The following is a 52,331-nucleotide window of genomic DNA, read 5'->3' as shown; positions in this document are numbered from 1 at the left end:
TGATCCGCAGTTCGGTCCAGCACTGAGTCAGGCGGACATGAAAAAGGGGAGCCGGTTGGCTCCCCTTTTTTTGTCGGCAAGGCCTGTGGTCAAGCCTGGGTTTCGAGCCGCTGAACCTCGGCATTGACCCAATCTTCAGCGCGCTGGTTGAGTTCGGCAACCGCGCGCGGCCCCTCGCTTTCGGCGTGCATCGCTGGCCCAATGACCACCTGGATGGTACCGGGTCGCTTGCCCCAGCCAGCTTTTGGCCAAAAACTTCCGGCGTTATGCGCGATTGGCAGTACCGGCAGTTTGGCGTTGGCGGCCAAGGCGGCGCCGCTGCGGGAGAACTTGCCGTTCTGCCCAACCGGCACTCGAGTGCCTTCCGGGAAGATGAGCACCCAGGCGCCCTGCTCTAGACGCTCCTGGCCTTGCTTGGCAACCTGCCTAAGCGCCGCTTTCGGATTGTTGCGATCAATGGCGATGGGTTTGAGCAGCATGATCGCCCAGCCAAAGAACGGCACATACAGCAGCTCGCGTTTTAGCACCTGGCTCAACGGCTCGAAATAAGCCGAGAGGAAGAATGTCTCCCAGGTGCTCTGATGCTTCGACAGGATGACGCAGGGTGTGGACGGGATGTTCTCCTGTCCTCTGACTTCATAGCGCAGACCGATGATGGTCTTGGCCAGCCATACCGCATTGCGGCACCAGGCCTGAACCACGAAACGGTAACGGGCGCGGAACGACATGAAGGGCGCAACGACCAGGCATATGAGGCACCAGACCAGCGCGCTCAGGGCCAGCAGGGCATAGAACAACGCGATCCGTACGGTATAAGCGAGACTCATCGCGACTCCTTTAACAGGTGGTCCACCACCGAGGCCAGATCATCGAACACCTGCGTACCCGGCGGTAGCGTACCTTCCAGGGTGCGTTGCCCTTTGCCCGTCCTGACCAGGTAAGGCTCGCCGCCAAGTTGCATTCCGGCTTGTAGGTCACGAAGGCTGTCGCCAATGACCGGCACGCCTTTGAGGTCTGCGAGGTGGAAGTGCTCGGCGATCGTCGCGAACAGACCGGGCAACGGCTTGCGACACGTGCAGCCGGCTTCCGGGCCATGCGGGCAATGCACGACAAGGTCGATGCGACCGCCCTGCTCCATCACCAGCTGCTGCATCTTGAAATGCATGTCGTCCAGCGTGCGGGCATCGAATAGGCCCCGCGCCAGGCCGGATTGGTTGGTCGCAACCGCAACCGTCCAGCCAGCCTGGCACAGCCGTGCGATGGCCTCGATCGATCCGGGGATCGGGATCCACTCGGCCACGCTCTTGACGTAGGCGTCGGAGTCCTCGTTGATCACCCCGTCACGGTCCAGGACGAGCAGTCTGACCGGTCTAGCCAAGTGCGGAAATGTCGGCGACGCCAAGGAACAATCCTCTCAACCGGGCCAGCAATGCATAGCGGTTGGCGCGTACCGAAGCATCTTCGGCATTGACCAGCACCGCCTCGAAAAAGGCGTCCACAGGGCCGCGCAGGTGCGCAAGCCGCTCCAGTGCCTCACGGTACTGCCGCGCCGCGGCGAGCGGCTGAACGGCCTGCTCGGCCTGCTGAAGCGCGGAGTACAGGGAAAACTCGGTCGCGTTGTCGAACCAGCGCGGTTCGACGGTCGCCGGCAGCTTCGCCTCGAACTTGCTCAACAGGTTGGAGACACGCTTGTTCGCAGCCGCCAGCGCCTCGGCTTCGGGCAGTTGGCGGAACGCCTGGACCGCCTGCACTCGTTGGTCGAAATCCAGCGCCGAGGCTGGCTTTACGGCACGGACCGACAAGTAGGACGCGACATCGATGCCTTCGTCCTCATAGCGGGCACGCAGGCGGTCGAAGATGAACTCGAGCACCTGCTCGTCCAGGCCGGCTGCCTTGACTTGGCTGCCGAACTGCCCGATAGCGAAATTGACGGCCTGGACCAGGTCCAGATCCAGCTGTTTTTCGACGAGGATACGCAGCACACCGAGCGCGGCGCGACGCAACGCGTAGGGGTCCTTGCTGCCGGTGGGCAGCATGCCGATGCCGAAAATGCCGACCAGCGTATCGAGCTTGTCCGCTACCGCGAGAATCGCGCCAGTCTCGGTGCTCGGCAGTTCGGCACCAGCGCCGCGCGGCATGTACTGCTCGTTCAGCGCAAGGGCGACATCGTTGGGCTCGCCGTCGTTCAGCGCATAGTAGTAGCCCGCCACGCCTTGCATTTCGGGGAATTCACCCACCATCTCGGTCGCCAGGTCGCACTTGCTGAGCAGGCCGGCGCGTGCCGCCCATTGCGCATTGGCCTGCACGTCGCCGGCGATGAAGGCGGCGAGCTTGGAGACACGCACGGCCTTGTCGTAGACCGTACCGAGCTGCGCCTGGAAGACTACGTTCTTCAGACGGTCGTTGAAGCTCTCGAGCCGCTGCTTCTTGTCCTGCTTGAAGAAGAACTCGGCGTCGGTCAGGCGTGGACGCACGACTTTCTCATTGCCTGCGACGACCTGCGCCGGATCACGGCTGGCGATGTTGGCCACGGTGATGAAGCGAGGCAGCAGCTTGCCCTGGGCATCGAGCAGGCAGAAATACTTCTGGTTGTCTTGCATGGTGCTGATCAGCGCTTCCTGGGGCACTTCGAGGAAGCGCTCCTCGAACGAGCAGACCAGCGGAACCGGCCACTCGACCAGCGCGGTGACTTCATCCAGCAAGGCTGGGGGCACGATGGCTGTGCCGTTCTGCTCGGCTGCCAGCTCGTCGACCCGCTTGGCGATCAAGGCGCGACGCTCGGCGAAATCGGCGATCACGTGCGCAGCGCGCAGGTCTTCCAGGTAGCTGGACGGCTTGGAGATCCGCACCGGGCCCGGGCTATGGAAGCGATGGCCACGAGATTCCTGACCGGCCCGCTGAGCCAGCAGCGTGCAGTCGACGACCTGATCCCCAAACAGCATCACCAGCCACTGGGTCGGACGCACGAATTCTTCCTTGCGCGCGGCCCAGCGCATGCGCTTGGGAATCGGCAGTTCATTCAGCGCGTTTTCGACGATGCCTGGAAGCAGCTTGGTCGTTGTTTCACCGGGGATGGTGCGGTTGTACTTGAGCTTCGGACCGCTGCGATCGATTTCCGACAGCTCTACGCCGCACTTGCGCGCAAAGCCGAGGGCGGCCTGGGTCGGCTCGCCGTCGGCATCGAAAGCGGCCTGCAGCGGCGGGCCGTCTAGGTTGACGCTGCGGTCGGGCTGTTCGGTTTCCAGGCTTTGCACGAGAACGGCCAGGCGTCGCGGGGCCGCAAAAGACTGGACCCGGGCATGCAGCAGTCCCGCCTCTTTCAGGCCTTTTTCGATGCCGGTACGGAAGGCCTCCGACAGCTTGCTCAGCGCCTTGGGTGGCAGCTCTTCGGTGCCGAGTTCGACAAGGAAATCCAGTGCACTCATTCTGCTGCCTCCAGCTTGGCCAGTACTTCGTCACGCAGGTCGGGGGCGGCCATCGGGAAGCCCAGCTTGGCGCGCGCCTGCAGGTAGCTCTGGGCCACGGCGCGAGCCAGGGCGCGAACGCGAAGGATGTACTGCTGGCGAGCGGTCACCGAAATGGCACGGCGGGCGTCCAGCAGGTTGAAGGTGTGAGAGGCCTTGACCACCATTTCGTAAGTCGGCAGAGGCAGCTGGAGGTCGATGAGGCGATTCGCCTCGGCCTCGTAGAAGTCGAACAGCTCGAACAGCTTGTCCACGTTGGCGTGTTCGAAGTTGTAGGTCGACTGCTCGACTTCGTTCTGATGGAAGACATCGCCATAGGTGACCTTGCCGAAGGGGCCATCGGTCCAGACGAGGTCGTAGACCGAGTCCACGCCCTGGAGGTACATCGCCAGGCGCTCCAGGCCATAGGTGATTTCGCCCGTGACCGGGTAGCACTCGACGCCGCCCACCTGCTGGAAATAGGTGAATTGAGTGACTTCCATGCCGTTCAACCAGACTTCCCAACCCAGGCCCCAGGCACCCAGGGTCGGCGATTCCCAGTTGTCTTCGACGAAACGCACGTCGTGGACCGAGGTGTCGACGCCGATCCGGCGCAGCGACTCAAGGTACAGGTCCTGGATATTGTCCGGGTTGGGCTTGAGCACGACCTGGAACTGGTAGTAGTGCTGCAGGCGGTTGGGATTCTCACCGTAGCGGCCATCGGCCGGGCGGCGCGAAGGCTGAACATAGGCGGCATTCCAGGTTTCCGGGCCGATGGCCCGCAGGAAGGTGGCGGTATGGAAGGTACCGGCGCCCATCTCCATGTCATAGGGTTGCAGAACGACGCAACCCTGCTCGGCCCAGTAGCTTTGCAGGGCGAGGATCAGGTCTTGGAAGGTGCGCACGGCAGGCGTAGGCTGGGTCAAAATTTCACCTGTGCTGGGCTTCGACATAAAGCCCCGGAGTATACCCGATTACAGCCCGAACCCGGCGCCAGCCCGGCGTCTGGGATGCGTTTTCACCGGTGGGCGCCCTGCCCGCTCTGCCAAGGAAGCCGAAGCATGCCGCGTTGCACGTGGTGCACGAACGACCCGCTGTATACCCAGTATCACGATCAGGAATGGGGCGTGCCGAATCGCGACCCACAGGCCTTGTTCGAATTCCTGTTGCTGGAAGGCTTCCAGGCGGGGCTGTCGTGGATCACCGTGCTCAGGAAGCGCGAACGCTACCGACAGGTGCTGTTCGGCTTCGATGCGCAGCGGCTGGCGCAGATGACCGATGCCGAAATCGACGAACGAATGCAAGACCCGGGCATCATCCGTAATCGGCGCAAGCTCGAGGCCGCTCGGCGCAATGCGCAGGCCTGGCTTGAGCTGGACGAGCCGGCCGTGTGGCTGTGGTCCTTCGTCGGCGGCCAGCCGAAGATCAACCACTTCAGGTCGATCACGCAAATCCCGGCGATCACCCCCGAAGCCCAGGCCATGAGCCGAGCCTTGAAGAAGGCCGGCTTCAGTTTTGTCGGGCCGACCATCTGCTACGCGTTCATGCAGGCCAGCGGCATGGTCATGGACCATACCCTCGATTGCGACCGCTATCGCGCACTCTCCGCCGACGCAAGCGCTTAGCGGCGCCGGGCGAGAGTCGAGCGCGCGAAGCGGTTACACTTGCCGTTTTGGATGGTGGGGAGATGTCCTTGGACAGGTTCAAAGGAGCGCTGATTGTCGGTTTTCTGCGCCTGTTTGCACTGTTGCCCTGGTCAGCGGTGCAGCGGCTCGGGGGACTGATCGGGTGGCTGATGTGGAAACTGCCCAACCGCTCGCGCGAGGTCGCCCGGACCAACTTGAGTCGTTGCTTCCCCGAACTGGACGACGCGGCACGCGAGCAGCTGCTGGGCCAGAGCCTCAAGCAGATCGGCAAGACGTTTACCGAAAGTGCCTGTGCCTGGATCTGGCCGGCCGAAAAGACGCTGCGCCTGGTGCGTGAGGTCGAAGGGCTCGAGGTGCTGGAACAGGCGCTGGCGTCCGGCAAGGGCGTGGTCGGGATCACCAGCCATCTGGGCAACTGGGAAGTGCTCAATCACTTTTATTGCTCGCAATGCAAGCCGATCATCTTCTATCGCCCGCCCAAGCTGAAGGCGGTGGACGATCTGCTCCAGCGCCAACGTGTGCAACTCGGCAACAAGGTCGCGCCCTCCACGCGCGAAGGGATCATCAGCGTGATCAAGGAAGTGCGCCGCGGCGGCGCCGTCGGCATTCCCGCGGATCCGGAGCCGAGCGAAGGCGCAGGCGTGTTCGTGCCCTTCCTCGCGACCCAGGCGCTGACCAGCAAGTTCGTGCCTGGCATGCTCACTGGAGGCAAGGCGGTCGGGGTGTTTCTCCACGCATTGCGTCTGGAGGACGGTTCAGGCTACAAGGTGATCCTCGAAGCGGCGCCGCCCGCAATGTACGACGAGGATGTCGACGTTGCGGTTGCCGCCATGAGTGGTGTCGTCGAACGCTATGTCCGCACCTGGCCGAGCCAGTACATGTGGACCATGAAACGGTTCAAGAAACGTCCGGCGGGCGAGCCGCGCTGGTACTGATCCAGTCAACGAAGCACAGGGAAAGTCATGGGAAATCCGAATCAGCGACAGCACCCGCGCGCGCCGATGAAGTGCCGCATCCGCATCACGCATGAATCCTTTGGCGAAATCTTCGCCCACACCCGCGATCTCTCGGATGGCGGAGTCTATGTCAAACATCCGCAACTGGCTGATTTGCAGCCGGGCATGATCGTCAGCGGCCAGGTTCAGGATCTGCCGATCCCGGCACCCGTGCTGGAGATGGAAGTGATGCGCGTCGATGCCGAAGGCGTGGGCCTGCGTTTCCGCGTGACGGATTAGCGGGGCGTGAGGTCGCTGGCTTCAGCCCCGCGCAAACGGGCGAGGAGCCGTCGTCGGTGAAACACCCAGCGCCGGCTGGACGATCCCGCTGCCCTGCCCCTCAGCCTCTGTCCAGCTTGCGCAGGAAGACCTGCATTTCCTTTTCCGCCTGCTTGTCACCTCGTTGCCGTGCAGCCACCAGCCCCCGCTCCCAGGCCAGCCGTGCGCTAGCGGTATCGCCTGAGGCCTGGTGCGCCTTGCCGAGCAGTTTCCAGGCTGCGGAATAACCGGGGTCCTGCTCGACGCAGCGCCGCAGGTGGAACGCTGCGCTGGGCGCGTCTCCGGCATCGAGGTAGCCCTTGCCAAGACCGAAACGCAGCATGGCGCTGTCCTTGCCAGCGGCCAGCATCTTTTCCAGCGATTCGAGCATGTACGCCTCCGGTTACGGTCAACTGGCCTGGGTGACGGCGCTGAGAAATTCCTGGGTGCGAGCTTCCCGGGGATTGTCGAAGAGCTCTTCGGGTGTGCCCTGCTCGTGGATCCGACCTTCGTTGAAAAAGCATACGCGATCGGCAAATTCCCGGGCGAAGCCCATCTGATGGGTCACCATCAGCATGGTCAGGCTGTGCGCATCGCCGAGACGGCGGATGACGTTGAGCACCTCGCCGCAGAGTTCCGGATCCAGCGCTGAGGTCACTTCGTCGAACAGCATCACCTTCGGCCGCATGGCCAAGGCGCGGGCGATGGCGACGCGCTGCTGCTGGCCGCCGGACAGTTGCGAGGGATAGTGATCGAGTTTGTCCTCCAACCCGACCATGGCCAGGAGCTCCTCGGCCCGCTCGCGCGCCTCGGCCTTGGACAGCCCGAGCACCTGCACGGGCGCCTCCATCACGTTCTGCCGCGTGCTCATGTGCGGGAAAAGGTTGAAGCTCTGGAACACCATGCCCACTTTGCCGCGCACGCGACGTAGATGCCGGGCGTTGGCTCGGACCAGCTTGCCCTGGCTGTTCGGCATGTGGGTCAAGGGCTCGCCATCGACCAGGATGACGCCGTCGTCGATCTGCTCCAATGTCATGAGCGCCCTCAGCAGGGTCGACTTGCCGGAGCCACTGGGACCGATGATCGCGACCTTCTCGCCGTTGCGGACCTCCAGATCGAGGTGATTGAGCACCGTGAGCTCGCCGTAATGCTTGCTCACGTCTCGGAACTGCACCATCACCTCCGTTTCATGGGGGGTATCGGTGGCCGGCGCACCGGCTGGCATGGACAGGGTCATCGGGCTAGCTCCATACGGTTTTCCAGGCGCCGCACCAACCAGGCGAGGCCAAGACTGAGGATTAGAAAGAATAGGCCGACCATGGTGATCGGCTCGAGGTAGCGGAAATGCTCGGAGCCGATATTCTTGGCTCGCTGCATGATTTCGACGACGGTGATGGCCGACAGCACGGGCGTGTCCTTGAGCATCGAGATCAGGTAGTTGCCCAGTGCCGGCATGATCGGGCGCAGGGCCTGCGGCAGGATCACCTTGCGGTAGGCGGTCAGCGGCTTCATGTTCAGCGCCGTGACCGCCTCCCACTGGGCGCGCGGTACTGCATCCAGCCCGGCGCGATAGACCTCGGCGGTGTAGCAGGCGTAATGCAGCGCGATGCCGGCGATACCAGCCTGCAGCGCCGACAGGTTGATGCCGAAATTGGGCAGCACGAAGAACAGGAAGTACACCTGGATCAGCAACGGCGTGCTGCGGATGAACTCGATGACGCCGGTTACCGGCCACGACAACCAGGGCTGCCGGCTGCGCCGCCCGACCGCCAGGAAGAGCCCCAGGACGATGGCGATGGAAAAGCCGGCCAGGGTAATCCCGATGGTCTTCAGCGAGGCGTCCAGCAGCCTGGGTAGGATCTGCAGGGCGAAATCCCAATCGAAGAAATTCATGACAAGCCTCCCCGCATGCGGCCACGGGCGAGGCGGCGTTCCAGGGTGCGCATCCCGAAGTTGATGAACTGGGCGAGCACGAAGTAGATAACCAGCGCGAGGCCGAAGATCTCAAGCGTCTGCAGGGTCGCCTGGTCAAGCTGGCGGGCGCGGAAGGCCAGGTCCGACAGCGTGATCAGCGACACCAGCGACGTGTTCTTCAGCAGCTCGATGAGCAGGTTCGTACCCGGTGGGATCGCCGCCAGCAGCGCCTGTGGCAGGATCACCCGGCGCAGGCGCTGCCAGGGCGTCATGTTCAGGGCCAGGCAGGCCTCGTACTGGCCCTCATGAACGGACCGGATCGCGCCCCGCAGCACCTCGGCCCCGTAGGCGCCGATGTTCAGGCCGAGCCCGATCACGGCGACCTGGAAGGCGCTCATTTCCACGTTGAAGGGCGGCATGGGCAAGACGAAGTACAGCCAGAACAGCTGTACCAGCAGCGAGCTGCCGCGAAACAGCTCGATGTAGGTGATGGCCAGCCAGCGCAGCGGCGCAATCGGAGACAATCGGGCGAAGGCGCCGACCAGCGCGGCCAGGATTGCCAATAGTGAGCCGAAAAAGGTGACCTGCATGGTCACCCAGGCACCTTGCAGCAATAGGGGTAAGAGTTCGTTCATCATGGTTTTCCGGTTGGCTCCGTGCCGGACGGAGCTGGAAACGCCCACGGGTGACAGCGCAACGCGGGCGGGAGGGCTGCGCGCTGCTCATCACGCGGGCCGAGCAGCTTGCAGCCAGCCGCTGGCTCGCCTACCTCGCGCATGCAACGGCGGGTGGATGGCGAGCGTCGGCGGTCGTCATTCATGCGGTACTCATCCGAGGCGACCGAGCCGGCCGCCTCGGTGCCATCAGGCGCTGCAGAGCTCGTCGGCGGTCTTGTCAGTCACGTTGGAACGATCGAAGCCGAAGGGCTCGACGGTCTTCAGGTGCTCGTCGCTGCCAAGCCACTTCTTCAGCTCGGCATTGACCGCATCGCGCAGAGCCTTGTCCTCTGGGCGGAACGCCAGGGCGCCGTAGCCGGTATTGGCCGGATCGTCCTTGAAGTCGGTGGTGGCTTCGACCCCGTCACCCGCCTTCTCGGCCAGACCCTTCATGGTCAGCTGAGTGCCGACGGCGGCGTCGGCGCGGCCGGTGCGCACGGCCTGCAGTTGGGAGGTGGTATCCGGAACCTGGACGATCTGGGAGTCCTTGATGCCGGCCTTGCGGGCATAGTTCAGGTTGACGGTGCCGGACATGATGGCGAGCTTGGCCGTCTCGTCCTTGGCGATGTCTTCATAGCTGCGCAGCTTCTTCGGGTTGCCGGCCTTGACCAGGAGGGTGTCCTGCAACTGGTAGTGCGGGTCGGTGAACAGGACCTGCTTGCAGCGCTCCGGTGTGATGTACATGCCCGCGGCAATGAGGTCGAAGCGGCTCGCACGCAGGCCGGGAATCAGCGAGCCCCATTCGGTGAGCACGGGGTTGATCTTCTCGACGCCCATGCGCTGGAAGATCTTTTCGACGATTTCGGGGGACTCGCCGGTGACGCTGCCGTCGGTGGCGGTGTAGGCGAAGGGGGTTTCGTTGGCGTAGCCGATGCGGACGCTGCTGCTGTCCTTGATCTTGTCCAGGGTATCGGCCTGGGTCAGGCTGCTGATCGTGGCGCCGACGAGCGCGGTGCACCCGATCAGTAGCCGGGCGATGGGTGAGATGCTGATGTTCCTCATGGTGTCTCTCCTGGTTTCCTTGGATATCCGCACGCGGATTCGTTTGTTCTAGGAGGCGGTTGCCGGGGTGAGTGCATCGGCTGAACGCTGGCAGAGACGGTGTCGCCAGTCGCCTCTGAGCGCATTGTGACAACGCCCCGGTTCGAGGAGCGCCGCACGGCCGATCTGCCCGAGCATACAAAAGCTGAGCGCCTAACGGAAATGTAGACGGCATCTGAGCCGATTTGTCTCGATCGAGCGGCAAAAAAAGCGGAGCGAAAATCCCGCGGGATGGTAGGGGTAGGGGCCGATCGCCTTGAACGGCGACCGGCCTGGTGCTTCAGAAAAAGGTCAGGCCAGCCTGGAAGAGGCGCTCGACGTCGCGAATCTGGCGCTTGTCGACGAGAAAGAGAATCACATGGTCGCCGGACTCGATCACGGTGTTGTCGTGGGCGATCAGCACTTCTTCGTCGCGAATGACCGCGCCAATGGTGGTGCCGGGCGGCAGCGCAATCTTGCCAATGGCGCGGCCGACCACCTTGCTCGAACGCGCGTCACCGTGAGCGATCACCTCGATCGCTTCGGCGGCGCCCCGGCGCAGCGAGTGCGCGCTGACGATATCGCCGCGACGCACGTGGGTCAGCAAGGTGCCAATGGTCGCCAACTGCGGGCTGATGGCGATGTCGATCTCGCCGCCCTGCACCAGGTCGACATAGGCCGGGTTGTTGATGATGCACATCACCTTGCGCGCCCCGAGGCGCTTGGCCAGCAACGAGGACATGATGTTGGCTTCATCGTCGTTGGTCAGCGCGAGAAAAACATCCGCGTCGTTGATGTTTTCCTCGACGAGCAGGTCGCGATCCGACGCACTGCCCTGCAGGATGATGGTGCTGTCCAGGGTGTCGGACAGGTAACGACAGCGCGCCGGGTTCATCTCGATGATCTTGACCTGGTAGCGGCTCTCGATCGCCTCGGCCAAACGCTCGCCGATGTGCCCGCCCCCGGCGATGACGATCCGCCGGTAGCTGTCATCGAGCCGGCGCATTTCGCTCATGACCGCGCGAATGTGGCCACGGGCGGCGATGAAGAACACTTCGTCATCGGCCTCGATGACCGTGTCGCCCTGCGGCAGGATCGCCTGGTTGCGCCGGAAGATCGCCGCGACGCGGGTGTCCACGTTGGGCATGTGCTTGCGGATCTGGCGCAGCTCCTGGCCCACCAGGGGGCCGCCGTAGTAGGCGCGCACCGCGACCAGCTGGGCCTTGCCGTCGGCGAAGTCGATCACCTGCAGCGAGCCGGGGTGTTCGATCAGGCGCTTGATGTAGTTGGTCACCACCTGCTCGGGGCTGATCAGTACGTCGACCGGAATCGCCTCGTTGCTGAACAGCCCGGAACGGGTGAGGTACACCGATTCGCGCACCCGGGCGATCTTCGTCGGCGTGTGGAACAGGGTGAAGGCGACCTGACAGGCGACCATGTTGGTCTCGTCGCTGTTGGTCACCGCGACCAGCATGTCCGCGTCGTCGGCGCCGGCCTGACGCAGCACGGTCGGGAACGAACCACGGCCGACCACGGTACGGATGTCGAGGCGGTCACCCAGATCGCGCAGACGATCGGCGTCGGTGTCCACCACCGTGATGTCGTTGGCTTCGCTGGCGAGGTTTTCGGCGAGCGTTCCGCCGACCTGGCCTGCGCCGAGAATGATGATCTTCACGCGATCACTCCTGAGAGGCGGATCTCGCCCCGTCTTGTTTTGCCGAGGCGCCGTGCGCCACCTGAATCAACGTCCTGTCCGGCCGCCGGGTTGTGCCGCGATCTTGATCAGCTTGGCGTAGTAGAACCCGTCATGCCCGTTCTGCTGTGGCAGCAGCTGGCGACCGTGCGGTTGCTCGACACCGAATCCCGTTGGCAGGTCCAGCTCGCGTGCCCCGGGGGTGCGGTTCAGAAACGCTTCGATGACCTCGCGGTTTTCCGTCGGCAATACCGAGCAGGTCGCGTAGAGCAACACGCCTCCGACCGCAAGCGTTGGCCAGAGTGCGTCGAGCATCTCGCCTTGCAGCGCCGCCAGCGGCGGGATGTCGTCGGCCTGGCGGGTCAGCTTGATGTCCGGGTGCCGGCGAATCACGCCGGTGGCCGAGCAGGGCGCGTCGAGCAGGATGCGATCGAAGTGGCGGCCGTCCCACCATGTCCCCGTCGCGCGCGCATCGGCCGCGATCAGGCTGGCGTCGAGCTGGAGCCGGTCGAGGTTTTCCTGGACGCGCTGCAACCGCTTGGGCTCGAGGTCCAGCGCGACGACGTCAGCGAGGGCCGGCTCGCGCTCGAGGATATGGCAGGTCTTGCCGCCCGGGGCGCAGCAGGCATCCAGCACCCGCTGGCCCGGCGCCAGGTCGAGCAGGCCGGCGGCGAGCTGTGCGGCTTCGTCCTGCACACTGACCCGCCCTTCGGCGAAACCTGGCAGCTGGTGGACATCGCAGGCTGCCTCCAGGCGGATACCGTCCTCGCTGAACGCGCATGGATGGGCCGTGATGCCAGCGGCCTGCAGCTCGGCGAGATAGGCGTTGCGGTTGGCCTGACGACGATTGACCCGGAGCATCATCGGCGGGTGCGCGTTATTGGCCTGACAAATCGCTTCCCAATGCGCCGGCCAGTGAGCCTTGAGCGCCTTTTGCAGCCAGCGCGGATGGGCGAAGCGAATCACCGGGTCGCGCTCGAGTTCGGCGAACAGAGCCTCGCCCTCGCGCTGTGCCTTGCGCAGCACCGCATTGAGCAGACCCTTGGCCCAGGGCTTCTTGAGCTTGTCCACACAGCCGACCGTTTCACCCAGGGCGGCGTGGGGCGGGATACGGGTATGGAACAACTGATACAGACCGATCAGCAGCAGCGCCTCGACGTCGCGGTCGGCTGCCTTGAAGGGCTTCTGCAGCAGGCGCTCGGCGAGGCCGGCCAGGCGTGGCTGCCAGCGTGCCGTGCCAAAGGCCAGGTCCTGGGTCAGGGCCCGATCACGCGCCTCGACCTTGCCCAGTACCTCGGGCAGGCTGCTGCCCAGCGAGGCCCTGCCTGCCAGCACCACGCCCAGGGCGCGGGCGGCGGCCAGGCGCGGATTCATCGCCATCAGACCAGCACCTTGCCCGGCGCGAACTGTTCGCGCCGGCTGTTGAACAGGTCACCGAAGTCCAGCGGCTTGCCGCCGGGCATCTGCAGCCGTGTCAGCAGCAGCGAGCCTTCGCCGCAGGCGACCTCCAGGCCCTCCCTGCTCGCCTCGAGGATCTGCCCGGGCGTGCCCTGGCCGGCTGCCGCACGCGCAGCGTGAACCTTGAGCGTGGCGTCATCGAGCCCAGCATGGCAGATCGGCCAGGGATGGAAGGCGCGCACCCGCCGTTCGAGTTCGACGGCCGGGCGGGTCCAGTCCAGGCGCGCTTCCTCCTTGTTCAACTTGTGCGCATAGGTGGCAAGGGCGTCGTCCTGCACCTCGCCAACGAGGGTGCCGGCCTCCAGCGCCGCGACGGCCTCCACCAGCGCCTGTGCGCCCAGCGTGGCGAGGCGGTCATGCAGGCTGCCGCCGGTGTCGATGGCGGAGATGGGCGTGGTCACCTTGAGCAGCATGGGGCCGGTGTCGAGGCCGGCTTCCATCTGCATCACGGTCACTCCGGATTCTGAATCGCCCGCCTCGATGGCGCGCTGGATCGGTGCAGCGCCGCGCCAGCGCGGTAGCAGCGAGGCATGGCTGTTGATGCAGCCGAGCCGCGGCAGGTCGAGGACCGCTTGCGGCAGGATTAAGCCGTAGGCCACCACGACCATCAGATCCGCCTGTAACGCCGCCAGCTCTGCCTGGGCTTCCGGAGCGCGCAGGGTCGATGGCTGAAAGACCGGGATACCGCGGCTTTGCGCCAGCTGCTTGACCGGGCTCGGCATCAGCTTCTGGCCGCGCCCTGCCGGTCGGTCCGGCTGGGTGTAGACGGCGACGACCTGGCGGTTCGCGTCGAGCAGGGCTTGCAGGTGCTGGGCTGCGAATTCCGGCGTACCGGCAAAAACGATGCGCATAGGGGACTCGTCAATAAAAAAGGCTTGCTGCCGCAAGCCTTTGGATGGAGAGGATCAAGCCTGCTGACGGTGAAGCTTTTCCAGCTTCTTCTTGATCCGGTCGCGCTTGAGGTTGGACAGGTAATCGACGAACAGCTTGCCGTTGAGGTGATCGCACTCGTGCTGGATGCATACGGCAAGCAGGCCTTCGGCGATCAATTCGAAGGGCTGGCCGTCGCGATCCAGCGCCTTGATCTTCACCTTCTGCGGGCGGTCAACATTCTCGTAGAAGCCTGGCACCGAGAGGCAACCTTCCTGGTACTGATCCATTTGGTCGGTCAGGTACTCGAACTCGGGGTTGATGAAGACGCGCGGTTCGGACTTGTCTTCGGAGAGATCCATCACCACGACCCGCTTGTGGACATTGACCTGCGTCGCCGCGAGCCCAATGCCGGGGGCGTCGTACATGGTTTCGAACATGTCGTCGATCAGCTGGCGAATGCCATCGTCGACTACGTCCACCGGCTTGGCGATGGTCCGCAGCCGCGGATCGGGAAACTCAAGGATGTTCAGGATTGCCATATGCGTTTGTGATGCACTTATGGAATAAAGTCAAAAGCCGCTGCTAAGATGCCGAGCAGCTTGTAAACGGCTTAACGCCGCTTTCCACAAGGGTTTCTGCGGCGCTAGGGCGCTTTACGTGAAGGCACATCATAAAGGGATTCACCACATGAGGAAATCACTACTCGCCCTGCTGCTGGTGGCGGTTGGCGGCATGGCTCAGGCCGCTGTGGAGCTCAAGGAAGGCCATCCTGAGCAATACACCGTGGTGAAGGGCGACACGCTTTGGGACATTTCCGGTCGTTTCCTGCGTGAGCCGTGGAAGTGGCCGGAACTGTGGCATGCCAACCCTCAGGTCGAGAACCCACATCTGATCTATCCAGGCGACAAGCTGAGCCTCGTCTACATCGACGGGCAGCCGCGGCTGACGCTCAACCGTGGCGCGTCGCGTGGCACCATCAAGCTCTCCCCGACCGTACGCACCACGCCGATGGCCGAGGCTATCAGCACCATTCCGCTGGAAGCCATCAATTCCTTCCTGCTCAGCAACCGCATCGTCGACACGGCTGAGCAATTCGAATCGGCGCCCTATATCGTCGCAGGCAATGCCGAGCGGGTCATCAGCGGCGCCGGTGATCGCATCTATGGTCGCGGCGCCTTCGATCAGCAGGTCGGTGCCTACGGCGTGTTCCGCCAGGGCAAAACCTATGTCGATCCGGAGAGCGGCGAATTTCTCGGCATCAATGCCGACGACATCGGTTCCGTCGAGTTGCTGGAAGTCGAAGACGACATCGCTACTCTGCGCTTGACCCGCGTAACCCAGGAGGCCCGTCTCGGCGACCGGCTGTTCCCCAATGAAGAGCGTGCGGTGAACTCCACCTTCATGCCAAGCGAGCCCAAGGAAAAGGTCGAAGGCCTGATCCTCGACGTCCCGCGTGGCGTGACCCAGATCGGCCAGTTCGACGTGGTTACCCTGAACAAGGGCGCGCGTGACGGCCTGGAGATCGGCAACGTGCTCGCGGTCTACAAGACCGGAGAAACGGTGCGCGACCGGGTCACCGGTGAGAACGTGAAGATTCCGGACGAGCGCTCCGGTCTGCTGATGGTCTTCCGCGCTTACGAAAAGCTCAGCTACGGCCTCGTCCTGCAGGCGACCCGCTCGCTGGCTGTAATGGACAAGGTACGTAATCCCTGACCCACCGAGCCCCGCTGATGCGGGGCTCGTTCTTTCTACAGGCACTGCACGGATGCGGTGCTCCGAGACAAAGGATTGTTCCCGATGGTTGCGGTATCCCCTGCCGAACTCGAGGCGCGCCTGCGCCTGCATCTGTTGCCCGAACTGGGCCCACGCCGACTTCGCAAGCTCCTCAGTGCCTTTCCCGATGCGTCATCCGCGCTCAGCGCACCGGCAAACGCCTGGCGTGCGCTGGGATTGCCCGCTGCCTGTGCCGAGCCGCGTCGCAGCCCGGCGATCCGCGAGCGTGCCGCGGCGGCGCTGGCCTGGCTGGAGCAGCCCGATCATCACCTGATGATGTGGGACGATCCGACCTATCCGGGACTGCTCGAAGAGTTGCCGGACGCCCCGCCGCTGCTTTTCGTTGCGGGTGACCCGGGATTGCTCGCGCGCCCGCAGTTGGCAATGGTCGGCAGCCGCCGTGCCTCGCGGCCAGGGTTGGACAATGCCACAGCATTCGCTCGGAGCCTGGCGCGCGGCGGTTTCGTGATTACCAGTGGGCTCGCGCTCGGCATTGACGGCGCTGCCCACCAGGGCGCGCTGGATGTCGATGGCAGCACGATTGCCGTGCTCGGGACCGGTCTGCAATGCCTGTACCCGCGCCGCCATGTCGGGTTGGCCGCGCGTATCGTCGAATGCGGCGGCGCGCTGGTCTCCGAGCTGCCGCTCGACTGCGCGCCTCAGGCCGCCAACTTTCCCCGTCGCAACCGCATCATCAGTGGCCTTTCGCTGGGCGTGCTGGTGGTCGAGGCCAGTCCGTCGAGCGGCTCGCTGATCACCGCCCGGTTGGCTGCCGAGCAGGGCCGCGAGGTCTATGCGATACCTGGTTCCATCCATCACCCCGGCGCGCGTGGTTGCCATCAGCTGATCCGCCAGGGGGCCGCGCTGGTCGAGAGCGTCGATGATGTACTGCAAGCCCTGCGTGGCTGGCAACAAAGCCCACCGCACGAGGACAACGTCACACAAGCCCTGGCGCCGTCACACCCGTTGCTCGCCCAGCTGCACGCCGCCCCGATGAGCAGTGAGGCGTTGGCCGCCGCTTCCGGTCAGCCGCTTTCGAGCGTTCTGGCCGAACTGACCGAGTTGGAGATCGACGGCCGCGTGGTGAGCGAAAACGGCGTGTGGGTGGCACGCCCCCGCTGACTGAGCTGTGCGGCCACCAGCGCTTGGGTACACTGCGCCGATCAACTTCAGCGGAGGTGCAAATGGTCGGGGACTGGCGTGTGCAGCAGGCGGCCCGGGTGGTCAGGCGCGGCGGGGTGATTGCGTATCCGACCGAAGCGGTTTGGGGCCTGGGTTGCGATCCCTGGGATGGCGAGGCGGTGCACCGCTTGCTGGCGCTCAAGGAGCGTCCGGTCGAAAAGGGTCTGATCCTCGTCGCTGCGCACATTGATCAGTTCGACTTCCTGCTCGAGGACCTGCCCGAGCGTTGGCTGGATCGACTGGCCGGCAGCTGGCCAGGGCCCAACACCTGGCTGGTCCCGCACCGCGACCGACTGCCCGAATGGATCACCGGCCAGCACGACAGCGTTGCGCTGCGCGTCACCGATCATCCGCTCGTCGCCCGGCTCTGCGATTTCACCGGGCCGTTGGTTTCGACCTCTGCCAACCCCGCCGGCCGGCCCTCGGCGCGCTCACGCCTGCGCGTCGAGCAGTATTTCCCGGGCGAGCTGGACGCGGTCCTGGGTGGCCGTCTCGGTGGACGACGCAACCCCAGCACCATTCGTGACCTGCGCAGCGGCGAGCTGATTCGCGCCAGCTAGCTGGTTGCGGTGATCGTCCTCAGCCAGTCGCCGACATCAGGGCAGCAGTACAGTCGAGCCCGTGGTGTTGCCGGCGGCGAGCTGGCGCTGCGCTTCGGCGGCTTCCGCCAACGGGTAGCGTTGCCCGACTTCGACCTCGATCTTGCCGCTGGCGATCATGGCGAACAGCTCGTCGGCCATGGCGCGCAGGCGTTCGGCGGTATCGGCATAGCCGGCCAGGGTCGGGCGGGTTACGAACAGCGAGCCCTTCTGGGCCAGCACTCCCAGGTTGACCCCGGTCACGGCGCCGGAGGCGTTACCGAAGCTGACCAGCAGGCCGCGCGGCGCCACGCAATCGAGCGAAATCTCCCAGCTGTTCTTGCCGACCGAGTCGTAGACCACCGGGCACTTCTTGCCGTCGGTCAGCTCGCGCACGCGCTGCACGACATCCTCGCGGTTGCGGTCGATGGTGGCCCAGGCGCCCAGGGCTTTCGCCCGTTCGGCCTTCTCGGCAGAGCCGACCACACCGATGAGTCGCGCACCGATGGCCTTGGCCCACTGGCAGGCAATCGAGCCGACGCCGCCCGCCGCTGCGTGGAAGAGCACCGTTTCGCCGGCCTGCAGGTCGTGCACCTGGCGCAGCAGGTATTGGGTGGTCAGGCCCTTGAGCATGACCGCCGCGGCCTGTTCGAAGCTGATGGCGTCCGGCAGCTTCACCAGATGGCGTGCCGGCAGGTAGTGGTGCTCGCCATACGCGCCCAGCGGGCCGGTGGCGTAAGCCACGCGATCACCGACCGCGAGCCCTTCGACCCCCTCGCCCAGCGCCTCGACCACACCGGCGCCTTCGGTGCCCAGGCCCGAGGGCAGGCTCGGCGGGACATAGAGCCCGCTGCGGTAGTAGGTGTCGATGAAATTCAGTCCGATCGCATGGTTGCGAACGCGGACTTCGCCGGCGGCGGGAGCCACGACGGGCACATCGACCTGCTCGAGTACTTCGGGTCCGCCGTGCTGGCTGAATTGGATGCGCTGCGACATATCGACTCCTGAGGTAGACACAAAGAGGCCTATCCAACGCCTCCCGGGCGCATCCGTCAATTGGCCGAATGCTATGCTTGCCGCCCTTCTGCCCTCCAGGCTGCCGTGTCGGCGGCAGCGCAACCACTTGCAAGGTGAATTCGTGAACGAGCGTACCGAAGCCGTCAAAGCCTATCTGCTCGATCTGCAGGATCGTATCTGTGCCGCGCTGGAGACCGAGGACGGCGGTGCTCGTTTCGTCGAGGATGCCTGGACCCGGCCCGCCGGCGGCGGTGGTCGCACGCGAGTACTGGAGAAAGGAGCGGTGATCGAAAAGGGCGGGGTCAACTTTTCCCACGTGCACGGCAGCGGCCTGCCGCCGTCGGCCAGCGCCCATCGCCCGGAACTCGCCGGGCGGGGTTTCGAGGCGCTCGGCGTTTCCCTGGTCATTCACCCGGAGAACCCTTACGTGCCCACGTCGCACGCCAACGTGCGGTTCTTCATTGCCGAGAAGGAAGGTGAGGCGCCGGTCTGGTGGTTCGGTGGCGGCTTCGACCTGACTCCCTACTACGGTAATGAGGAAGACTGCGTGCACTGGCACCGGGTCGCCCGCGACGCCTGCGCGCCCTTCGGCGCCGACGTCTACCCGCGCTACAAGGAATGGTGCGACCGCTATTTCCACATCAAGCACCGCAACGAGCCGCGCGGCGTGGGCGGCCTGTTCTTCGACGATCTGAACGACTGGGACTTCGAGACCAGCTTCGCCTTCATGCGCGCCGTCGGTGACGCCTATCTCGAGGCCTACCTGCCGATCTTACAGCGGCGCAAGGCGAAGCCGTTCGGCCAGCGCGAGCGTGAGTTCCAGGCGCTGCGCCGCGGGCGCTACGTCGAGTACAACCTGGTCTATGACCGCGGCACCCTGTTCGGCCTGCAGTCCGGCGGGCGCACCGAGTCGATCCTCATGTCGCTGCCGCCGCTGGTGAGCTGGGGCTATGACAAGCATCCCGAGCCCGGCACCCCCGAGGCGCGCCTGACCGACTATTTCCTGCAGGATCGCGACTGGCTGGCCGATTTGCCCTGAACGTTGCGGCGCCGCGTCGAAAGCGGGATCGGTATCTTTGGTTCCTGCAGTAAACTCGCGTGCGAGTTCAATCGCGCCCTACCCGCTTTCGCCTCGCCTGGCCTGCCCTCGCGACGCGTTCAGAACGAATTTGATGCGGAGGTATTTCTTGACGGACCGTTACGGCGTTTTCGGCAATCCCATCGGGCACAGCAAGTCACCGCAGATACATCGGCTGTTCGCCGAACAGACCGGCCAGTGCCTGAGCTACGAGCCGCTGCTGGCACCACTGGAGGATTTCCCCGGTTTTGCCCGGGCGTTCTTTCAGCACGGCAGCGGCGCGAACGTAACGGTCCCCTTCAAGGAGCAAGCCTATCGCCTGGCCGATCAGCTGACGGCCCGGGCTCAGCGCGCCGGGGCGGTGAATACTCTGAAGAAGCTCGACGATGGCCGACTGCTGGGTGACAACACCGACGGCGTGGGCCTGGTTCGCGACCTGGTAGACAACGCCGCTCAAGACCTGCAAGGCCGTCGGATTCTGCTGCTGGGCGCCGGGGGTGCGGTACGTGGGGTGCTCGAACCGCTGCTGGCGCAGCGCCCGAGAGCGTTGGTCATCGCCAATCGCACGCCGGCCAAGGCTGTCGCGCTGGCCGAGGCGTTCGCCGAACTCGGGCCGGTGCGGGCGAGTACCTTCGCGCAGCTCGAGGGGCCCTTCGACCTGATCATCAACGGCACCTCCGCCAGCCTCGGTGGCGACCTGCCACCGCTCGCCGATACGCTGATCGCAGCCGGGCAGAGCCTGTGCTACGACATGATGTACGGCGCCGAGCCGACACCCTTCTGCCGCTGGGCCAGTGAACGTGGCGCCCAGGCACGCGATGGTCTTGGCATGCTCGTCGAGCAGGCCGGCGCGGCCTTCGAATTGTGGCGGGGTGTGCGACCGGAAACGCGTCCGGTGCTGGAAAAGCTGCGCGCGGAGCTGGCGGCCCGCTGAGGCTGAGACGGCGGCTCAGAGGCGCAGGCGGATCTGCTCGTGAAGGTGCTGCGGATGTTCCAGCTCGTCGACCAGCCCTGCTGCAATGCGCCGCAGCTGGACGCGTCGGTCATCCGGCGCGAGGTCGGAAAGCCCGGCGAAATCCTCGATGGACAGGTCCTCGCCTGCGGTGGGTGTATCGATCAGCGTCCATGCCGAGGGATGCGCCGCGAGACGCTGTAGCGCCGCGACCACCTCGGCCTCATCGCCTCGCGCGGTGAAGTCGCTGACCAGCAGCAGGCGCTCGACTCCCACCTTGGGCATCCCCGAGAGCAAGGCGTCCACCGCCTGGTAGAACCTCTGGGGTTGGTGCGCCGCAGCCTCGCCCGAGGCAGTCGGGATGGAGGGGCTGTCGTACAGGCAGATCACCGCATCCATTCCGGCGACGCTCTGCGACACGCTGACCGCATCGAACAGGTCACCGGTCTTGGCCCGCAGACCGGGGCGCACGGTCATCGAATTGAGGTCATCGACGAGCGCCACGGCCTCGTGCTGGCGGCTGAGCAGCTCACACAGCAGGGCGTTGCCCAGGCTCGAGTGGGCGCCATAGAGCGCGAACTTGAGCCTGGGGGTCTCGGCGTTGAGCATGACGGCAGACGATCAGCGACGCGTGACCAGGTAGCCGATGACCGCCAGTGCGCCGGCGGCCAGGGCGACGGTGCTGAGCGGATGTTCGCGGGCGCAGTCGCGCGCCATGCGGCTGGCTTCGCGACCACGGCGGGTCAGGTGTTCGCGATGGCCGTCCAGGTCGACATCGCTCCACAGCGATTCGGCGCGGCTGCGCAAGGCGTTGAAGCGGTGGCGCGACTCGCGAGAGGCGTCTTGCTTGAGATCGTCCAGAGCGCTCATCAGGTTCTGGATCTCGCTTTCGATCTCGTCACGAGTGGTGGGTCGGCGGCTGAAGCGGGACATGGTGTTCTCCCTCTCGATGTGTGTGCAGGTTGGACTCTGCGAAGCGGCGAAGGTGCGCCGGCGGCACGGCGATCAGGCTTCGGCTTGCTAGCAGCGGACCCGTCAGAGGCCGCCGGGTTCCCGCCTGTCGTCTCGCCTGCGGGCAAACGCCGCGTGGCCGATAACCGTAGAGGACCGCCCAGGCGAGTCGGCGGATGTTCTTCTACACTGCCTGGCAGCCGCGCGGCCGCTCGCCATCGGCGCCGAAGCGCTTGGCGTATACTGCGCGGCGCGCCCGATCCACAGGGCGCTTTTTTTAACGGCCAATTCATCGGTGTCTGTCTTGAAGCTACGTCATACCCTTCTCAGCCTGCTGCTCGTCTGCGGCAGCACCCTGTCATCCCCTGTTTCCCTCGCCGCGCCCAAGGTTTCCGTTCAGCAGGAACTGGCGTCCGGCAGTGCCTTGCTGGTTGACCTGAAAACCAACGAGATCCTTTATTCCAGCAACCCTGACATGGTGGTGCCGATCGCCTCGGTGACCAAGCTGATGACGGCCATGGTCGTGCTGGATGCCAAACTGCCCCTGGACCAGGCCCTGCCAGTGACCATCCGCGATGCGCGGGAGATGCAGGGCGTGTACTCGCGGGTGCGCATCGGCAGCGAGATCAGCCGCCGCGAGATGCTGTTGCTGACCCTGATGTCGTCCGAGAACCGCGCCGCGGCGAGCCTGGCCCATCACTATCCGGGCGGCTACGCGGCCTTCATCCAGGCGATGAACGCCAAGGCCAAGGCGCTGGGCATGACCCATACCCGCTACGTCGAGCCGACCGGCCTGTCGGAGCAGAACGTCTCCAGCGCCAACGATCTGGTCAAGCTGCTCAAGGCCAGCCAGGCCTATCCGTTGATCGAGCAGTTCAGCACCACCGGTGAAAAGACCGTCGCCTTCCGCAAGCCCAACTACACCCTGGGCTTTCGCAACACCAATGCCCTGGTGCGCAAGCCGAACTGGAGCATTCAGCTGACCAAGACCGGCTTCACCAACGCCGCGGGGCATTGCCTGGTGATGCGCACCGTGATGGATCGCCGCGACGTCGCCTTCGTCGTGCTCGACGCCTTCGGCAAATACACCCACATGGCAGACGCCAATCGCCTGAAGAAGTGGCTGGAGACCGGCAAGGTCACCCCCGTCGCGCCGGCTGCCCTGGCGTACAAGCAACAAAAGATGGCCCAGCGGCAACTGGCCGGGCAGCCCGCGGACGCGGCAGCAGCGGTGGCCGGGGCGCGGTAACGGCGCTCGTCCCTCCGACCCGGCGCCTCCCGCGGGCGTCGGCTGGCCGTAGCGACCTGCCAGGCGGCAATGCGCAACCCGATGCAACGATGACGGAACAGGCGACTCAAACGACTACATTCGCCCTTAGCGCAACGGGAATCGAAGGTCGTTATGAGCACGCCGGACAACACCTACATCGAATGGCTGCAGAACCAGTCCATGCTTCACGTCGCCCGCGAACGGGCACGCCTCTACGCAGGTCAGGCGCGCCTCTGGCAGCGGCCCTACGCGCAGGCGCGACCGCGCGACGCGAGCGCCATCGCCTCGGTCTGGTTCACCGCCTACCCCGCGGCCATCATCACCCCTGAAGGGAGTTCGGTGCTCCAGGCGCTGGGTGACGATCGGCTCTGGAGCGCCCTGTCCGAGCTGGGCGTGCAGGGTATCCACAACGGTCCGATGAAGCGCTCCGGTGGGCTGCGCGGGCGTGAATACACGCCGACCATCGACGGCAATTTCGACCGTATCAGTTTCGACATCGACCCCGACCTCGGCACCGAGGCCGAGATGTTGCAGCTCAGCCGCATGGCCGCCGCGCATAACGCCATCGTCATCGACGACATCGTGCCGGCACACACCGGCAAGGGCGCCGATTTCCGCCTCGCCGAAATGGCCGTCGGCGACTACCCCGGCCTCTACCACATGGTCGAAATCAACGAGGAAGACTGGCCGCTGCTGCCGGATGTGCCCAAGGGGCGCGACTCGATAAACCTCTCGCCGGTGGTGGTCGACCAGCTCAAGGACAAGCACTACATCGTCGGCCAGCTGCAGCGGGTGATCTTCTTCGAGCCCGGCATCAAGGACACCGACTGGAGCGCCACGGGCGTGGTGACCGGCGTCGACGGCAAGCGTCGGCGCTGGGTCTACCTCCACTACTTCAAGGAAGGCCAGCCGTCGCTGAACTGGCTCGACCCGACCTTCGCCGCGCAGCAGCTGATCATCGGCGATGCGCTGCATGCGATCGACGTCGCGGGCGCCCGGGTGCTGCGCCTGGACGCCAACGGCTTCCTGGGTGTCGAGCGCCGCGCCGAGGGCACGGCCTGGTCCGAAGGTCATCCCCTGTCGGTCACCGGCAACCAGCTGCTCGCCGGGGCGATCCGCAAGGCCGGCGGCTTCAGCTTCCAGGAACTCAACCTGACCATCGATGACATCGCCGCCATGTCCCACGGCGGTGCCGACCTGTCCTACGACTTCATCACCCGGCCGGCGTACCACCATGCGCTGGTGACCGGCGACACCGAATTCCTGCGCCTGATGCTGCGCGAGGTGCACGCCTTCGGCATCGACCCGGCCTCGCTGATCCACGCAATGCAGAACCATGACGAGCTGACCCTCGAGCTGGTGCACTTCTGGACGCTGCACGCCTACGACCATTACCACTACCACGGCCAGACGCTGTCGGGCGGCATCCTGCGCGAGCACATTCGCGAAGAAATGTACGAACGCCTCACCGGCGAGCACGCGCCCTACAACCTCAAGTTCGTCACCAACGGCGTGGCTTGCACCACGGTCAGCGTCATCACCGCGGCGCTCGGCATCCGTGACCTGAGCAGCCTCGGCGCGGCGGAGATCGAGCAGATCCAGCGCCTGCACATCCTGCTGGTGATGTTCAACGCCATGCAGCCCGGCGTGTTCGCCCTCTCCGGCTGGGACCTGGTCGGCGCCCTGCCGCTTGAGGCCGAGCAGGTCGAGCACCTCATGGGCGACGGTGACACCCGTTGGCTGCACCGCGGCGCCTACGACCTGGCCGACCTGGCGCCGGAAGCCGAGGCGTCGTCCGAAGGCCTGCCCAAGGCACGCTCGCTCTACGGCAGCCTGGTCGAGCAGCTGCAGCAGCCGGGCTCCTTCGCCTGTCAGCTCAAGCGCATCCTCAGCGTGCGCCGCGCCTATGACATCGCCGCCAGCAAGCAGATCATGATTCCCGACGTCCAGGCGCCGGGCCTGCTGGTCATGGTCCACGAGCTGCCAGCGGGCAAAGGTGTGCAGATCACCGCGCTCAACTTCGGCGCCGAGGCCATCAGCGAGACGATCAGCCTGCCCGGCATCGCGCCGGGTCCGGTGGTCGACATCATTCACGAAAGCATCGAAGGCGACCTGACCGAAAGCGGCGAGATGCTGATCAATCTCGACCCGTACGAAGGCCTCGCCCTGCGCGTGGTCAGCGCGGCGCCCACGGTGCTCTGATCGATCGCCTGGCCGCCCGCCGGCCAGGCCCCAACCCCGAGGAGTCCTCCATGCCTGTCAGCGTGACCAAGCTCCAGGGCCATGACATACCCGAACACCTGCGCGGCCCTGGCGTGGAGGTGGTCTTCCGCGTCATCGATGAACAGGGCAAGGAGCGGTACTTGCTCGACGACGTGGAAGCGGCCCAGACCGCCGTGCGTGCCAGCGAAGCGCAGCGCAACCCGGACGGCTGAGCAACGCGGTCGGACCCCCTGGCTGGACGAAGCCCGGTCAGGCCGAACGGGCCTGCACCCAGCCGAGCAGCGCATCGGCCTCCATCGGCCGGGCGATGTGGTAGCCCTGCCCTTCCTCGCAACCCCACTCGGCCACCAGCTCCAGGACCGGCTGCGTCTCGATGCCCTCGGCGACGACGCGCAATTCCAGTCGCTTGGCCAGGTCGATCAGCGTGCGGACCAGGCGGCGGTCTTTCTCGTCGTCGCTCAGGTGGCGAATGAAGGATTGGTCCAGCTTGAGGATCGTCGCCGGCAGGTCGCGCAGGTACGTCCAGTTGCTGTAGCCGGTGCCGAAGTCGTCGATCGCCACATCCATGCCCAGTGTCCGCAGGCGCTGCAGTTGCCGGCTCACCTCGCCGGGGTTGCGCATCAGCGCGCTTTCGGTGAACTCCACCTCCAGCGCTTCGGGCGGCAGCTGGTACGCGGCCAGCAGGGCCGTGACGCGGTCGGCGAAGGTCGGGCCGTCGAGGTCGGCTGCCGAAACGTTGATCGCCACCTTGAAGGCGGCGCCCTGCCGCTGCCAGGCCGCCGACTGTGCGATGGCCTGCTCGGCCACCCAGAGGCTGAGCTCACGGATCAGTGCGGTCTTTTCCGCCAACGGGATGAATTCGGCCGGGCCGATGGGGCCCAGCGTCGGGTGCGTCCAGCGCAGCAGCGCCTCGACCGAGGTGCAGTGCCCGTCCGCCAGGCTGATGCGTGGTTGGTAGACCAGCCGCAGCTGGTCCCCGGCAAGCAGCGCCTCGGACAGCCCGCTGAGCAGCCTGAAGGCGCGCTGCTGAGCCTGGTCGAGCCGCGGCGCATAGGTGGCCCAGCCGATACCACGGCTGCGTGCATCGTCCGCCGAGCTGATCGCCAGGCGCAGCCAGTCCTGTTCCTGCGCGCCGGCCTGCAACGGCATCACGCCGATGCCGATCTGCGTCTTGACCGGAATGCCGTCGCACAGCACGGGCGGCTCGAACGCCGCGATGACCCGCTCGTTGAGCGCCGCCAACTCGGCTTGCCGACCGGGCGCGAGCAGAAAGGCAAAGCGCGTCGGGCTGATGCGGTACAGGTCGTTGCCCTCGCCCAGCGCCGCCTGTACCCGCTGCTTGACGCACTGCATCAGCGCCTGGGCGAAGTCATAGCCGAGCACTTTCACGATTTCGTTCAGGCGGGTCGGTGCGATCACATCCACCACCACCAGCGTCATGCCCGGCGCATCGGCAAGCGAAACGTCGTTCTCCAGCCGCGCGCGGTTGTGCAGGCCAGTGGGTCGATCGATGAACTGCTCGCTGCGCAGCGACAGAATGCGTGCCATGGTCAGCCGGGCCAGGTGCCCGAGCATCGACAGGTCGCGGTCGCTCAGCGCCTCGCGGGGCACTGTGTCGATCACGCAGAGGCTGCCCAGCCCCAACCCGTCCGGGGTGACCAGCGGCATGCCGGCATAAAAGCGGATGCCCGGCTCGCCAGTGACCAGCGGGTTGTCCTTGAAGCGTGGGTCTTTCGAGGCATCGAGCACTTCGAACGGGCCGCTGGCGAGGATCGCGTAGGCGCAGAACGAGTCGCGCCGCGGCGTCTCCCGTGCGGTCAGCCCGACCCGGGCGGTGAACCACTGCCGCTGCTCGTCGATGATCGAAATCAGCGCGATCGGCGCGTCGAAGTAAGCCGCCGTCATCGCCACGATCTGCTCGAACACCTCGTCAGGCGTCGAATCCAGCCGGCACAGCGCGCTGACCTGCGACAGCCGTTGTGCTTCGTTGATCGGTATCGGGGCGCCAGCCATGGGAGTCGTCTGCCTGATGTCGTTGAGCGAGGCCGGGCATCGTAGGATGCAACCGATTGCAGGCGCACCGTGCTGCGCCCTGTCATGGCGTATCGGCCGGCCCGCCGCTTCCTTGACCGCCTGCCGGGCCGGATCGTGTTGCCGTGCACGGGCTTCCGTCGGCTTTCACGGCAACGATCGGAACCATCGACCGGCTCCTGACCTCTGCTGAAGTACCTGCGTGAAAACGCCAAACGCGACGAAGCGCCTCGTGCCACGCCGCCCAGCAGAGAGGTCACACGATGAACGTCGAACAACGCATCCGCGAGCGTGCCTATGAAATTTGGGAGTCCAAGGGGCGCCCCGAAGGGCAGGAATTCGAACACTGGTCCCAGGCCCGTGACGAAATCGAGCCCTACTACAAGGAAGGCGACGCGACCGCCGGCAGCATCGAAAGCAGCGTAGCGATCCCGATGCCCCGGTCTGAAGGCCAGGGCTGAGCCGCCTGCGCCACGTGAGGTTTGCGTGGCGCTCTGAGCCCGCTTCATGTCCAGGATACGTCGCTTACCTCATCAACAGCCGGTCCACTCGTTCGAAATGAAGCAAGCACTCGATTACCAGGCCATCTTCGAAGCCCTTCCCAACCTCAACCTCATCCTGTCGGCCGACCCGGAATTCATCATGCTGGCCGCCAGCGACGCGCGGCTGAGCGCCACCAACACGCGCCGCGAGGATTGCATTGGTCGCTCCGTTTTCGAGGTGTTCGGCAACAGCCCCGATGAGCCCGTGGCGTTTGGCGTCGGTGTGCTGCGCGCGTCGCTGGAGCGAGTGCTCGAAACCCGCGCGATGGACCGCATGGCGACCACCCGCTACGACATTCCCCGCCCGGCGTCAGAGGGGGGTGGCTTCGAGGTGCGCTACTGGAGCCCGATCAACCTGCCGCTGCTGGACGAGCACGGCGAGGTCGCCTGCATCATCCACCAGACACGAGACGTGACCGATGAGGTGCTCGGCCAGCCGGGCTCGCTCGGGCATCAGGACGAGCGCTTTCGCGCCGCCTTGCTGGCTTCCGGCACAGGCACCTTCAACTGGTATCTCGATGACGGCAGCCTGCACTTCGATCACGCGCTGGAGCAGATATTCGGTCTGCCGCTTGGCCGCAAGCTCGACACGCCCGAGCGCTTGCTCGAGTACGTCCACCCGGACGACCGCGAGCGCCTGCGCCAGGCGTTCGCCCTTTACGCACGGGGCGAGGAGCATTCCGTGGAGTTTCGGCTGGCCCGGCCCGGGGCCGATCAATGGCTGGCCTGCAAGGCGCGGATTTTCCGCGGAGCCGACAGCCAGCGTTCCTTCGTCGCCGGCGCCTGCACCGACATCAGCGCGCGAAAGCACGCCGAGGAGGCGCTGCGCATCAGCGAACAACGCCAACGCCAGCTCAACGAAACCCTCGAGGCGCGCGTCGCGGCCGAGGTCGACCGGCGCAGCCGCACCGAAGAAGCGCTGCGTCAGGCGCAGAAGATGGAAGCCGTCGGCCAGCTCACCGGCGGCATCGCCCACGACTTCAACAACCTGCTGACCGGCATCATCGGCAGCCTCGACCTGATGCAGCGGCGCCACCGGCGCGGCGACGGGCAGGACGTCGAGCGCTACATCAATTCGGCCGTCACCTCAGCCCAGCGGGCCGCAGCCCTGACGCAGCGTTTGCTGGCGTTCTCCCGCCGGCAGACCCTCGACCTCAAGCCGGTGGACGTCAACCGCCTGGTCGCCTCGCTCGAAGACCTGTTGCACCGCACCACCGGCGAGAACATCACCTTGGTGACCGACCTCAGCGCCGGCCTGCAACCGGCCTGCATGGACGTCAACCAGCTCGAAAGCGCCCTGATCAACCTCGTCATCAACGCCCGCGACGCCATGCCCAATGGCGGTCGCATCACCGTCGCCACCCGCAGGTACACCAAGAGCGGCGCGCCCGACCCCGAGCGGCGCGGCCTCAACGAAGGCGACTACATCCTGCTCAGCGTCACCGACACCGGCTCCGGCATGACCCCGGAAGTCGTCGAGCGCGCCTTCGAGCCCTTCTTCACCACCAAGCCCATCGGCCAGGGCACCGGCCTCGGGCTGTCGATGGTCTATGGCTACATCAAGCAGGCCAAGGGCTACGTCCAGATCGACTCCGAACCCGGCCGCGGCACCTGCGTGTCGCTGTTCCTCCCCGTGCACCACGGCGACGTCTCATCGGTTACCGACGAGCGCGACCAGACCCCGCGCGGCACAGGCGAAACCATCCTCGTCGTCGAGGACGAACCCGTGGTCCGCGCGCTGGTGCTCGAAGTCCTCGACGATCTCGGCTACCGAACGCTCGAAGCCGGCGATGCCACCGAAGCCCTGCCCATCATCGAGAGCGTTCAGCGTATCGACCTGCTCGTTACCGACGTCGGCCTGCCCGGCATGAACGGCCGCCAACTCGCCGAGTTCGCCCGCCTGCAGCGCCCGGACCTGAAAATTCTCTTCGCCACCGGCTATGCCGAAAGCGCCACCTCCGCCGACTTCCTCGACCGCGACATGGCGCTGATCAGCAAACCCTTCGCCATCGATGCCTTCGCCACCAAGGTTGGGGAGATGTTGGGCGCCTATGCCGGCTGAGGGCCGCTCGGGGCTCTGCCCGCGCCTTCAACCAAGCGAAACCGCACATCGGATAGCCGCATGAAACGCAAGGCTTAACGCGGGCCATCGCTTTACCGGCTTAAGCCTCAGCGGTAACGTGATGTGCCGTTCCGGTTGGCGCACGGCATCACTCCCCGCCCCTGGCCCCAGCCCAGCGGCCAGCACAACGGACATCACCCGCATACCAAGGACAGGTACAGATGGCGCGCTTCTTCCCCGTTCGGTCCCAATGTCAATTCGACACCCCCGGCAAGCGGCGCTCTGCCGAGCGGCTGGAAAAGCTGCTCGAAGACGACTACCTCTGCAACACCGTCCCGGTCGGGCCCAAGGCCTGCTACCCGGGCTTCGTCGTTCCGCATCCGCGTCGCGGCATTCTTGTGCAGAGGTCAGGAATTGGAAGCTCCGCTATCCAGAGCAGGGGGTTCCCGGCTCTGGAGGCCCGAATAATAAATCTGTCCCCTTTTCCCCAGGTTTGGACGCAATCAAAAACAGCGTCCCCATCGCCTTCCTCGAACGTCCATTCCCGCCGTCGCGCCTTAACCGAACTCCTTGTCCGCGAAGCCATTGGCGCGGATACGCCGTGGTGCATAACCAGAAAGACGGGCCTCGAGAGCGCGGAGCTGCCCGGCTTAGAGCCACTCCGCACACAACGAAAAGAATGTTATCCACCACGCCCGTTCGGGGTGTTATGCACCAATTGGTGTCTAATTATAGTTAGCCATACTTTATGACAGCTCGCAGATTTTCATTTAGCAATAAAAAGCTTCGTGGCATACCACGTCGCTTACGCGCACTCGCGCGCTGGACAAAGTCGTTTTCAGGATATTTTCCAAGCCAGCTAACACCAGAGGAAAAGTACTGGAACTATAAAATCCCTGTGTATCGAAATCTTGTTGAAGGCAAACAAACCACCAAGAGCATACAAGTATTTTGTGCACAGCAACTTATAGATGCCGCACACCACATATACAAAGCCAAACCCCAAGACGCTGAGCATTCTAGAGTCACATGCGTTATTTCACTTCCCTGCATGTTCTCAAGTGAGCTATGTATTTATACAAGTGAAGAATATTTCAAAGAGCATACGACCGAAAAAACTGGACGCTTCGGGAGAATTGAGAGAATCCAAGGAAAAAGTCTTGCTCAAGAATTTGGGCTAGTACTACCGGAGGGTTTTAATGAGCTTGGAGTTTTGCGTACTGACGAAGATGATGATGGAAAATCCATATATTTCTGAGCAGTGGTATTTTGGCGAAGTCCATCAGTACGGCTAACAAGTGGTTCAAATCGTTCGCTTCGCTCTCTGGGACGGGCTAAAGCCCGCCCCTTAACAAAACGTTAGAGAATTATGCATACAACTATTCTCAGCCACCAAGCTCTCTTTCGTGCTGGAAGTGAATCCAACGGATGTACGGTTGCAGAGAGAACCTCATCAGATTTTTTAATCAATGGTGAGTCTCTACTTCATGCCATAGTTAAAGCAGATGGAGGGCATGATGACTTTATGGGCTGTTTTGTAAAAGGCTTTAATGCTCAAAACGAAACCACTGCCAGAAAGTTAAAATTGCTTACTGAGCCTAAAAATCCTGTACTGCTTTATATATGTCCCGAGTGTGGTGACATCGGCTGTGGCGCTTACTCCGCTCAAATAGTTAAAACCAATTCCGGTTATATTTGGGAAAATTTCGCATACGAAAACGGTTATGAAGAACCACGCATCATTGAAAACATCGGGCCTTTTTTATTCGAACCTCGTGCTTATGAAGCTGCAATTGATCGCGCAGCTGTTCTCTAACAACTGGTTCAAATCGTTCGCTCCGCTCACTGGGACGGGCTAAAGCCCGCCCCTTAACCAAACGTTATATGCTGATCTAGATATGAAGTACAAAAACATAAAATCAGCAATCCACAATTTCGGGCATAGCTTTGTAAGCTCAATGAACTATGTCGATCATGATTTCGTTGCCGACGAAATTGGGAAGATTCACAAGAAAGGCTATGACATTGAAATAAACTGGCTTACAAGGGAGTTCAGGCCCGCTCAGCTTGAGTCAGAGAGAATAAAAAAATCAATTGGTTATTGGGGTGACAACCTAAAGAAACATTGTGCATCCCATAGCGTAAATCTGGAAAATCTATGCTCTTTATCGTTTGCCTGGCCAGTAGGTCAAAGTAAATATATGCTTGCCATTGACGACAAAGGCACAGAACACAAAATTTACATCAATGAAGCGCAGTGATACGCATATAACAATTGGTTCAAGCCGTTCGCTGCGCTCACTGGGACGGGCTAAAGCCCGCCCCTTAACCAAACGTTATGAGCCAACAGCATGGACACGCATAGATATCTAGAAATACTTGTTAACAACAGGCTCGGCGGCGATAAAAGCCGAGTTGTCGAGCTTTTTGATGATGATGAGGTTTATCGAGACCTTATAGTTCTAGATGTGACTGGTGGCTGGCTAAACTACAAGAATAATCTCAATGATGGCTGGCATCTTATAGAGCACTTCGGGTTCTATGACGTTTACTATCAAGAGCGGGGAGCTATCCTAGAGCGCAGCAGGTTTGAAAAACTCAAAGAAGCAGCAGCGTTTTTCTACACGGAATCGGGGTATGTTGGCTCATAACAAGTCGCTCAAATCGCTCACTTCGTTCGCTGGGACGGCGTGCCGCCGCCCTTTAGCTTAATCGTTATGAGGCTAGATGCTTGTGAGCAGGCGTAGAGAACTAAAGGGAATTGCCGCCGGGATATCCTCAAGCTTCTCGTCAAGATACAACGACATTGATGGCTACTGGGGACTAGGAGTTATTTATCTCTGCGCAGCAGAGGCAGGTCTAAGTAAATTTCAACTAGACCTAATCAGTGGCGAATCACTTCCATACTTCAAACACTCAAAAAAAGTAGCCGCTCCTTATCTTGAGTATTTGAAGGTACAGGCAGAGAAAAAAGGGTTTCACGCTTGGCAGATCTGTAAGGCAGTCATAGAAATTGAATTCAACACCATCCCATCCAAGCTAAACTTAATTTTCAAGCGAACGTGGGGCGAGGCTTTTCTATGCACTGTTAGCATCACAGACGACTTAGGTAAATCCTGGAGCTATCAATCTGAAGGGTGGTGTGGGAAACATGACCCCGCAAAAGAGCACCGGAGCACTCGCAGGTACGCCTCATAACAAGTGGTTCAAATCGTTCGCTTCGCTCTCTGGGACGGGCTAAAGCCCGCCCCTTAACCAAACGTTATACACTCATTCCATGATTGAATTTGACCTTCCCGCACGTACATATCATGAAAACGGAGCTCAAATCGCAACCGCATTTAGAGAGGTTTGCGACTGGCTAAAATCACTTGGAGTTTTTTCAGCCTCCAATCGCTTCTCTACATACTTAAAGATTTTCGATAATTTCGAATCTGAGGCCCCTTACGCCCTGCAATCCGATGAGAACTTCAGAAACTACGTTGTAGTTCAGGGCGAAGTCACAGAATTAATACGAATTAGAAAATGGCTAGATAGCCTTGACTCTGAAGACTACTTAAATCAATTAAAAAAAGTAACATCTGGAAAGCCTTTCGCATCTCAAGCAAATGCTGACCCTGCGCGGGACTTTACTTTTGAGCTCTCTATAGCTGCTCGTTTTTTAGCGGCAGGATATCCAGTAGATGTCACCGGAATGGCAGACACCATTGCGCATGTTGGCCCATATAAAATCTACGTTGAATGCAAGAGAATCCAGTCTCCGTCAAAGGTTTTAAAACGTATCAAGGAGGCTCAAAAGCAAATAGGTGTTCGCTTATCAGCCGATGCCTCCTCGAAATCCAGAGGGCTAGTAGCCTGTAAAATATCTGAAGTATTAAATCCTGCGCTTACTACTCCCATTTACTCTAATGCCAGCAGATTCCGCCATGAGAGTGAAAAATCACTGAAAGCTTATATCAGGGAGAATGAGGAAAATTTAAAAAAGCACACAGCAAAAAAACAGTTAGGCATTCTCTTTGAAAACAACATAAACGGTGTGGTTTATGATGAAAGCTCTCTGAATCCAGAGCCAAAAATAATAAACTGCAGAGGCGCAACACTTTATTGTCACAAGCTTGGCAGCGAAGATACAAACCTTGTACATAACATGGCTCCCAAGTTAGCAAGCCAAGGTGTCTTGTGAGCTGTATAACAACTGGTTCAAGTCGTTCGCTTCGCTCACTCGGGACCGGCTAAAGCCGGCCCCTTAACCAAACGTTAGCCAACACCAATAAGGCAGATACATGTCTGTAGATATCCAGCTGCTTTTAGAACAATGCGGAAAAGGGGACAGATTTATTTTCAGGTGGCTAGCTTCATATCACCCTGTCACTTTTCTCAGGCGTAGCCCATCCACAAGGTAAGAACCCATGCAGCTAACAACCCTCCTAGTCCCAACCTACACACAAATGCTCAAAACCCTCTCAGGCTGGTTGAAGAAAGCGCAGGCCCAGCTACCGGAAGCAGAGGCGCAGGCGCTGTTATCCGCACGTCTGGCGCCCGACATGTATCCGCTGTCCACTCAGGTTCGCTTTGCTTGTGTGCAGGCGCGGGAGGCCGTGTGCCGTCTGAGAGGAGAGCCGCTGCCAGCTGCCATTAACGAGCTGTTGAATGAGGGCCGACAGGCTGTCAAACACCCCGGATCGCTCGCAGAGGCTTATGCCCGTATCGATGAGACGGTCGCGTTACTCGGCGGCCTCGCAGCCGATGCGCTGGATGCGAAGGCAGACAAGCCAATCGCCCACGAACTTCCAAACGGGATGATTTTCGACCTGAGCGCGGAGCAGTACGCCCGTGATTGGACGCTGGCACAGTTCTATTTCCACGTCATGACCGCCTATTCGATATTGCGTAATCAGGGAATCAATCTCGGCAAGGCCGATTACGTGGCGCATATGCTGCCCTATCTGCGGCCGGAATCGGTTCCAAAGGGTTAGCGGCGGAGCTTCCGACTTTTACCGCCGGGGATGTATTTAGTGGCTCAGCCGTTCGGCACAAGTTCGTAGGGCGTATTGCTGAAGAAGATGTTGCGCCAGTCCGGGCGCCATTGAGGAATGCTCAGGGTAAAGCCATGGGTGCGCTTGTCGAAGGCGATCCAGGTGACGCCCAGGCTTTGGCTGTCTTCGCTCGCCCGCATGTCTACTGACTGCGTAGCAAAGAGCGGGCTGCGATATACCTTCGACCCATCCGCACGGTCGACGATGCGCAGATATGACAGGCCACCGCCAGGGGCTAGCAGGCCCTGTACTGGTACGCTTTCGATCAAATGGCCACCGTGCGGGCTGACTAGCGAAACCGACGGCGGCGCGCTCAGCGCATCGCTCAGGCTCCAGCCACAGAGCAGACGAACGCGGCGAGAAGGCCGCAGATGGAGAGAATGGCATTGTTCATGTCAGCGTTTCGGCAGGCTGATGGCGCAGGAAGGTGACGGAACTATTTACCCTAAACGGGCAACAGGACAATCTCTTTCCCCGTAGATTGTCGGCCGCTGCTATCACAGCTTCGCGGCCTGCTCGCTCTGCTCACGAGGTCGCCTTGAATGAATCAATCCTTTTCCGTACTCACGCAGCGCTTCGCGATCGCGCAGTTGGAGCCGAGCGCCGACGTGCCGAGCGCTGTTTTGGCTTCGCCAGGTTTCATGTCCATCACACGCACAGATGATGAACTGTCGATCGTCTGCGCGGAGGATGCCGCAACCGGTTTGAACCGAGTGGATAACGGGTGGCGCGCGATCAAGGTGCACGGGCCGTTCGCCTTTGATCAGACGGGCGTGCTGGCCTCCTTTCTTGACCCGCTCGCGGCGGCTTCCATTGGCATCTTCGCGGTGAGCACGTTTGATACCGATTACATACTGGTCAAGTCGGACAATCTCGAACCTGCAGTAAAGGCCTTGAAGGAAGCGGGGCACCAACATCTCGAAGGGTAGGAGATGGGGCTGATTGCCTTCTTTGCGCCCCTGTCCGTCCTGAATCACCGGTGCATTTGGAACCGCCTGGCGCCACTGCCGTATCATGCGCACCCCCATTGTCGTTCACCCGCCCATGACCCCCCTAGAACTCATCGCCTCCGCCCTTGGCGTACTCGCCGTCTGGCTTACCGTGCGGCAGAACCCGTTGTGCTGGCCAATCGGGTTGGTGATGGTGGCGCTCTATGCCTGGTTTTTCTTTGAGGTGCGGTTGTATGCGCAGGTGCTGCTCAACGGCGTCTTTGCCGCGATGCAGCTGTATGGCTGGTGGCAGTGGACGCGGGGCAGCGGCGGGGAAGGCGGGCGGCCGGTGGTGGGCGCGACGGTGATGGAGATCGGCATCGGGCTCCTGGTGGCGGCGCTGGGGAGCGTCGGGCTTGGTCTGCTGATGACGCACACCGAAGCGGCTTACCCCTGGCCGGATGCGACGCTGACGGCCTTCAGCCTGCTGGCGCAACTGTGGATGGCGCTCAAGCGGTGGCAGTGTTGGGTGTTGTGGATCGTCGTGGATGTGCTGTACGTGGCCTTCTTCATCTTTCAGGAGTACTGGCTCACCGCCGGGTTGTACGGGTTGTTCACCGGGCTGGCGGTGATGGGCCTGCGGGAATGGCGGCAGGCGAGGGTGGTGCAATAGCTTTGTAGCGCGCCAGCCGTGCGATGGCTGCATTCGGCGGTTACACCGGCCTTACGGGGGCAGAGATGGACGATGCGCGAAACGCTGCCTGGCCGCTGGCGTCCAACGCTTGCCAAGGCGCATCGTCTTGCAGGCGGGCGCAACCCGCGCCGCAGTCGGTGGGTTGCTCTGATGCAGTCCGGCTCGCTGCAATCTCGATAATGCGCGCTTTCAGGGAATGAATCGCCGCAGGGCTTATGCCTTGGCCCTGAGCTGAACGAATGCATCGCACCGCGCTGAAATCGCGCTGCCGTCATGTTGGATGATGCCGTCACCTACTTACTCCACGTCGGTCGCCTGATTCCGACCGCCACCCTTCGCCAAGAGCAGACCACACCCCATGTTGTTCCGCCGTTTCGAAAATCTCATCGACGTCTTCAAACCCAGCCCGGACGTCGCGCCGCCGGCCGGGATGCTGCGCTTTTATGCCCACTACCTGAAGCAGGTATGGCCGCTGATGACGGCCTTGCTGGTGGTCGGCTTCGTCGTTGCGGTGATCGAGGTGGCGCTGTTCAGCTTTCTCGGCCAGTTGATCGACATGGCGCAAACGACCGATGACGCCCAGACCTTCTTCGCCGAACACCGCGGCGAGCTGCTGTGGATGGCGCTGGTGGCGCTGGTCGTCCGGCCGCTGGTGTCCGGCCTGCACAACCTGCTCACCCATCAGGCGATCAACCCGGGGCTGACCAACCTGATCCGTTGGCAGAACCACCGCTACCTGCTCAAGCAGAGCCTGAACTTCTTCCAGAACGACTTTGCCGGGCGCATCGCCCAGCGCGTGATGCAGACGGGCCCGTCTCTGCGCGATTCGGCCATGCAGGTGATCGATGCGCTCTGGCATGTGGTGGTCTATGCCGGCAGCGCGCTGTATCTGTTCGCCGCCGCCGACCTGCGGCTCATCGTTCCGTTGCTGCTGTGGATCGTCGGCTATACGGCCGCGCTCTGGTACTTCGTGCCGCGTATCCGCGCGCGTTCGGCGGCGGCGTCCGCGGCGCGTTCGAAGGTGATGGGGCGGGTGGTGGACGGCTACAGCAACGTCGCCACGCTCAAGCTGTTCGCCCATTCGCGGGAGGAGGAGAGCTACGCCCGCGAGGCGATGCAGGAGCTGCTCGGCAAATTCCGCCTGCAGTCGCGCACCATCACCAGCCTGGATTTTCTGGTCACCTGCCTGAATGGCCTGTTGATCGTCGGCACTGGCGCGCTGGCGCTGTGGCTGTGGAGCGAGGCGCTGATCACGACCGGCGCCATCGCCCTGGCGCTGGGCCTGGTGATCCGCATCAACAACATGGCCGAGTGGATCATGTGGGTGGTCAACGGCATCTTCGAAAACGTCGGCACCGTGCAGGACGGCATGAAGAGCATCGTCCAGCCGCGCCAGGTGCTCGACCGCGAAGACGCCAGGCCGCTGGAGGTGGAGCAGGGCGGCGTGCGCTTCGAGGATGTGCATTTCCACTACGGCAAGCAGGGCGGGGTGATCAGCGGGCTCTCGCTCGACATTCGTCCCGGCGAGAAGATCGGCCTGGTTGGGCCGTCGGGCGCCGGCAAGTCCACCCTGGTCAATCTGATGCTGCGCCTCTACGACCTGGAGAGCGGGCGCATCCTCATCGACGGCCAGGACATCGCCACGGTCAGCCAGGAAAGTCTGCGCGCGAACGTCGGTGTGGTCACTCAGGACACCTCGCTGCTGCACCGCTCGATCCGCGACAACCTGCGCTACGGCAAGCCGGACGCGACCGACGACCAGCTCTGGGCCGCGGCGCGCAAGGCCCGCGCCGATGCCTTTATCGCCACGCTGGACGACAGCCAGGGTGGCCTGGGCTTCGAGGCGATGGTCGGCGAGCGCGGCGTGAAGCTCTCCGGCGGGCAACGGCAACGCATCGCCATCGCCCGGGTGCTGCTCAAGGACGCGCCGATCTTGGTGCTCGACGAAGCCACCTCGGCGCTGGATTCGGAGGTCGAGGCGGCGATTCAGGAGAGCCTGGATACCCTGATGGAAGGCAAGACGGTGATCGCCATTGCGCACCGGCTGTCGACCATCGCGCGCATGGATCGGCTGGTGGTGATCGACAAGGGCCAGGTGATCGAGACCGGCACCCACGCCGAGCTGATCGCCCGCGGCGGGCTCTATGCGCGGCTGTGGCAGCACCAGACCGGCGGCTTCGTCGGGGTCGAATGAGGGGAGACGCCGAATGAGCAGAGGCAGGCGAGTGATGGACGACCTCATGGCTGCGCGGCATCCCGGCCGAGGGGCCGCCGGACGGCAACAGGGCAGGGCGCGCCGGTGAAGGTGCTGGTGCTCACTGGCGCGGAATCCACCGGCAAGAGCTGGCTCGCCGCGCGCCTGCAGCAACGCTTCGGTGGGCTGGCGGTGGGCGAGTACGTTCGTCATTTCATCGACAACGAACAGCGCGACACCTGCCTGGCCGACATCCCGGCCATCGCCCGCGGGCAACTCGCCTGGGAAGACCACGCGCGCCGCCAGCGGCCTGGCCTGCTGATCCTCGATACGCACCTGCTGAGCAACATGGTCTGGAGCCGGACGCTCTTCGGCGAGTGCCCTGCGTGGCTGGAGGCGGCGCTGCTGGCACGTCAGTACGACCAGCATCTTCTGCTGTCGCCCGAAGGCGCCGAGTGGCACGCCGACGGCCAGCGCTGCCAACCGGAGGCCGCCGAGCGCTGGCGTTTTCACCAGGCTTGCCGCCAGTGGCTCGAGCGCCACCGCCAGCCCTTCGTCGAAATTGGCGGTGACTGGGCCAGCCGGGAGGCGCAGGCGATCGCGCAGGTGAGCGCGTTGCTGGGTAACGAACGCGGCGGCGGAGCGTCTGAACAAGGGTTGGTTTGATCAACAAAGGAGCCGAGCGTGGACGGTCGAGGGTTTGTCTGGGCGCACTTCAAGCTCAACGCCGAGCAGCGTTTGCGCGGCTTCAACTTCTTCGTCGTGCTGGCGATCTTCGCCGATGGCGGCGTGCTCGCCGCGCTGGAACGGGGCTTCTCGCCGGGGGTGCTGATGCTGTTGGGCGCCTTTACCGTGCTGCTGGCGATGGTCTTCTGGCTGGTCGATGCGCGCAGTCGCCAGCTGCTGCAGATCACCATCACCGCCCTGAAGGAAATCGAGGCCGAATATCCTGCGAGCTACCGCCTGTTCGCCATCGATGCACTGGGGCAGAGCAGGGTGATCAGCTACACCTTCGCCATCCGCGCCCTGCTGATCGCGCAGATGGGCTTTGGCCTGGGTGTGCTGGGTTATGGCGTCTACCACTGGTGAGGGGACGGCGCCTGTCACCCGTCTGCCGTTCCGCTCGAATCTGCCGCCGCGTTCTCACCGCTTCGATCCCGCTGGATCGCTTGCTGGAGCCGGTACGGGCTCGCTGAAGAGTGCCGCGGCCGCCCACCCTCTATCGGCTGACAGGACGTCTGCCCAGCCGCCGCTGCCAAGGATGCATTTCATGAAAAAGCTTGCACTCGCCGTTGCCGTACCCCTGGCGCTCATCGGCGCTGCCACCTTCTATACCAGCACTCAGGTCGAGCCGATCGCCCGCAATGCCGTCGACGAGGCCAATGTGAAGCTGCGCGAGCTGAGTGTCGGCGCCGGTGCCGATGTCAGCATCACGATGCTCAGCTTCGACGGCGGACTGCTGGCCAGTGACGCCCGCTATCAGGTCGATATCGCCGTGCCGGACGAAGACGGCGGCACCCGGCAATACGCCCTGCTGGTCCAGGACCGTATAGAGCACGGCCCGTTTCCGCTGTCCCGCGTGACCCGCGGTCGGCTGATGCCGGTAGCTGCCCAGAGCCACTTCCAGCTCGAGCGCTCGCCTCTCACCGAAAAACTGTTCGATGCCGCCTCGGGGCAGTCGCCGCTGGCCGGCGAGGTTGCGATCAGCTATGACGGGAGCCAGCACGGTGAACTGCGCTCGGTCGCGCTCAACCTCGAGGATACGGACGGCTCGGTTCGCGTCTCGCCCGCCACGATCGCGTTCGAGGCCACGAAGAACGCCACGGCCGTGCGCCTGGACGGTGAACTGCCGGACATCGACCTGAACCTGCTGGGGGCCGAAGGCAAGCCGGTGCGGATGAGCGTGCGCGGTGTCGGCATAACTGCCGACAAGAAACAGGACGACAACGGTTTCGCGCTCGGCCCGTCCGGCCTCGCGGTCAAGCGCATGGAGATCCAGGTGGGCGATGAGCCCGCCATGGTCATCCAGAATGCTACCGTCGACGAGCGGCTCAGCCAGGGCAGCCAAGGCATCGACCAGACCGTGGCCTATCGCGTCGGGCAGCTCGATGCGCAAGGGCAGACCTTCAGCAATCTCGCGCTGGCCTTCAGCCTGCGCCATCTCGAACAAACCAGCCTCAAGGCACTGCTCGACAGTTACCAGGCGGTGCTGGCCAGCGACGCCGACCCCGAGGCCGCGCTCGCCAACATGACGCGTGAGCAACTGGGCGACCTGCAGGCCAAGGGCATGCAGTTGCTCGCGCAGAAACCCACGCTCGCGCTCGATGAGTTTGGCTTCGAGACCGCCCACGGTGCCGCGCGAGTGTCCGTTGTGATCGACCTGAACAGCCCGAGCACGGACGCGTTCACCCCCGACGCCATGATCGCGAGCATGCTCGGCTCGCTGAAAGCCGAAGCCGGCGTGGACACAGGGCTGGTTCGCGACCTGACGGGCCTGATGGCACAGCGCGAGCTGGATGGGGCCGACACCGACCCGGTTGCGTTGCAGCAGCAGGCCGATGCCTCCGCCGAGCTGTTCAGCGCAATGGCGGTCGATACCGGCTGGTTCCAGTTGCAGGGCGACCGTCTGGCCAGCTCACTGCACTACGCGGACGACAAGGTGACCTTGAACGGCCGCGCCATGAGCGTGCAGGAGTTCATCGGCTTTGCCTTCGGTTCGGTCCAGGGGGCCGGGTTGCTCGGTCGGTGAGCAGCTGGTGCTTGAGAAAGGCGACCTTCGGGTCGCTTTTTTTTTATCGATCGAAAACTGAAGCCGCCACTGTTGTTGCGGCTCAGTCTGCGATGCCGTCTTGCAATGTCTCCAGCAGAAGGGCACGCCGCCTCTCCAGTTCTTCGATCTGGCGCTCGATATGAGCGAGTCGCTCTCGCTGAACCGCCGATGTTTCAGGACAGGCTTTGGCGCCCTCGATCAGTCGCATACAGTCCGGAAAGCCTTTGATATCTGCCAGGGTGAATCCGGCGGCGATCATCCGCTGGATCTGCCGCACCTGAACGACTGCTGTGGCTTGGAAATAGCGATAGCCATTGTCGGCGCGGCTGGACGTCAATAGACGGTGATCGTCATAGTGCCGAATCGAACGGACGCTGGCGCCGGTCTGGCGGGCCAACTGGCCGATGGAAAGCAGTGAAGATGTCGGCGTCTTGTTCATTCGTGTCCTCTACTAGCGAAGCTTGACTCTGACATTAATGTGAGGGATCAGAGTGACAGCTCCCAATCTGGAGCTGAACACCATGTCCTTTGCTTCCCTGCATCGCGCCGCCTGTGTCGTGGTCGCTACCGCTGCGCTGGCGATGTTCTCGGCGACCGCTTCGTCAATGACACACGAGTCGACTGCCACTGCGCCGGACGGCGTTACCCTTTCCATTCACGAAACCGGTAATCCCAGCGGCCCGCCGATCATATTCATTCACGGTTTGCTCGGCAGCCACCTGAATTGGGATGCGCAGGTGCAGAGCGAGCTGGCGCAACGTTACCGTCTGATCAGCTACGACCTCAGGGGCCACGGCCAATCAGCCAAGCCGGTTGATGCCGACGCTTACCGGGATGGCCGTCGTTGGGCTGATGATCTCAACGCCGTGATTGACGCAACGAGGGCGGAGCGCCCGGTACTGGTCGGTTGGTCCCTGGGCGCAACGGTGATCTCGAATTACCTGGCAACCTATGGCGATGCGCAAATAGCGGGGGCGGTCTACGTCGATGGGGTGATCGAACTGGCATCCGAACAGATCGTGCCGCACCCCGAGGTTTACAAGGGAATGGCTTCCTCCGACCTGCGCACGCACCTTGATGCCGAGCGGAAATTCCTGGCGCTTTGCTTTGAGGTTCAGCCTGCCCAGGAACTGTTCGAAAGGTCGCTGGCCGCCGCTGCGATCGCCTCCTGGGACATGCAACAGGTCGTGCAGTCCATGACGGTTGACGTAGTGGGCGGGCTTGGGCGGGCCAGCGTGCCGGTGTTGATGCTGTACGGTGCAAAGGACGATCTGATAAAGGCGGATGTTGCCATCGCACGCGCTCAGATGATCAATCCTAGCGTGCGGACGATGGTGTACGAGCATTCGGGGCACGCGCCGTTTGTTGAGGAACCTGCTCGGTTCAATCGCGATATCGCAGCGTTCGTTGATCATGCGACGGCGCGCTAATCACCCATCGAGCTGGCTTGCCCTCAGCCAAGATGCGGCTGAGTGGCTTCGCTGGGTGGGGTGACGACGCCCACGCCCCGGATTTTCTTGCAGCGCCAGAATCCGGGGTGCCCGTCGTGAGGGCTGTTGATCACAGATGCGCGTGTAGCGCTGACCGACCCGCTGCTGCTCGAGCAGTGTCTTCGCCGGTCAGGTCCATCGCGACCAGGTCGCTGGCCGAGGGCTGGATGGCGAACAGCTCGCCCCAGGTGACTGCTGTGGACGACCCGCGCCGACGCGCGAGGCTTTTGCTATGGTTGCCGACAGCTCGCCGTGGTGCGGATGATCCGTCGCCGTGGCCCGGCCTCAACGCTTACCGGGAATCCTTTCTTTGCTCAGCAACGCCGTCCGCCGCCCGGCTCGCCTCATCCCCCTCGCCTTTCTCGCCGCGACCCTTTTGGGCACGCTGCTGCTGTCGCTGCCCGTGTCGACGGCGGGACCGGACGGCGCGCCCCTGCTGACGGCCCTGTTCACCGCTGTTTCGGCGGTCTGCGTGACGGGTTTGATCGTTCAGGACACGGCGACCTACTGGTCGTTCTTCGGACAGTGCGTGATCCTGCTGCTGTTCCAGATCGGTGGCTTCGGCATCATGAGCGGCGCGACCCTGCTCGGCCTGATGGTCAAGCGGCGTCTGCAGTTGAGCAGCCGCCTGGTCGCGCAACAGGAGACGCGCTCGCTGGGGCTCGGGGATGTCACCGGCGTGTTGCGGCTGATTCTCCTGGTTACCCTGGGCGTCGAGCTGACGGTCATGGCGATCCTCACCGCGCAGCTGCACGTCCGTTACGGCCAGCCGCTACCGGAAGCCTTCTGGAACGGGCTGTTCCACGCCGTCTCGGCGTTCAATAACGCGGGCTTTTCGACCTATTCGGACAGCCTGATGAGCTTCGTCAGCGACCCGGTCGTGCTGGTGCCGATCATGCTGGCGGTGATCATCGGCGGCCTGGGTTTCCCCGTGCTCTACGAGTTCCGTCGCGACCAGCGCGGCAGGCCCTGGACCATCCATACGCGCATCACGCTCTGGGGCTCGGCGGTGCTGCTCGTTGGCGGCATGGCGGCGATCCTGTTCTACGAGTGGGGCAACCCGGACACGCTCGCCGGCATGAGCCTGGGCGACAAACTGCTATCGGCGCTGTTCACCTCGGCGGTGGCGCGCACGGCGGGCTTCAACAGCCTGGACGTCGGCCAGTTCGAAGCGCAGACGCTGGCGGTGCACTATTTCCTGATGTTCGTCGGCGGCGGCAGCGCGGGCACTGCTGGCGGGATCAAGGTGACGACCTTCTTCCTGCTGTTCTTCTTCATCTGGGCCGAGATACGTGGCAACGCCGATACCGTGGCCTTCCGCCGACGCATCTCCTATCAGACGCAGCGACAGGCACTGACGGTGCTGTTCCTCGGCTCGCTCACCGTGGCCATAGGCACCATGCTGCTGCTCAGCGTGACGAAGCTTGAACTGGGCGTGGTGCTCTTCGAGGCCATATCCGCCTTTGCCACGGTGGGTCTGTCGACCGGCATCACCGCCGACCTGCCACCGTCCGGCCAGCTGGTGATCATCGCGCTGATGTTCATCGGCCGGGTCGGCACCATCACCCTGGCGACGGCCCTGGCGCTGCGCAGCGTGACCAAACACTATCGCTACCCGGAGGAGCGCCCCATTGTTGGCTAATCTGTTCGGCAAGACATTCGAGAACGACAGCGTTGCGGTCATCGGCCTGGGGCGGTTCGGCTCGGCCGTCGCCGAGTCGCTAACCTCCATGGGCCACGAAGTGCTGGGCATCGACAGCAACAGCGCGAGCGTGCAGCAGTGGGTCGACGTGCTGACGCACGTGGCCCAGGCCGACTCCACCGATATCCGTGCGCTGCGTCAGCTGGGCGTCGACCAGTTCCGCCATGTGGTGGTCAGCATCGGCACCGACCTGGAGGCCAGCGTGCTCACGGTGCTCGCGCTGCAGGAACTGGGCGTGCCGGACATCTGGGCCAAGGCGCTGAGCAAGCGCCACGGGCTGATCCTCGAGCGCACCGGCGCGCACCATGTCGTCTATCCCGAGACGTCCATGGGCGAGCGCGTGGCGCACCTGGTGACCGGCAAGATGTTCGAATTCATCGAGTTCGATGACGGCTTCGCCATTGCCTCGACCCATGCGCCCGCGGTCATCCACGACAAGACCCTGGCGGAAGCGGGCGTGCGCGAGCGCTACGGCGTGACCATCGTCGGCGTGAAGCGGCACCGGACCGATTTCATCTACGCCAAGCCGGACACCCTGATCCACCCGGGCGACCTGCTCATCGTCGCGGGCGAGACCCGGCGGGTCGAGAAGTTCGCGGCGGTCATGGCCTGACCGTTCGGAGCCTCGGGGGAACGGCTGCCGCCGCCGGCCGGTCGCACCTGAAAGCCTCCGGAGACGACCGACCATGACCCGAAACCTCCTGCTGGGCGCCCTCGCCCTCGGCCTTGTGACCGGCATGCGCAGCACGCTGGCGCCCACCCTGGTCAGCCGCGCACTGGCCGAGCGCGATGATCTCGATCAAGCCGACGAGCCTGCCCGCACGCTGGGCGCCGAGCGTACCCGGCAAATCCTGATGCCGCTGGCCGCCGGCGAGTTGCTCGGTGACAAAATGCCCTTCGCGCCGGACCGGACCATCGCGCCCTCGATGCTGTTTCGCGCCCTCTCCGGCGGCGTGACGGCTGCCGCCCTGGCCGGTGTGCGCCGTGAACCGATCTGGCTGCCCGCGATGCTGGGCGCGACCGCCGCGCTGGTGGCCTCGAAGATCGGCCTCGCCCTGCGCAAGCCTTATCAGCCGCACCCCCTGACCAACGCCGCGCTCGGGCTGGCCGAGGACAGCCTGGCACTGACCCTCGGCCGTGCCGGTATCCATCAGGCGCTGGGTGAGCGTCGATCTGCCTGAAAAAACGCAACGGGCCGTTGTGCGCGGCCCGTTGCAGCCTGGGGTGAGCTAAACGGCGGTCAGCTGGGCCGCTGAATCACGCAGACGCGGTCGGTGCAGGTGCCCGCCGCACGCGAGCCGACGCCTTGCGGCATGCTCCCAGTGCCTGTTCCCGGCCCCGCCACGCCGCCTCCGGTGGGGTTTGCGGTCGCGGTTGTCTCCGGGTAGCCCGTACCGGCGCGTTTGGCGCTGCTGCCGACGCCGTGGCCATCGGCGATCGCCGTGGACGAGGCAGTATCGGTGGATGAGGCGGTGTCGGTGGAAGCGCCGCTGGTGAAATGCTTGTCGAGGTGGCTGTCCCCTCCGGTCGCACCGGCATAGGGGCTGCTCGGGCCGGGATAGCCGGCGGCGCCGGTGCCGCCCTCGTCGATGCTGATCGCGCCGTTGTATTCCAGGGCATCACGCGCCTTGGCGAGCTGGTCGTCGTCATCGACATCCACAGCGATCACCAGCGCGCCGCGCCGCACCGCTTCGGGGTAGGCCGTGGCGTGCCGGCGATGGTCCTCGTGCGGCTCATGGCCGAACAACGAATGGAAGAAATTCGCCACCTTCGAGTCGTGATGCGGGCGGTCCAGGTTGCCTTCGGTGGTCGAGTAGGGCGCGTCGTAGCTGTGGATTTCGGCGCTGTCGGCGCCTACGGAATGAATGCGTTCCCGCGCGATGCCGCGCGACATCAGATCGCCGCGGGTGCGGTTCGCGTCGGTGAGCGTGGCGAACGCGGCTACCAGTGTGTGTTTCATGGGTCACCTCTCGTTGTGTTGAACAACCGGGTAGGTGAGCGTGCGCGGAGCCGTCCGGGTATCGGAGGTCGCGGCGCAACGCCCATGAAGATTGGGTCGGACCGTCGGGTGAGAGTTCAGCGGTGAGGGATCAGCGGTCGATACACGGCGGTGGCTGCGGTGGAGCGGCAGGCGCCGGCTCCACCGGAAGGGGGCGAGCGAGGCCGCTCAGTCGAGGTCGGACGCCTGGTGCCGCTCGGGCGCCTGCTCCGATTCCTCGCCCCAGGTGCGGTTGACCTTGCGTCCGCGGATCACCGCTGGCCGTTCGGCGATCTCCGCCGCCCAGCGCTGCACATGCTTGTAGTCCTGCACCGAGAGGAACTCGCCGGCCTCGTACAGCTCACCGCGGGCCAGCACGCCGTACCAGGGCCAGATCGCCATGTCGGCGATGCTGTAGTCGTCGCCGGCGATGAAGCGGTTCTCGGCCAACTGGCGGTCAAGCACGTCGAGCTGGCGCTTGACCTCCATGGCGTAGCGGTTGATCGGGTACTCGTACTTTTCCGGCGCGTAGGCGTAGAAGTGGCCGAAGCCGCCGCCAAGGAAGGGCGCCGAGCCCATCTGCCAGAACAGCCAGTTCAGCGTCTCCGTGCGCGCACGGGTTTCGGTCGGCAGGAAGGCGCCGAACTTCTCCGCGAGGTAGACCAGGATCGAGCCGGACTCGAACACCCGCAGCGGTTCGCCTTCGACGCTGTGATCGGCCAGCGCCGGGATCTTCGAGTTGGGGTTGATCTCGACGAAGCCACTCCCGAACTGGTCGCCCTCACCGATCTTGATCAGCCAGGCGTCGTACTCGGCGCCCTGGTGGCCGAGCGCGAGCAGCTCCTCGAGCATGATGCTGACCTTCACGCCGTTCGGCGTGGCCAGCGAGTAGAGCTGCAGCGGGTGCTTGCCGACCGGCAACGCCTTCTGCTCACGGGCACCGGCGGTCGGCGCATTGATGCTGGCGAACTTGCCGCCCGAGGGGGCGTCGTGCGCCCAGACCTTGGGCGGTACGTAGGTGGGATCACTCATGGCATGTCCTCGACGGTGGGTAGCGGAGGTGCCGGCGGCCAGGATGCTCGAAGCCACCGACACGGATCACGAAGCCTGCCACTTCCGACCCTGGGAAGTCGATGGCCGCGGCCGACTCCGCCCCGTGCTGCGCCGGGTCAGCCCGCCGCCCGGGCCCGCGCTGCGTGCAGCTTCTTGTAGCTGTCGATAAGGCGCAGGTGGCGGTCCAGGCCTTCGAGCTGCATGCTCGTCGGCGTCAGGCCATGGAAGCGCACGCTGCCGTCCACCGAGCCGATCGCCGCGTCCATTCGCGCGTTGCCGAACAGGCGGCGGAAGTTGGTCTCGTAGTCGGCCAGCACCATCTCGTCGTCCAGCTGCACTTCCAGCACGGCGTTCAAGGCCTGGTAGAACAGGCCGCGCTCGACGGTGTTGTCGTTGAATTGCAGGAAGGTTTCGACCAGCTCCTTGGCTTCCTCGAACTGCTTGAGCGCGAGGTGGACGAGCAGCTTGAGCTCCAGGATCGTCAGCTGGCCCCAGACGGTGTTGTCGTCGAACTCGATGCCGATCAGCGTCTTGATGTCGGTGTAGTCGTCCAGCTCGCTGTCTTCCAGGCGCTCGATCAGGGCCTGGAGTTCGTCATCGTCGAGGCGGTGCAGGTTGAGGATGTCGGCACGGAAGAGCAGTGCCTTGTTGGTGTTGTCCCAGATCAGGTCCTCGACCGGGTAGACCTCCGAGTAGCCTGGCACCAGGATGCGGCAGGCCGGCGCGCCGAGGTCGCTGTATTCGGCGATGTACACCTCCTTGCCCATCGCTTCGAGGATGCCGAACAACGTCGCGGCTTCCTCGGCGTTGGAGTCGTCGCCCTGGCCGGAGAAATCCCATTCGACGAACTCGTGATCGGCCCTGGCGCTGAAGAAGCGCCAGGAGACCACGCCGTTCGAGTCGATGAAGTGCTCGACGAAGTTGTTCGGCTCCATCACCGCCTGGCTTTCGAAGGTCGGCTGCGGCAGGTCGTTTAAGCCCTCGAAGCTGCGGCCCTGCAGCAGCTCGGTGAGGCTGCGCTCAAGCGCCACCTCGAAGCTCGGGTGCGCGCCGAAGGAGGCGAACACGCCGCCAGTGCGGGGGTTCATCAGGGTCACGCACATCACCGGGTATTCGCCGCCCAGCGAGGCATCCTTTACCAGCACCGGAAAGCCCTGTTCCTCCAGGCCCTGGATGCCGGCAACGATGCCCGGGTATTTCGCCAGCACGTCCGGCGGCACGTCGGGCAACGCGATTTCGCCTTCGAGGATTTCGCGCTTCACCGCGCGCTCGAATATCTCCGACAGGCATTGCACCTGCGCCTCGGCGAGGGTGTTGCCCGCGCTCATGCCGTTGCTGAGGAAGAGGTTCTCGATCAGGTTGGACGGGAAGTACACCGTCTCGCCGTCCGAGCGGCGCACGAAGGGCAGTGAGCAGATGCCGCGCTCGACGTTGCCCGAGTTGGTGTCGTACAGGTGCGAGCCGCGCAGCTCGCCGTCCGGGTTGTAGATCTCGAGGCAGTAGGCGTCGAGGATCTCCTTGGGCAGCGCATCGCGGCGGCCCGGCTTGAACCAGCGCTCGTTCGGGTAATGCACGAAAGGCGCTTGGGCGATCTCTTCACCCCAGAACTGATCGTTGTAGAAGAAGTTGCAGTTCAGCCGCTCGATGAACTCGCCCAGCGCCGAGGCCAACGCGCTTTCCTTGGTTGCGCCCTTGCCGTTGGTGAAGCACAGCGGCGACTGCGCATCGCGGACATGCAGCGACCAGACGTTGGGCACGATGTTGCGCCAGGAGGCGATCTCGATCTTCATCCCCAGGCCGGCGAGGATCGCCGACATGTTGGCAATGGTCTGCTCCAGCGGCAGGTCCTTGCCGGCAATGTAGGTGCGCGTCTCGGCATCCGTCGGGATCAGCAGCGCCTGGGCGTCGGCGTCGAGGTTGTCGACCTCTTCGATGACGAACTGCGGCCCGGTCTGCACCACCTTCTTTACCGTGCAGCGGTCGATCGAGCGCAGGATGCCCTGGCGATCCTTGTCGGAAATGTCCGCCGGCAACTCGACCTGGATCTTGAAGATCTGGTTGTAGCGGTTCTCCGGGTCGACGATGTTGTTCTGCGACAGCCGGATATTCTCGGTGGGGATGCCGCGCGTCTGGCAGTACAGCTTGACGAAGTAGGCGGCACACAGCGCCGAAGAGGCGAGGAAGTAATCGAATGGCCCCGGCGCCGAGCCGTCGCCCTTGTAGCGAATCGGCTGGTCGGCGATCACCGTGAAATCATCGAACTTGGCCTCGAGCCGGAGGTTGTCGAGAAAATTGACCTTGATTTCCATGCGGGATTACCAGAGCGACGCGATTGGGCCGGCCATTATCCGGCTTCTCGCCGAGATGTCTTTTCCTTTCGGCTGGTTGCCGGGTGGCTTGGACGGACGCGCTCGCCACGGCGCCGCCCCAAACGAAAAAGCCCCAGGTGTTCACCTGGGGCTTCGGGCATATGGCGCATCCGGCGGGATTCGAACCCACGACCCCTGCCTTCGGAGGGCAGTACTCTATCCAGCTGAGCTACGGATGCGTTGCGGGGCGCAATCATACGCATGTCGTTCGCGGCCGTCCATGGCGGCTCGGGGCGGTGAGGGGCGGCTTTGGCGGGCCGGTGCGGGGCCGGCCATCAGGCTTGGCTATGGTGCGTTAATTTTTCCGAACATGGTGTTGCTGATCACCGCAGGTCAGGCCTAGGATTGTTCGACATTTCGAACGCTCACGGTGGCGACCGGAACCCTCGGTCAAGGCTTCGCTCTGACCTAGGTCGGGCGCGACCGTGCGCCATTGCCCTTCCGGCCAGACGATCAGGCCTCAGCTTCCGGCATCGCGCCGGCTCTCAGGAGACTGCCATGCAACTCAAAGACACTTCGCTGTTCCGCCAGCAAGCCTACATCGACGGCAGCTGGCAGGACGCCGATAGCGGCCAGACCATTCAGGTCAACAACCCGGCGACCAACGAGACGCTGGGCACCGTGCCGAAGATGGGCGCCGCCGAAACCCGCCGCGCCATCGAGGCGGCCGAGCGCGCGCTGCCGGCCTGGCGTGACCTCACCGCCAAGGAGCGCTCGCAGAAGCTGCGCCGCTGGTTCGAGCTGATGATGGAAAACCAGGACGACCTGGGCCGGTTGATGACGCTGGAGCAGGGCAAGCCGCTGGCCGAATCCAAGGGCGAGATCGCCTACGCCGCCTCCTTCATCGAGTGGTTCGCCGAGGAAGCCAAGCGCATCTATGGCGACACCATCCCGGGCCATCAGAAAGACAAGCGCATCATCGTGATCAAGCAGCCGATCGGCGTGACCGCGGCCATCACACCCTGGAACTTCCCGGCGGCGATGATCACCCGCAAGGCGGGCCCGGCATTGGCGGCGGGCTGCACCATGGTGCTCAAGCCGGCCTCGCAGACGCCGTTCTCCGCGCTGGCACTCGCCGAGCTGGCCGAGCGCGCCGGCATCCCGAAGGGCGTGTTCAGCGTCATCACCGGCTCGGCCGGTGACATCGGCAACGAGCTGACGGCGAACCCGACGGTGCGCAAGCTGAGCTTTACCGGCTCGACCGAAGTGGGCGCCAAGCTGATGGAGCAGTGTGCGCCGGGCATCAAGAAGGTCTCGCTGGAGCTGGGCGGCAATGCGCCCTTCCTGGTCTTCGACGACGCCGACCTGGACGAGGCGGTCAAGGGCGCCATGCAGTCCAAGTACCGTAACGCCGGGCAGACCTGCGTCTGCGTCAACCGCATCTACGTGCAGGACGGTGTTTACGAGGCGTTCGCCGAGAAATTCAAGGCCGCGGTCGAGAAGCTGAAAGTGGGCAACGGACTGGACGAAGGCGTCGACATCGGTCCGCTGATCGACGACCGCGCCGCGACCAAGGTCCGCGAGCACATCGAGGATGCGGTGGCCAACGGCGCCCAGGTGCTCACCGGTGGCAAGGCGCATCAGCTGGGCGGCAGCTATTTCGAGCCGACGCTGATGGTCAACGTGCCGCACGACGCCAAGGTGGCGAAGGAGGAAACCTTCGGCCCGCTGGCGCCGCTGTTCCGCTTCAAGGACGAGGCCGAGGGCATCGCCCTGGCCAACGACACCGAGTTCGGCCTGGCCGCTTACTTTTACGCTCGCGACCTGGGCCGCGTGTTCCGCGTGGCCGAGGCGATCGAGTCGGGGATGGTCGGCATCAACACCGGGATGATCTCCACCGAGGTGGCGCCCTTCGGCGGCGTGAAGTCCTCGGGCCTCGGCCGTGAAGGCTCGAAGTACGGCATCGAGGACTACGTCGAGATCAAGTACCTCTGCCTGGGGCTGTAACACCCATCCGTCGCGCCCGGCCGTTTGCGTAGGGGCGAATGAATTCGCCCTGGCGGGCTTCGGGTTATCCGGGCGAATAAATTCGCCCCTACGGCGTGGCGTATGGCTGCGGGGTGATGCGCCCGGCTGATGTCGCCAGGTGTTATTGGGCGAATAAATTCGCCGTTACGGGCATTGGTGTTTGGCTGTGGGGCGAAATCGCCCCAACGGGCGGCGTCTGTCTGTAGGGGCGAACTTGTTCGCCCACGCCCACGCCCACGCCCGCGGGCATCACGGCGCCTTGCCTTGCTCGCCGCTTCGCCGCTCGTCTCGCGGCACCCTGATCTTTCGCGCCACCGTCTGTACGCCTCTAAGGTTGTTCACCAGGGCGGGTGCCGACTCACCTATCGACATCCAGAAATGGTTCGACTATTCTGCTGTGCGAAACATGGTTTCGTAAAAATAAGTCCAATTAATCTCTCTCTATAGACGGAGGCCTGCCATGTCCGATGTCG

General features: G+C 63.6%; 53 protein-coding genes and 1 tRNA gene (1 of these 54 only partly in view). 31 read left to right on the top strand and 23 right to left on the bottom strand.

Translation table 11 applies throughout. The features are described 5' to 3' along the window. Window positions 1–89 precede the first annotated feature (89 nt). The 4 genes from MST27_RS02975 to glyQ are packed head-to-tail and all read right to left on the bottom strand — an operon-like array spanning window position 90 to window position 4,369. Window positions 90–827, bottom strand: a complete 738-nt coding sequence (locus MST27_RS02975; RefSeq protein ID WP_243604509.1) for a lysophospholipid acyltransferase family protein — start codon at window positions 825–827, stop codon at window positions 90–92. Continuing rightward, entirely contained in the window at window positions 824–1,402 is a 579-nt protein-coding gene (gene gmhB / locus MST27_RS02970; RefSeq protein ID WP_243604508.1) for a D-glycero-beta-D-manno-heptose 1,7-bisphosphate 7-phosphatase, read from the bottom strand. Before gmhB ends, MST27_RS02975 begins: the two co-directional genes overlap by 4 nt. Beyond that, a complete protein-coding gene (gene glyS / locus MST27_RS02965) occupies window positions 1,371–3,425 on the bottom strand; it encodes a glycine--tRNA ligase subunit beta (protein ID WP_243604507.1) in 2,055 nt (684 codons plus the stop codon). The genes gmhB and glyS overlap by 32 nt, the downstream gene beginning before the upstream one ends. Then, window positions 3,422–4,369 carry a glycine--tRNA ligase subunit alpha gene (gene glyQ, locus MST27_RS02960; RefSeq protein WP_243604506.1) on the bottom strand — a complete coding sequence of 316 codons (948 nt, stop codon included), beginning with the start codon at window positions 4,367–4,369 and terminating at the stop codon, window positions 3,422–3,424. The genes glyS and glyQ overlap by 4 nt, the downstream gene beginning before the upstream one ends. A gap of 135 nt (window positions 4,370–4,504) precedes the next feature. Between glyQ and MST27_RS02955 the strand changes: the two genes are divergently transcribed. From MST27_RS02955 to MST27_RS02945, 3 genes are all read left to right on the top strand, one after another. Beyond that, window positions 4,505–5,068, top strand: a complete 564-nt coding sequence (locus MST27_RS02955; protein WP_243604505.1) for a DNA-3-methyladenine glycosylase I — start codon at window positions 4,505–4,507, stop codon at window positions 5,066–5,068. Window positions 5,069–5,136: 68 nt separating this feature from the next. Beyond that, on the top strand, window positions 5,137–6,024 hold the full coding sequence (locus MST27_RS02950; RefSeq protein WP_243604504.1) for a lysophospholipid acyltransferase: 888 nt from the start codon (window positions 5,137–5,139) through the stop codon (window positions 6,022–6,024). Between the two features lie 27 nt (window positions 6,025–6,051). Further along, window positions 6,052–6,324: a PilZ domain-containing protein gene (locus tag MST27_RS02945; RefSeq protein ID WP_243604503.1), complete on the top strand. Its 273-nt coding sequence runs from the start codon at window positions 6,052–6,054 to the stop codon at window positions 6,322–6,324. Window positions 6,325–6,424: 100 nt separating this feature from the next. On the opposite strand, the gene MST27_RS02940 is transcribed toward MST27_RS02945, so the two are convergent. The 9 genes from MST27_RS02940 to def form a co-directional block, all read right to left on the bottom strand. After that, window positions 6,425–6,733, bottom strand: a complete 309-nt coding sequence (locus MST27_RS02940) for a tetratricopeptide repeat protein (protein WP_243604502.1) — start codon at window positions 6,731–6,733, stop codon at window positions 6,425–6,427. An 18-nt stretch (window positions 6,734–6,751) separates the two neighbouring features. Further along, the gene (gene ehuA / locus MST27_RS02935) at window positions 6,752–7,567 is read right to left on the bottom strand and encodes an ectoine/hydroxyectoine ABC transporter ATP-binding protein EhuA (RefSeq protein WP_420864213.1); all 816 of its coding nucleotides are present in this window, start codon (window positions 7,565–7,567) and stop codon (window positions 6,752–6,754) included. A gap of 8 nt (window positions 7,568–7,575) precedes the next feature. Continuing rightward, complete coding sequence (ehuD, locus tag MST27_RS02930) at window positions 7,576–8,235, bottom strand: ectoine/hydroxyectoine ABC transporter permease subunit EhuD (protein WP_243604501.1); 660 nt, start codon at window positions 8,233–8,235, stop codon at window positions 7,576–7,578. Further along, entirely contained in the window at window positions 8,232–8,891 is a 660-nt protein-coding gene (gene ehuC / locus MST27_RS02925) for an ectoine/hydroxyectoine ABC transporter permease subunit EhuC (protein ID WP_243604500.1), read from the bottom strand. Before ehuC ends, ehuD begins: the two co-directional genes overlap by 4 nt. A gap of 228 nt (window positions 8,892–9,119) precedes the next feature. Next, window positions 9,120–9,974: an ectoine/hydroxyectoine ABC transporter substrate-binding protein EhuB gene (ehuB, locus tag MST27_RS02920; RefSeq protein ID WP_243604499.1), complete on the bottom strand. Its 855-nt coding sequence runs from the start codon at window positions 9,972–9,974 to the stop codon at window positions 9,120–9,122. Between the two features lie 319 nt (window positions 9,975–10,293). Then, window positions 10,294–11,667: a Trk system potassium transporter TrkA gene (gene trkA, locus MST27_RS02915; protein ID WP_243604498.1), complete on the bottom strand. Its 1,374-nt coding sequence runs from the start codon at window positions 11,665–11,667 to the stop codon at window positions 10,294–10,296. Window positions 11,668–11,733: 66 nt separating this feature from the next. After that, the gene (gene rsmB, locus MST27_RS02910) at window positions 11,734–13,059 is read right to left on the bottom strand and encodes a 16S rRNA (cytosine(967)-C(5))-methyltransferase RsmB (RefSeq protein ID WP_243604534.1); all 1,326 of its coding nucleotides are present in this window, start codon (window positions 13,057–13,059) and stop codon (window positions 11,734–11,736) included. Window positions 13,060–13,064: 5 nt separating this feature from the next. Next, window positions 13,065–13,994, bottom strand: a complete 930-nt coding sequence (fmt, locus tag MST27_RS02905) for a methionyl-tRNA formyltransferase (protein ID WP_243604497.1) — start codon at window positions 13,992–13,994, stop codon at window positions 13,065–13,067. A gap of 54 nt (window positions 13,995–14,048) precedes the next feature. Next, window positions 14,049–14,555 carry a peptide deformylase gene (def, locus tag MST27_RS02900; RefSeq protein WP_243604496.1) on the bottom strand — a complete coding sequence of 169 codons (507 nt, stop codon included), beginning with the start codon at window positions 14,553–14,555 and terminating at the stop codon, window positions 14,049–14,051. Between the two features lie 148 nt (window positions 14,556–14,703). Between def and MST27_RS02895 the strand changes: the two genes are divergently transcribed. From MST27_RS02895 to tsaC, 3 genes are all read left to right on the top strand, one after another. After that, the gene (locus tag MST27_RS02895) at window positions 14,704–15,729 is read left to right on the top strand and encodes a LysM peptidoglycan-binding domain-containing protein (RefSeq protein WP_243604495.1); all 1,026 of its coding nucleotides are present in this window, start codon (window positions 14,704–14,706) and stop codon (window positions 15,727–15,729) included. A gap of 84 nt (window positions 15,730–15,813) precedes the next feature. Further along, on the top strand, window positions 15,814–16,911 hold the full coding sequence (dprA, locus tag MST27_RS02890; protein ID WP_243604494.1) for a DNA-processing protein DprA: 1,098 nt from the start codon (window positions 15,814–15,816) through the stop codon (window positions 16,909–16,911). A gap of 62 nt (window positions 16,912–16,973) precedes the next feature. Continuing rightward, window positions 16,974–17,531, top strand: a complete 558-nt coding sequence (gene tsaC, locus MST27_RS02885) for an L-threonylcarbamoyladenylate synthase type 1 TsaC (protein ID WP_243604493.1) — start codon at window positions 16,974–16,976, stop codon at window positions 17,529–17,531. Between the two features lie 36 nt (window positions 17,532–17,567). Here tsaC and MST27_RS02880 read toward each other — a convergent pair whose 3' ends face one another. Next, on the bottom strand, window positions 17,568–18,545 hold the full coding sequence (locus tag MST27_RS02880) for an NADPH:quinone reductase (protein ID WP_243604492.1): 978 nt from the start codon (window positions 18,543–18,545) through the stop codon (window positions 17,568–17,570). Between the two features lie 142 nt (window positions 18,546–18,687). On the opposite strand from MST27_RS02880, the gene hemF reads away from it, so the two are divergent. After that, the gene (gene hemF / locus MST27_RS02875; RefSeq protein WP_243604491.1) at window positions 18,688–19,605 is read left to right on the top strand and encodes an oxygen-dependent coproporphyrinogen oxidase; all 918 of its coding nucleotides are present in this window, start codon (window positions 18,688–18,690) and stop codon (window positions 19,603–19,605) included. A 148-nt stretch (window positions 19,606–19,753) separates the two neighbouring features. Continuing rightward, window positions 19,754–20,578, top strand: a complete 825-nt coding sequence (gene aroE / locus MST27_RS02870; protein WP_420864210.1) for a shikimate dehydrogenase — start codon at window positions 19,754–19,756, stop codon at window positions 20,576–20,578. A gap of 15 nt (window positions 20,579–20,593) precedes the next feature. Here the strand turns inward: aroE and MST27_RS02865 are convergent, their stop codons facing one another. Continuing rightward, window positions 20,594–21,205: an NAD(P)-dependent oxidoreductase gene (locus MST27_RS02865; protein WP_243604489.1), complete on the bottom strand. Its 612-nt coding sequence runs from the start codon at window positions 21,203–21,205 to the stop codon at window positions 20,594–20,596. A gap of 12 nt (window positions 21,206–21,217) precedes the next feature. Next, window positions 21,218–21,529, bottom strand: coding sequence for a glycine zipper domain-containing protein (locus MST27_RS02860; protein ID WP_243604488.1), 312 nt, complete (start codon window positions 21,527–21,529; stop codon window positions 21,218–21,220). Window positions 21,530–21,851: 322 nt separating this feature from the next. Here MST27_RS02860 and pbpG point away from each other — a divergent pair, with 322 nt between their 5' ends. The 3 genes from pbpG (at window position 21,852) to MST27_RS02845 (ending at window position 25,252) form a co-directional block, all read left to right on the top strand. After that, on the top strand, window positions 21,852–22,796 hold the full coding sequence (gene pbpG, locus MST27_RS02855) for a D-alanyl-D-alanine endopeptidase (protein WP_243604487.1): 945 nt from the start codon (window positions 21,852–21,854) through the stop codon (window positions 22,794–22,796). A 153-nt stretch (window positions 22,797–22,949) separates the two neighbouring features. Continuing rightward, the gene (gene treS / locus MST27_RS02850; RefSeq protein ID WP_243604486.1) at window positions 22,950–25,019 is read left to right on the top strand and encodes a maltose alpha-D-glucosyltransferase; all 2,070 of its coding nucleotides are present in this window, start codon (window positions 22,950–22,952) and stop codon (window positions 25,017–25,019) included. Between the two features lie 50 nt (window positions 25,020–25,069). Then, a complete protein-coding gene (locus tag MST27_RS02845; protein WP_243604485.1) occupies window positions 25,070–25,252 on the top strand; it encodes a hypothetical protein in 183 nt (60 codons plus the stop codon). Window positions 25,253–25,289: 37 nt separating this feature from the next. Here the strand turns inward: MST27_RS02845 and MST27_RS02840 are convergent, their stop codons facing one another. Next, window positions 25,290–27,053 carry a sensor domain-containing phosphodiesterase gene (locus tag MST27_RS02840; protein ID WP_243604484.1) on the bottom strand — a complete coding sequence of 588 codons (1,764 nt, stop codon included), beginning with the start codon at window positions 27,051–27,053 and terminating at the stop codon, window positions 25,290–25,292. Between the two features lie 281 nt (window positions 27,054–27,334). Between MST27_RS02840 and MST27_RS02835 the strand changes: the two genes are divergently transcribed. The 8 genes from MST27_RS02835 to MST27_RS02800 all read left to right on the top strand — a co-directional run bounded on the left by MST27_RS02835 (window position 27,335) and on the right by MST27_RS02800 (window position 34,651). Beyond that, complete coding sequence (locus tag MST27_RS02835) at window positions 27,335–27,532, top strand: DUF2934 domain-containing protein (RefSeq protein WP_243604483.1); 198 nt, start codon at window positions 27,335–27,337, stop codon at window positions 27,530–27,532. A 97-nt stretch (window positions 27,533–27,629) separates the two neighbouring features. Next, window positions 27,630–29,675, top strand: coding sequence for a hybrid sensor histidine kinase/response regulator (locus MST27_RS02830; RefSeq protein WP_243604482.1), 2,046 nt, complete (start codon window positions 27,630–27,632; stop codon window positions 29,673–29,675). Between the two features lie 748 nt (window positions 29,676–30,423). Continuing rightward, a complete protein-coding gene (locus tag MST27_RS02825; RefSeq protein ID WP_243604481.1) occupies window positions 30,424–30,933 on the top strand; it encodes a DUF3916 domain-containing protein in 510 nt (169 codons plus the stop codon). A gap of 111 nt (window positions 30,934–31,044) precedes the next feature. Further along, complete coding sequence (locus tag MST27_RS02820; RefSeq protein ID WP_243604480.1) at window positions 31,045–31,491, top strand: hypothetical protein; 447 nt, start codon at window positions 31,045–31,047, stop codon at window positions 31,489–31,491. Between the two features lie 82 nt (window positions 31,492–31,573). Then, window positions 31,574–31,936 (top strand): hypothetical protein, encoded by a 363-nt coding sequence (locus tag MST27_RS02815; RefSeq protein ID WP_243604479.1) that lies wholly within the window; start codon window positions 31,574–31,576, stop codon window positions 31,934–31,936. Window positions 31,937–32,026: 90 nt separating this feature from the next. Continuing rightward, on the top strand, window positions 32,027–32,326 hold the full coding sequence (locus tag MST27_RS02810; protein WP_243604478.1) for a hypothetical protein: 300 nt from the start codon (window positions 32,027–32,029) through the stop codon (window positions 32,324–32,326). A gap of 626 nt (window positions 32,327–32,952) precedes the next feature. Then, window positions 32,953–33,858, top strand: coding sequence for a hypothetical protein (locus MST27_RS02805; protein ID WP_243604477.1), 906 nt, complete (start codon window positions 32,953–32,955; stop codon window positions 33,856–33,858). A 226-nt stretch (window positions 33,859–34,084) separates the two neighbouring features. Continuing rightward, window positions 34,085–34,651, top strand: coding sequence for a DUF1993 domain-containing protein (locus MST27_RS02800; RefSeq protein ID WP_243604476.1), 567 nt, complete (start codon window positions 34,085–34,087; stop codon window positions 34,649–34,651). 44 nt (window positions 34,652–34,695) lie between these two features. Here the strand turns inward: MST27_RS02800 and MST27_RS02795 are convergent, their stop codons facing one another. Beyond that, window positions 34,696–34,851, bottom strand: a complete 156-nt coding sequence (locus MST27_RS02795; RefSeq protein WP_243604475.1) for a hypothetical protein — start codon at window positions 34,849–34,851, stop codon at window positions 34,696–34,698. Window positions 34,852–35,253: 402 nt separating this feature from the next. Between MST27_RS02795 and MST27_RS02790 the strand changes: the two genes are divergently transcribed. The 6 genes from MST27_RS02790 (at window position 35,254) to MST27_RS02765 (ending at window position 41,277) form a co-directional block, all read left to right on the top strand. Next, complete coding sequence (locus tag MST27_RS02790; RefSeq protein WP_243604474.1) at window positions 35,254–35,640, top strand: ACT domain-containing protein; 387 nt, start codon at window positions 35,254–35,256, stop codon at window positions 35,638–35,640. Between the two features lie 115 nt (window positions 35,641–35,755). Continuing rightward, window positions 35,756–36,313 carry a nicotinamide riboside transporter PnuC gene (gene pnuC / locus MST27_RS02785; RefSeq protein WP_243604473.1) on the top strand — a complete coding sequence of 186 codons (558 nt, stop codon included), beginning with the start codon at window positions 35,756–35,758 and terminating at the stop codon, window positions 36,311–36,313. Between the two features lie 379 nt (window positions 36,314–36,692). After that, window positions 36,693–38,528: an ABC transporter ATP-binding protein gene (locus tag MST27_RS02780; protein WP_243604472.1), complete on the top strand. Its 1,836-nt coding sequence runs from the start codon at window positions 36,693–36,695 to the stop codon at window positions 38,526–38,528. Window positions 38,529–38,633: 105 nt separating this feature from the next. Then, on the top strand, window positions 38,634–39,194 hold the full coding sequence (locus MST27_RS02775; RefSeq protein WP_243604471.1) for an AAA family ATPase: 561 nt from the start codon (window positions 38,634–38,636) through the stop codon (window positions 39,192–39,194). 18 nt (window positions 39,195–39,212) lie between these two features. Next, window positions 39,213–39,617: a hypothetical protein gene (locus MST27_RS02770; protein WP_243604470.1), complete on the top strand. Its 405-nt coding sequence runs from the start codon at window positions 39,213–39,215 to the stop codon at window positions 39,615–39,617. A 181-nt stretch (window positions 39,618–39,798) separates the two neighbouring features. Continuing rightward, window positions 39,799–41,277 carry a YdgA family protein gene (locus MST27_RS02765; RefSeq protein ID WP_243604469.1) on the top strand — a complete coding sequence of 493 codons (1,479 nt, stop codon included), beginning with the start codon at window positions 39,799–39,801 and terminating at the stop codon, window positions 41,275–41,277. 82 nt (window positions 41,278–41,359) lie between these two features. Here MST27_RS02765 and MST27_RS02760 read toward each other — a convergent pair whose 3' ends face one another. Next, window positions 41,360–41,737 carry a MerR family transcriptional regulator gene (locus MST27_RS02760; protein WP_243604468.1) on the bottom strand — a complete coding sequence of 126 codons (378 nt, stop codon included), beginning with the start codon at window positions 41,735–41,737 and terminating at the stop codon, window positions 41,360–41,362. A gap of 82 nt (window positions 41,738–41,819) precedes the next feature. Between MST27_RS02760 and MST27_RS02755 the strand changes: the two genes are divergently transcribed. The 4 genes from MST27_RS02755 (at window position 41,820) to MST27_RS02740 (ending at window position 45,671) form a co-directional block, all read left to right on the top strand. Further along, window positions 41,820–42,728 (top strand): alpha/beta fold hydrolase, encoded by a 909-nt coding sequence (locus tag MST27_RS02755; RefSeq protein ID WP_420864209.1) that lies wholly within the window; start codon window positions 41,820–41,822, stop codon window positions 42,726–42,728. Window positions 42,729–43,098: 370 nt separating this feature from the next. After that, window positions 43,099–44,430 carry a TrkH family potassium uptake protein gene (locus tag MST27_RS02750; RefSeq protein WP_243604467.1) on the top strand — a complete coding sequence of 444 codons (1,332 nt, stop codon included), beginning with the start codon at window positions 43,099–43,101 and terminating at the stop codon, window positions 44,428–44,430. After that, the gene (locus MST27_RS02745; protein WP_243604466.1) at window positions 44,420–45,103 is read left to right on the top strand and encodes a potassium channel family protein; all 684 of its coding nucleotides are present in this window, start codon (window positions 44,420–44,422) and stop codon (window positions 45,101–45,103) included. Before MST27_RS02750 ends, MST27_RS02745 begins: the two co-directional genes overlap by 11 nt. A 73-nt stretch (window positions 45,104–45,176) precedes the next feature. Further along, window positions 45,177–45,671: a DUF4126 family protein gene (locus MST27_RS02740; protein WP_243604465.1), complete on the top strand. Its 495-nt coding sequence runs from the start codon at window positions 45,177–45,179 to the stop codon at window positions 45,669–45,671. 59 nt (window positions 45,672–45,730) lie between these two features. On the opposite strand, the gene MST27_RS02735 is transcribed toward MST27_RS02740, so the two are convergent. From MST27_RS02735 to MST27_RS02720, 4 genes are all read right to left on the bottom strand, one after another. Continuing rightward, entirely contained in the window at window positions 45,731–46,450 is a 720-nt protein-coding gene (locus tag MST27_RS02735; protein WP_243604464.1) for a hypothetical protein, read from the bottom strand. Between the two features lie 207 nt (window positions 46,451–46,657). Beyond that, window positions 46,658–47,500, bottom strand: coding sequence for a glutathione-dependent disulfide-bond oxidoreductase (gene yghU, locus MST27_RS02730; RefSeq protein ID WP_243604463.1), 843 nt, complete (start codon window positions 47,498–47,500; stop codon window positions 46,658–46,660). 137 nt (window positions 47,501–47,637) lie between these two features. Beyond that, a complete protein-coding gene (locus MST27_RS02725) occupies window positions 47,638–49,830 on the bottom strand; it encodes an OsmC domain/YcaO domain-containing protein (RefSeq protein WP_243604462.1) in 2,193 nt (730 codons plus the stop codon). Between the two features lie 162 nt (window positions 49,831–49,992). Next, window positions 49,993–50,069 (bottom strand) — tRNA-Arg (locus MST27_RS02720). Between the two features lie 319 nt (window positions 50,070–50,388). On the opposite strand from MST27_RS02720, the gene gabD reads away from it, so the two are divergent. Both gabD and MST27_RS02710 read left to right on the top strand, forming a co-directional pair. After that, the gene (gabD, locus tag MST27_RS02715; protein ID WP_243604461.1) at window positions 50,389–51,837 is read left to right on the top strand and encodes an NADP-dependent succinate-semialdehyde dehydrogenase; all 1,449 of its coding nucleotides are present in this window, start codon (window positions 50,389–50,391) and stop codon (window positions 51,835–51,837) included. Window positions 51,838–52,318: 481 nt separating this feature from the next. Beyond that, on the top strand, window positions 52,319–52,331 hold the 5' end (the start) of the coding sequence (locus MST27_RS02710) for a 3-hydroxyacyl-CoA dehydrogenase NAD-binding domain-containing protein (RefSeq protein WP_243604460.1). The gene runs 2,093 nt beyond the window's last position; only the first 13 of its 2,106 coding nucleotides appear in the window; the start codon lies at window positions 52,319–52,321; its stop codon lies off the right edge, out of view.

This window comes from Stutzerimonas marianensis, from assembly GCF_022810315.1.
Lineage (GTDB): Bacteria > Pseudomonadota > Gammaproteobacteria > Pseudomonadales > Pseudomonadaceae > Stutzerimonas > Stutzerimonas marianensis.
Note: the sequence above shows the minus strand (reverse complement) of the source record. Positions and strands in the feature narration are given on the sequence as shown.

Coding starts and splice junctions, on each gene's coding strand:
- rsmB (WP_243604534.1), bottom strand. CDS start 13,059: ATGAATCCGCGCCTGGCCGCCGCCCGCGCCCTGGGCGTGGTGCTGGCA.
- MST27_RS02740 (WP_243604465.1), top strand. CDS start 45,177: ATGACCCGAAACCTCCTGCTGGGCGCCCTCGCCCTCGGCCTTGTGACC.
- def (WP_243604496.1), bottom strand. CDS start 14,555: ATGGCAATCCTGAACATCCTTGAGTTTCCCGATCCGCGGCTGCGGACC.
- pnuC (WP_243604473.1), top strand. CDS start 35,756: ATGACCCCCCTAGAACTCATCGCCTCCGCCCTTGGCGTACTCGCCGTC.
- MST27_RS02780 (WP_243604472.1), top strand. CDS start 36,693: ATGTTGTTCCGCCGTTTCGAAAATCTCATCGACGTCTTCAAACCCAGC.
- tsaC (WP_243604493.1), top strand. CDS start 16,974: ATGGTCGGGGACTGGCGTGTGCAGCAGGCGGCCCGGGTGGTCAGGCGC.
- ehuB (WP_243604499.1), bottom strand. CDS start 9,974: ATGAGGAACATCAGCATCTCACCCATCGCCCGGCTACTGATCGGGTGC.
- MST27_RS02880 (WP_243604492.1), bottom strand. CDS start 18,545: ATGTCGCAGCGCATCCAATTCAGCCAGCACGGCGGACCCGAAGTACTC.
- MST27_RS02810 (WP_243604478.1), top strand. CDS start 32,027: ATGGACACGCATAGATATCTAGAAATACTTGTTAACAACAGGCTCGGC.
- MST27_RS02845 (WP_243604485.1), top strand. CDS start 25,070: ATGCCTGTCAGCGTGACCAAGCTCCAGGGCCATGACATACCCGAACAC.
- MST27_RS02895 (WP_243604495.1), top strand. CDS start 14,704: ATGAGGAAATCACTACTCGCCCTGCTGCTGGTGGCGGTTGGCGGCATG.
- MST27_RS02825 (WP_243604481.1), top strand. CDS start 30,424: ATGACAGCTCGCAGATTTTCATTTAGCAATAAAAAGCTTCGTGGCATA.
- MST27_RS02835 (WP_243604483.1), top strand. CDS start 27,335: ATGAACGTCGAACAACGCATCCGCGAGCGTGCCTATGAAATTTGGGAG.
- MST27_RS02945 (WP_243604503.1), top strand. CDS start 6,052: ATGGGAAATCCGAATCAGCGACAGCACCCGCGCGCGCCGATGAAGTGC.
- dprA (WP_243604494.1), top strand. CDS start 15,814: ATGGTTGCGGTATCCCCTGCCGAACTCGAGGCGCGCCTGCGCCTGCAT.
- MST27_RS02865 (WP_243604489.1), bottom strand. CDS start 21,205: ATGCTCAACGCCGAGACCCCCAGGCTCAAGTTCGCGCTCTATGGCGCC.
- glyS (WP_243604507.1), bottom strand. CDS start 3,425: ATGAGTGCACTGGATTTCCTTGTCGAACTCGGCACCGAAGAGCTGCCA.
- MST27_RS02725 (WP_243604462.1), bottom strand. CDS start 49,830: ATGGAAATCAAGGTCAATTTTCTCGACAACCTCCGGCTCGAGGCCAAG.
- MST27_RS02940 (WP_243604502.1), bottom strand. CDS start 6,733: ATGCTCGAATCGCTGGAAAAGATGCTGGCCGCTGGCAAGGACAGCGCC.
- MST27_RS02840 (WP_243604484.1), bottom strand. CDS start 27,053: ATGGCTGGCGCCCCGATACCGATCAACGAAGCACAACGGCTGTCGCAG.
- MST27_RS02735 (WP_243604464.1), bottom strand. CDS start 46,450: ATGAAACACACACTGGTAGCCGCGTTCGCCACGCTCACCGACGCGAAC.
- MST27_RS02955 (WP_243604505.1), top strand. CDS start 4,505: ATGCCGCGTTGCACGTGGTGCACGAACGACCCGCTGTATACCCAGTAT.
- MST27_RS02765 (WP_243604469.1), top strand. CDS start 39,799: ATGAAAAAGCTTGCACTCGCCGTTGCCGTACCCCTGGCGCTCATCGGC.
- MST27_RS02860 (WP_243604488.1), bottom strand. CDS start 21,529: ATGTCCCGCTTCAGCCGCCGACCCACCACTCGTGACGAGATCGAAAGC.
- MST27_RS02755 (WP_420864209.1), top strand. CDS start 41,820: ATGTCCTTTGCTTCCCTGCATCGCGCCGCCTGTGTCGTGGTCGCTACC.
- MST27_RS02820 (WP_243604480.1), top strand. CDS start 31,045: ATGCATACAACTATTCTCAGCCACCAAGCTCTCTTTCGTGCTGGAAGT.
- yghU (WP_243604463.1), bottom strand. CDS start 47,500: ATGAGTGATCCCACCTACGTACCGCCCAAGGTCTGGGCGCACGACGCC.
- ehuA (WP_420864213.1), bottom strand. CDS start 7,567: ATGCCAGCCGGTGCGCCGGCCACCGATACCCCCCATGAAACGGAGGTG.
- MST27_RS02800 (WP_243604476.1), top strand. CDS start 34,085: ATGCAGCTAACAACCCTCCTAGTCCCAACCTACACACAAATGCTCAAA.
- MST27_RS02830 (WP_243604482.1), top strand. CDS start 27,630: ATGAAGCAAGCACTCGATTACCAGGCCATCTTCGAAGCCCTTCCCAAC.
- MST27_RS02795 (WP_243604475.1), bottom strand. CDS start 34,851: ATGCGGGCGAGCGAAGACAGCCAAAGCCTGGGCGTCACCTGGATCGCC.
- ehuD (WP_243604501.1), bottom strand. CDS start 8,235: ATGAATTTCTTCGATTGGGATTTCGCCCTGCAGATCCTACCCAGGCTG.
- treS (WP_243604486.1), top strand. CDS start 22,950: ATGAGCACGCCGGACAACACCTACATCGAATGGCTGCAGAACCAGTCC.
- MST27_RS02760 (WP_243604468.1), bottom strand. CDS start 41,737: ATGAACAAGACGCCGACATCTTCACTGCTTTCCATCGGCCAGTTGGCC.
- MST27_RS02805 (WP_243604477.1), top strand. CDS start 32,953: ATGATTGAATTTGACCTTCCCGCACGTACATATCATGAAAACGGAGCT.
- MST27_RS02815 (WP_243604479.1), top strand. CDS start 31,574: ATGAAGTACAAAAACATAAAATCAGCAATCCACAATTTCGGGCATAGC.
- fmt (WP_243604497.1), bottom strand. CDS start 13,994: ATGCGCATCGTTTTTGCCGGTACGCCGGAATTCGCAGCCCAGCACCTG.
- gabD (WP_243604461.1), top strand. CDS start 50,389: ATGCAACTCAAAGACACTTCGCTGTTCCGCCAGCAAGCCTACATCGAC.
- ehuC (WP_243604500.1), bottom strand. CDS start 8,891: ATGAACGAACTCTTACCCCTATTGCTGCAAGGTGCCTGGGTGACCATG.
- MST27_RS02975 (WP_243604509.1), bottom strand. CDS start 827: ATGAGTCTCGCTTATACCGTACGGATCGCGTTGTTCTATGCCCTGCTG.
- MST27_RS02790 (WP_243604474.1), top strand. CDS start 35,254: ATGAATCAATCCTTTTCCGTACTCACGCAGCGCTTCGCGATCGCGCAG.